Here is a 49,458-nt window from a genome sequence, read left to right on the forward strand (position 1 = left end):
AGCGGTCCATGGCGCTGCGCGAGTACGCCCTCGGCCTGGAGGCCCTCTCGCGCCTGGCCGAGGGCGACGCGGGCTGGCGGGTCCACGAGCCGGTTTTCGGGGTTCTCGCCCTGGAATCCGAGCCGGTGGACCCACGGCTCTAGTTTTTGAGTAATCATGGCCGTACGTGGAGTGACTGCGGGTAAATCCCCATTTCGGGGAGGAGGCCCGCATGGCTACTCAGTCCGGCCACCAGGAGAACCTCGGCCACGTCGTCTTCATCACAGCGGCGGCGGCCATCGGCGGGTTCCTGTTCGGCTACGACAGCGCCGTGATCAACGGCGCTGTCGTCGGGATCCAGAAGTACTTCCACGTCGGACCGGTGGAGATCGGGATCGTGGTGGCCATCGCGCTGCTCGGCTCCGCCATCGGCGCCTGGATCGCGGGCCGGCTGGCCGACTGGTGGGGACGTACCAGGACCATGCAGGTGGCGGCCCTCCTCTTCTCCGCCAGCTCGATCGGGCAGATGCTGCCGTTCGCCCTGTGGGACCTGGCCTTCTGGCGGATCCTGGCGGGCATCGCGATCGGGATGGCCTCGGTGCTCGGCCCGACCTACATCGCCGAGGTGTCGCCGCCCGCCTACCGGGGCCGGCTCGGCTCCTTCCAGCAGCTGGCGATCGTGCTGGGCATCGCGGTCTCGCAGCTGGTCAACTACGTCTTCGCCCGGCTGGCCGGGGGTGACGTCAACAACCCGCTGTGGGGACTGCAGGCGTGGCAGTGGATGCTGGGCGCGTGCGTCGTGCCGGCCCTGCTGTACCTGCTGTTCGCCTCGACCATCCCCGAGTCGCCCCGGTATCTGATCGCGGCCGGGCGGATCAGGCAGGCCCGTACGGTGCTGGCCGAGGTCGAGGGCGAGGACGTGGACCTGGACGCCCGGGTGGCGGAGATCCAGCATGTCCTCAGGAGCGAGCAGCGGCCCACGATGAAGGAGCTGCGCGGACCCGCGCTCGGGCTGCTGCCGATCGTCTGGATCGGCATCGCCCTGTCGGTCTTCCAGCAGTTCGTCGGCATCAACGTGATCTTCTACTACTCCTCGGTGCTCTGGCAGTCGGTGGGCATCACCCAGGCCAACTCGCTGCTGATCAGCTTCTCCAGCTCGGTGATCAACATCATCGGCACGTTCATCGCGATCTCGCTGGTCGACAAGATCGGGCGCAAGCCGCTGCTGCTCATCGGCTCGGCGGGCATGGCCATCTCGCTGGGCACGGCCGCGTGGGCGTTCTCCTACGCCCGCGGGCTCAGCCTGCCCTCCCCGCAGGGCCCCATCGCGCTGGTCGCGGCCAACGTGTTCGTGCTGTTCTTCGCGCTGTCGTGGGGTGTCGTGGTGTGGGTGCTCCTGGGGGAGATGTTCCCCAACCGCATCCGGGCCGCCGCCCTGGGAGTGGCCGCGGCGGCGCAGTGGATCGCGAACTGGGCGATCACGGTGACCTTCCCGGCCCTGTCGAAGTGGAACCTGCCTCTGACGTACGCCATGTACTCCTTCTTCGCCGTGCTGTCGTTCCTGTTCGTCGCCAAGTTCGTCAGGGAGACCAAAGGGCGAAAGCTCGAGGAGATGGGTTAGCCTCCGGTGCGTGATTGACGACGTGCTCGGTCCCTCCATCGAGGTGTTGTTCTGCGGGATCAATCCCGGGCTGATGTCGGAGGCCACCGGTCATCACTTCGCCCGTCCCGGCAACCGGTTCTGGCCCGCGCTGCATCTGTCCGGGTTCACGCCCCGGCTGCTCGCTCCCGCCGAGCAGCACCTCCTGCCGTCGTACGGGCTGGGCATCACGAACGTCGTCGCCCGGCCCAGCGCCAAGGCGTCGGAGCTGACCCGTGAGGAGCTGATCGAGGGCGGGGCCCGGCTGGCCGGGCTGGTGGCGTCGGTGCGGCCCCGGGCGCTGGCCGTTCTGGGGATCTCGGCGTACCGGACGGCTTTCGCCCGGCCGAAGGCGCGGATCGGTCTCCAGCCCGAGCCGGTGGGCGGCGTGCCGGTGTGGGCGCTGCCGAATCCGAGCGGCCTCAACGCCCACTGGAACCTGGCCGGCATCGCCGCCGAATTGCGGCTGCTGCGCGAGCACATCGGGTGGCCTTCGCGCACCTCTTGACGATCTCAGAGCTCGCTCCCTACTATCGGGTAACTCTTTAATGATCAACGCAATCCCCGTTTACGGTTCAACCACTTCCGGTATGCGGGAGTGGGCTTCGCCGTAGCCTCGTAGGGAAATATCGCATGACAGATGACTATGACGTCGTCATAGTCGGCGCAAGCATTTCCGGATGCGCCGGCGCGATACTGTTCGCGAATCTGGGAGCTCGCGTCGCGCTCTTGGAAAAGCATTCCGGCATGGACGCGTACAAGGTGTTGTGCACCCATACGCTGCAACCGAGTTGCCTGCCGGTCATCAAGACGCTGGGCCTGCTGCCGCTGCTCGAAGAGGCCGGGGCGCACCGGCACGTCACCCACCTGTGGACTCCCTGGGGCTGGATCGAGCCGCGCCCCGCGCCCGGCGCTGAGCCGCTTCCGCACGGACTCAACATCCGGCGCCAGACCCTGGACCCCTTGCTCAGGCGGCTCGCCGCCGAGACCCCGGGAGTCGACCTCCGGCTCGGCCAGAACGTCAACGGGCTCCTGGAGGAGGACGGTCGCGTCACCGGAGTCCGTGTCACCGCGGGCGGCGTGGAGACCCGGCTGACGGCGCGGCTGGTCGTGGGCGCGGACGGGCGCAACTCGACCGTGGGCGCCCTCAGCGGGCTGCCCGTCAGGCTGAGCGCCAACAACCGGCTGGGCTTCTTCGCCCAGTACCGTGGCCTGCCGGAAGACGCGCCGAGCCGGGTGTGGTTCCTCGACCCGGACACCGCCTTCGCCTTCCCCAACGACGACGGCGTCACCGTGATCGCCTGCTCGCCCAGCAAGGAACGGCACAGCTCCGCCTTCCGCGCCGACCTCGAAGGCAGCTTCGAACGGTTCGTCCGCGCCCTGCCCGACGCGCCCCGCATCGACGAGGCCGAACGCGTCTCCAAGATCGTCGGGACGCTCGACCTGCCCAACGTCTACCGCAAGCCGTACGGACCGGGCCTCGCCCTGGTCGGCGACGCGGCTCTGGCCACCGACCCGCTGTGGGGAGTCGGGTGCGGCTGGGCGTTCCAGTCCGCGCAGTGGCTGGTGGAGGCGGTCGGGGGCGCCGTGGCGAGCCAGGGCGACGTGCTGCCGGGCCTGGCGGAGTACGGCAAAACGCACCGCGCGGCGCTGGACAGCCATCACAAGCTGATGGAGGACTATTCGGCCGTGCGGCCGTTCAATGTCTTCGAGCGGCTGCTGCTTTCCGCGGCGGCCCGCGACGCCGGCGCGGCCAGGCATTATTACGACTTCGCCTCCCGGCTCATCGATGTCAAGCAGTTCGCGTCACCGGGCTCGCTGCTGCGCGCGGCGCGGGTCAACGCATTTCACCGCCTCCGCAATTCGATTTGAGGATGCCAGTGACTTCTCGTATCGCCGTAGTAGGAATGGCATGTCGTTTTCCCGACGCGGCCACCGCCGGTGAGCTGTGGGACAACGCGCTGGCGGGCCGCAGGTCGTTCCGGCGGCTGCCCCCGGAACGCATCCGGCTGTCCGACTACTGGTCCGCGGACCGTACGGCGCCCGACCACTTCTACACGACCGAGGCGGCGCTGTTACGCGACTGGGAGTTCGACCGCCTGCGCTTCAAGGTGGCCGGTACGACCTTCCGCAACACCGACATGGTGCACTGGCTCGCCCTGGAGGTGGCCGCCGAGGCGCTCGCCGACGCCGGGTTCCCCGACGGCAAGGGCGCGCCGCACGAGACCACCGGCGTGGTCATCGGCAACTCGCTCACCGGCGAGGGCCAGCGCGCGGCCGGGATCAGGCTGCGCTGGCCGTACGTACGCCGCATCGTCGCCAACGCCCTGGAGGGCAAGCTGGACACCGAGCAGCTCACCGAGCTGCTCGGCCGGATGGAGCACGACTACAAGGCGCCGTTCCCGGTGCCCGACGGCGACTACCTGGCCGGCGGCCTGTCCAACACGATCGCCGGACGCATCTGCAACCACTTCGACCTCAACGGCGGCGGCTACGCCGTCGACGGAGCCTGCGCCTCGTCGCTGCTGGCCCTCACCACCTCCTGCAACGCGCTGGTCTCCGGCGACCTCGACGTGGCGGTGGCCGGCGGGGTGGACATCAGCATCGACCCGAACGAGCTGATCGGCTTCTCCAGGGCCGGCGCGCTCGCCGTCGACGAGATGCGCGTGTACGACCAGCGCTCCGCCGGTTTCTGGCCCGGTGAGGGCTCCGGCATGGTCGTGCTGATGCGCGAGGAAGACGCCGTCGCCAGGGGGCACCGCATCCACGCCCTCATCGCCGGCTGGGGCGTCTCCTCCGACGGCGCGGGCGGGATCACCCGGCCGGAGTCCGACGGCCAGCGGCTCTGCCTCGACCGCGCCTACGAGCGGGCCGGGTTCGGCATCGAGGAGGTGCCGTACTTCGAAGGCCACGGCACCGGCACCGCCGTCGGCGACGCCGCGGAGCTGGAGACGATCTCCGAGGCGCGAAGGGCGGCCGCTCCGGCCGCGCGGCCCGCGGTCATCGGCTCGATCAAGGCCAACATCGGCCACACGAAGGCGGCCGCCGGGATGGCCGGCCTGATCAAGGCGGTCATGGCGGTCAACAGCGCGGTGCTGCCGCCGACCACCGGCTGCGAACGGCCCCACAAGATCCTCTCCGGCGACTCCCCGGCCCTGCGCACCCTCCGCAAGGCCGAGCCGTGGCCGCAGGACGCGCCGCTGCGCGCGGGCGTCAGCGCCATGGGCTTCGGCGGCATCAACACGCACGTGGTGATCGAGTCCCCGCGCCGGCGGCGGCCCCGCCTGGACGGGCGGACCCGGACGCTCATGAACTCCCCCCAGGACGTCGAGCTGTTCTGCCTGGACGCCGATTCGTCGGCCGACCTGCGGCAGGAGGCGGAGCGCCTGGCCGAGATAGCGGTCGGCCTGTCCCGGTCCGAGCTGCCCGACCTTGCCGCGTACCTGGCCAGGAAGATCGGCCGCAGGGCGCGCCGCGCCGCGGTGGTCGCCGGCACGCCCGCCGCGCTCGCCGAGCGGCTGCGGCAGGTCGCCGAGCTGGCCGGGCAGGGCACGGAACGGCACCTCGACAGCGCGGCCGGGATCTTCCTCGGCACGCTCGGCGAGCTGCCGCGCATCGTGCTGATGTTCCCCGGTCAGGGCTCCGGCACCCGCGCCGACGGGGGCGCGCTGCGCCGCCGCTTCGACTCGGTCGACGAACTGTACGACATGGCGGCCCTGCCCACCGGCGGCGACCAGGTCGAGACCGCCGTCGCCCAGCCGCGCATCGTGACCGCCTCGGTGGCCGGGCTGCGGGTGCTGTCCGAGCTGGGCGTCGAAGCCGGGACCGCGATCGGGCACAGCCTCGGCGAACTCGTCGCGCTGCACTGGGCCGGCTCGTTCGACGAGGCCGCGGCGCTGCGGATCGCCGCCGCCCGGGGCCGGGCCATGAGCGAGCTGTCGGAGAGCGGCGGCGCGATGGCCAGCATCACCGCGGACCACGACACCGTGGCCGCGCTGCTCGGCGACGATCCCGTGGTCGTCGCCGGCCTGAACTCCCCGCGCCAGACCGTGGTGTCGGGCCCCGCCGAGGCGGTGACCCGGGTCGTCGAGCGGGCCACCCGCCAGGGCCTGTCGGCGGTCAGACTCCCCGTCTCGCACGCCTTCCACTCGCGGCTGGTCGCCCCGGCCGCCGACGTCTTCGCCGGCCGGCTGGCCGAAGAGCGGCCCGAGCCCGTCGGCCGGCACGTCATCTCGACCGTGACCGGAGCGCCGGTCGTCGGCGAGCCCCTCGAACTGCTTCGCGAGCAGATCACCGCGCCGGTCCGCTTCATCGAGGCGCTCACGGTGGCGGCCAAGGACGCGGACCTGCTCATCGAGGTGGGACCCGGCCTCGTACTGACCCAGCTGGCCCGCGACATCGTCGACGTCCCGGCCGTCGCCACGCGTACGGACGACGACTCCCTGGCCGGGATCCTGCAGACGCTGGGCGCGGCGTTCGCCGTCGGCGCCGGGGTGAAGGTCGGCGAGCTGTTCGAGGACCGCTTCACCCGCGCCTTCGACCCGGCCGCGACCCCGACCTTCATCACCAACCTGTGCGAGGTCGTCCCGGAGATCGACTCCGCCCTGCTGGTCAGCGCCGCCGCGTCCGCCTCCGTGGCGTCTTTGGACTCGGATGAGCCCGCCGGAGGTGATCCGCTTCTCCTGCTGCGCCGGCTGGTCGCCGAGCACGCCGAGTTCCCGCTGGAGGCGGTGCAGGCCGACAGCAAGTTCCTGGACGACCTGCACCTCAGCTCGATCGTGGTGGGCGAGCTCGTCGGCGAGGCCATGCGCCGGCTCGGGCTCTCCGAGCCCGCGGCGCCCACCGGGTACGCCACCGCGACCCTGGGCCAGGTCGCCGAGACGCTGGAGCAGCTGGTCGCGACGGGCGCGGCCCCGGCCGAGGACGCCGAGACGGCGGCGGCCCGCATCGTGCCGCCCGGCATCGCGCCCTGGGTGCACAGCTTCGCCGTCGGGAGACGCGAGAGCACCCCGTCGGGCCGTACGGCGCCGCGCAGCCCGGGCACCTGGCAGGTCATCGGTGAGCATCCCGCCGCCGACGCCGTCCGGACCGCGCTCGAAGCGGCGGCGACCGGCACCGGCGTCCTGGTCGTCCTGCCCTCGGGCCCGCGTGCCGAACGGCTGGCGGTGCTGCGCGCCGCCGCCGAGGCGGTGCTCGCGGGAAAGGAGGTGACCCGCTGCGCGATCGTCCAGGAGGAGCCCGGCGGGGCCGGTTTCGCCAAGAGCCTGCACCTGGAGGCGCCCTGGGTCGCCACCACCGTTGTGACCCTCCCGCTCGACGCGGCCGAGGCGCCCGCGTGGATCAGCGCGGAGGTCACCGCGACCGACCGCTTCAAGGAGGTCTTCTACGACGCCGACGGCCTCGGTACGGAGCCCGTCCTGACGCCGGTGGAACTCGGCGGCACCGAGCTGCCGCTCGGCCCCGACGACGTGCTGCTCGTCACGGGCGGCGGCAAGGGCATCACGGCCGAATGCGCGCTGAGCCTGGCGAAGGAGACGGGCACCCGGCTGGCCCTGCTCGGCCGATCCGATCCGGAAGAGGACAGCGAACTCGCCGCCAACCTGGAGCGGATGGCGGCCACCGGAGTGACCGCCCGCTACGTACGCGCCGACGTCACCGACGGGGCGCAGGTGGCCGCAGCGGTCGCCGCCATCGAACGACACCTCGGCAAGGTCACCGGAGTCCTCCACGGAGCCGGTGGCAACGTGCCCAAGCTGCTCGGGGAGCTCACCGGCGACGACTACGCCGCCACGATCGACCCCAAGGTCGCGGGGCTCGAAGCGGTGCTCGCCGCCGTCGGCACCGGCGCTTTGAAGCTGCTCGTCACGTTCGGCAGTATCACCGGGCGGGCCGGGCTGCGGGGTGAGGCCCACTACGCCATAGCCAACGAGTGGCAGAGCGACCTCGTCGAACGGCTGGCGGGCGAGCTGCCGCACTGCCGGTGCCGGGCCGTGGAGTGGTCCCTGTGGTCGGGTGTCGGGATGGGGGAGCGGCTCGGCTCGGTGGAGAGCCTCGCCCGGGTGGGCGTCACCACCATCACGCCCGACCAGGGGGTGGCCATGCTGCGGGAGCTCATCGCCGACCCCGGCGCGCCCGTCGTCACCGTGGTCACCGGCCGGTTCGGCGAAATGCCGACGGTGACCTTCAGCGCACATTCGGCGGGGAGTGACGATCTGCCGCTGCTCCGCTTCCTGGAGCAGCCACGCGTCTACTACCCCGGCATCGAGCTCGTCGCCGACTCCGAGGTCGGCTGGGCCAGCGATCCCTACCTCGCCGAGCACGTCTTCGGCGGCGGGGAAGGAGCGGTCCTGCCGGGCACGGTGGGCATGGAGATCATGGCTCAGGCCGCGGCCGGCCTGCTCGGCACGGACACCGTGCCGGTCTTGGAGGACGTCGAATTCCTCCGGGCCATCGTCGTGACCGAGGACGCTCCGGTGACGGTACGGGTGGCGGCGCTGCGTACCGGGCCGGGCCGGGTCGTCACGGCGGTTCGTACAAGTACGACCAAATTCCAGATTGACCACTTCCGGGCGGTCTGCGACTATTCCGGCGCCCAGCCGGAACCACTCGGGCACACCGGCGGCGACTCCGGCGACTACTCCGGGGTGAAGCCCGAGACCCTCGGGCTCGCCCGGCTCGGCGACGTGGCGCTGCCGCCGCTGGCCTTCGACCCCGCGACGGACCTCTACGGGCCGATGCTCTTCCACGGCCCGCGCTTCAAGCTGGTCGAGAGCGTCCATCGCACCGGCGCCCAGCACGTCACGGGACGGCTCCTCGCGGGCACCGGCTCCTCCTGGTTCGGGCGGTATCTCCCCGACCGGCTGCTGCTCGGCGACCCGGCCGCCCGGGACGCCTACATGCAGCCGATGCAGACCTGCGGGCCGACCGTACTGGCCATCCCCGCGGGAGTGGAGCGCATCGTGCCGGGCCCGTCGACCGGCGCGCAGCCGACCGACGTCTACATCCGGCACCGCTTCGACGACAAGTGCTGGGACATCGAGGTCACCGACCGGGAGGGCGAGGTCATCGAGACCTGGCAGGGCTTCCGGACGCAGCTGGTCAGCAAGTACGAGGTGCCCCGCGAGTGGGTCCCCATGTTGCTGGGCTCGTACCTGGAGCACGTACTCATCGAGCAGAACCTGGCAGGCCGCGTCCTGTTCGACACCGACGGCGACGGACTGGAGCGGCGGCAGGCCAGCCGGCTGGCCATCCAGCGGCTGTTCGGAGCCGAGGCCGAGGTCGTCTGGCGCCCGGACGGCAAGCCGGAGGTACTGGGCGGACAGACCGTGTCGATCGCGCACTCGGCGGGCATCACCATGGCGACCACCACTCCGGGGTGCGATCTGGAGACGGTCACGCCCCGGAGCAGGCAGACCTGGTCGACGCTGCTCGGCGCGGACCGGCTCGCGCTGGCCGAGGCCGTCGCGGACGAGACCGGGGAGGACTTCGACACCGCGGCCACGCGGGTCTGGACGGCCGCCGAGTGCCTGGTGAAGGCGGGCCGGCCAGTCGACGCCGCGGTGACGTTCGACTCGGCGCGGGAAGGCGGCTGGGTCGGGCTCGTCGCCGGTGATGACCGGATCCTGACGATGTCCACCAGGCTGCGTGGTGTGTCAGCCCCCGTCGTACTCGCGATCCTGGCCGCGACCGACCCGAACGCCGGCAAGGCGGGTGAGCTGCGATGACCGGGGACGCGTACGAGTACCGGCACGTCGTGGGCATCGAGGACACCGACCTGCTCGGGAACGTCAACTACGTCAACTACATCCGCTGGCAGGGCCGCGCCCGGGAGATGTTCCTGCGGGACTTCGTCCCCGACGTGGTGGCCGGGTTCGCCGACGGGGTGCGCCTGCTGACCGTGAGCTGCCACTGCGACTACCTGCGGGAACTGGCGGTCTTCGACGAGGTGATCATCAGGATGCGTCAGGGAGAGCTGGGCCAGACCCAGTCGGTGATGACCTACGAGTACTGGCGTCAGCTCCCAGACGGAGGAGAGGAACTGGTCGCCACGGGGGAGCAGCGGATCGCCTGCGTACGTCCTGACGAGAACGGCCACCTGGTTCCGGCCCGGATCCCGGAGCAGATGCGGCGCCTGCTGGAACAGGTACGCAGCCCGCGCCGTTGATCTTCACTCTGATGATCTTCATTCCGAAGGAGTGCCGATGCACGCTGTTTCCGCCACCGCCCGCTGGACGGCCGCCGCCAGGGCGAAGGAGTCGCGACGCGAAGACGCTATCTTCACCGACCACCTGGCGGGGGAGCTCGCCGGAGAGGAGGGCACGACCCTCTTCGCTCGCTACGACAACCCGGGCGTCGGCGAGTTCATCGCCATCCGGACCCGCTATCTGGACGACGTGATCTCCGAGCGCTCCGGCCTCGGACAGGTCGTGCTGCTGGCGGCCGGCCTGGACACGCGCTCCGTACGGCTGCCGTGGCCTCCCGAGACCGTGCTGTACGAGATCGACCAGGCCGACCTGCTGGAGGAGAAGGACAAACGGCTCGCCGAACTCGGCGCCCAGCACCGCTGCGCTCGCCGGGCCGTCGGCGCCGACCTGACCGGCGCCTGGCCGCAGGCGCTTCGGGAGGCCGGCTGGGATCCGGCTGCGCCGACTCTGTGGGTGGTGGAGGGGCTGCTGTTCTACATGCCGGAGCCTGACGCTCGCCGGCAGGTGGAGCTTGTCGCGGAGATCACGGCTCCGGGGAGCGTGCTCGCCGGGGATCTGCTCAGCCACCAGTCGATGATCAGTGAGTTCTCGGCGGAAGGGTTGCGCAGGCTGACGGAGGACGGCTGCCCGTGGCTGTTCGGCACGGACGAGCCGGAGGAGTTCCTGTCGGGATGCGGCTGGCGGGTCACGGAGCTGAAGACCCCCGGGGAGGAGGGCGCCTCGTACGGCCGGTGGCCGTGGGATCCGCCGCTGCCACGGGACGTCATGGGCTTCCCCCGGAACTTCCTGTTCATCGCGGACCATTAACGTACATGCTCATCGCGGACCACTGACGTACGCGCTCATCGCGGACGCTGACGTAAATGCTCATCGCGGACCGCTGACCAGCATGGTCACGCGGTGATCGTGGAGTGATCGTTTGATCACGTTCGGTACCGGCCATTTGCACCCGCAGGTAGCCTTGGCCTGTGGCAGGTGCCTCTGACCAGCCACGTAACACCCCTTCCCCCTCAGATCACGGGCCGGTGCGGCTGCCATCACGTTGAGTTCGCAGCGTTCAAAGTGTCTCCTCAGCCGCCCCAACTGATAGGAGACTTGTGTTCAAGGCAATCAGCAGGCGATCAATGGCGCTGGCCACCCTCATGGCTCTAGGGCTCGCACTGATCACCACCACCACGGCCGCTGCGGGCGTGAACCACGCCGCCATCATCGGAGGGAGGGACGCGACTGAGCCCTACTCGTTCATGGCGTCCTTCCGGCTGAGCGAAGTGCCCAACCACCACTGCGGCGGCGCCCTCATCGCCGCCGACTGGGTCGTCACCGCCGCCCACTGCAAGGGACTCATGAAACCCGGCAAGACACGGGTACGTATCGGCTCCCTCGACCGGGACAAGGGCGGAGTCGTCGCCCGCGTGAAGCGGGTCGTCACCCATCCCGACTGGAGCGGACGCGACTCGGACGGGGAGCGTAAGGGCGACCTGGAGCTGATCCAGCTGGACCGGCGAGTGAACCTCGCACCCATCCGCATCGCCGACAGCGCCGGCCGAGTGGGCGACCCGAGCCGAGTCATCGGCTGGGGCATGACCTGCGAGAGCATGGCGAGATGCGAGAACGGTTCTGAGAAGCTGCAGGAACTCGACACCGTACGCGTATCCGACAACCGTTGCGTCGACCTCAACAGCGGCACCGAGCTGTGCACCAGCGACAGCGCCGGGCGCGCGGCCAGCGCCTGCCACGGCGACTCCGGCGGCCCGCAGATCCGCAAGATCGCCGGCCGGTGGGAGCTGATCGGAGCCACCTCACGCGACGGTGACGACGTGGACGAGCGGATGGGCGGCGGCGCCGGCTGCTCCACCAACCCCGACGGCGGGCCGGGGGTCGGCATCTGGACGGACGTGACCCACTACCGTTCGTGGATCACTCGCACCATCGAGGCGTGACCCACTAGGACGGTGATCCCCCTCTATGGGGGGCGGTCTCCCCCGAACGGGGGAGTCTGGACGGCTCGAGTGGCTGGCAGAGTCGTCGCCCATGAGGATGATGGGTTACGCGGCCATGGGCTGGACCGGGCTTTACGTGGTGTCGAAGGTGTTCTTCGCCTTGGAGGGGCGGCTGGGGGTCACGGGCGGCCCGCAGGTCGCCCCCGAGAGCTACCAGAGCTACGGGCCAGGCGAGGTGGCGTCGGCTCAGTGGGCCAACGCTGACAGCGGGTTGCTGATCATCATGTTCCTGCTGGCCGCCCAGGTACGTTTCGACAGGCGCTGGCCGCGCGTGGTCCTGCTTGTCCTGCTGTGGCTGTGCACCGCCATGGCGGCGGTGGGGGCGGTCGGCATGCTGGGCGGTGCGCTGCTCACCGATCGCGGCGGTGCGATCTACGGCGGCTACTGCGCGGTCTGGTCCGTGCTCCTCTTCCTGGCCACGTGCGACCTCCAGCGCCGCCCTCTCCGGGCCGCGGCATGAAGCGCGGGGGCGGCCCAGGGCCGGGAGCGCCGACGGCCGCATGTGTCGGTTGGCTGGCGTTGTAAGACAGATATAAAGATCAAGCCCTGTAGATGCCCCTCGATGTGTGTGTCCGAAACCATCCTGGTGGCGTGGTTGGGGCGGTGAAGGCGGCCGGTGTTGTCGCTTGCCAGGGCCCGATCTTGCTCTCACAGGGCACGCCCATCGTCCTGGGGCTCCAGATGTTACAGAAAATGTGTTCGAATTTTGAGTGATCCATCTCACTCTTGTCGGCTTGATCAGGTGAGGATATTGATCTTGTGTCATGTCGACTCATCCCTGATTGAGGGTGTTAGTGAGCGAGTTACCACGTACAAAGAGATTGGGCGGGAAACCGTCCCGACAGATCGCCCTGGCGACGGTGCTCACGGTGGCAGCATCGCTGCTGGTAGCGGGAACGGTCTCGGCCATGGCCGACCCGGTCCCGGACGGCACTGGTGGGATCGCTCCCGCCTCCACGAAGACCACCTTCCCTCGCCCTGAGGATCCGGACGCGGTCTTACGCGCGGCCGTGGAGGAGGCCGTGAGGCGCAACGAGGCGGTTCCCGTGGAGGCGGCGTTCACCGAGACGTCGCGTACATGGGCTTATCCGGACCGCCATCTGGCGACGGAGTCGTACTCCGGTCCTGCCCAGCTCAAGCAGGGAGACGGCTCGTGGGCGTGGATCGACACGTCCCTGATCGAGCAGAACGGGGTGCTACGGCCCAAGCGCGCCAAGGGTGGCGTGCGCCTGTCGACCGGCGGCACGCAACCGTTCGCGACCATGAAGCTGGGCAGGGACCGTTCGTTCGGGCTGTCCTGGCCGACGGCGTTGCCACGCCCTCAGATCAAGGGCAACGTAGCCACGTACGTAGGAGCCGCGGGCCCATCGGCGGACCTTGTAGTGACGGCCCTACCTACCGGATTCCGGCACGACATCGTGTTACGCGAACGGCCGACCGGAGCGGTCGAGTTCCGCATCCCGGTGCAGGCTCGCGGGCTCGATCTCAAGACGACCAAGTCGGGTGGCCTCTCGCTGACGGCCGCCAAGGGCAAGCAGGTGGCCTCGGCGCCGACGCCGCTGATGTGGGATGCGGCATCCGACAAGCCGAGCGCTGAGCACCCCGGCCGCCAGGCCAAGATTGACACGACGGTCGAGGGCAAGGACGCATCGACCGTACTGGTACTCAAGCCGGACACCGCATGGCTGGCCGACCCGGCCACCCAGTACCCGGTCACAGTCGATCCCACCACGACCCTGGGAGTGACCAAAGAGGTCGGGGTCCGGTCTCCCGACGAACAGCGCGCCCCCGGCGTCGTGAGCCGGTCGAACTGGAAGGAGTGCTCAGGTACGGGCTGTACTCCCGCCTATAAGGAGCGCATCGGCCGGACGTTGATGGCGTTCGACACGGCGCCGATCGCGGGGCGGCAGGTGGTCAAGGCCACGATGCAAATGCAGTTGCGTCTGGACGTCATCAACTGCAGTGAGTTCCAGGGAATCGCCGCGCAGCGCATCACCGAAGCCTGGGTCGCTGACGATGTCTGGTGGGACGACCAGCCGGCCAGCACCGGGGAGGGACGCGCCTCGATCGATCCCTGCTCACTGCCGCGTACGGCCGGAGCGGTGTGGAGCTGGGACCTGACCACGATGGCCGGGCTGTGGGCCTCAGGCACCCCCAACCACGGACTGACGCTCAAGCTGACGCAGGAGAGTCCTGTCACGAAGAACTTCGGTGAGGACTTCACGTTCTATTCGAAGTCCAACACTGGTGGTACGCCGCCGAAGCTGAGCGTCGACTGGGTGCTGCCGCCCGAGATCCCCACAGTGAGCGCCGAGTCGATCGACTCGATGAGCGGTAACGACGCCATCGCGCGCAGCACCAACGTCAAGGTGTCCTACAACTCGCGCGTCCCCGAGGCGACCAACCTTGACTACACGGTGACGGTCAACGACTCGACCATGGCCCCGCCGGCGCCGCAGCTGCCGACTGGGGAAGCGGCCTACTACAAGCTGGATGAGGCCTCGGGTGCTACCGCCACGGACTCCGCCGGTACTGCACCCGCCACCCTGACCGGTTCGTACATCCGCGTTCCCGGCCAGCTCGGGCAGGCCGTCAAGATGACTGGCGGCGCGTACGCCGCCACCACCAAGCCGGTGATCAACACCAACCAGAGCTTCACCGCCGCCGCCTGGGTGCGCCTGGACAGCAGTACCGCCGACCAGGCCATCTTCTCGCAGATGGGCGTCAACTGGCCCGGCTTCACCCTGGCCTACACCACCTCCGACGCGCCCGAATACGATCAGCGCTGGCTGCTGTCCATGGTCACCCAGGACATCCCCAACGCGATCCACGAGCGCGTCATCCAGTCCAAGAACCTGGCCAAGATCGGCCAGTGGACGCACGTGGCCGCCCAATACGACGCCACCGCCCACAAGGTCCGCCTGTTCGTGGACGGCGAGCTGGCAGCCGAGGGCGATCACACTGTGGACTGGAACGCCCGCGGCAAGTTCCAGATCGGCCGCGGCCTGATCCTCGAGGGCGACGGCAAGCTCGAGGGCGCGGTGGACGACGTCCACGTCTACCAGCGCGTGCTGAGCGCCGCCGACATCCGCACCATGGTCGGCGTCCCGACGACCACGACGCACAACAACATCCCGTCGGGCCAGGTGCTGGACAAGGTGTTCACCTTGGACAACCCGGCCAGCTTCAAGTTCGTGGTCAAGGCGTGCCGCAGCGGCGTCGTACCGCCGTCGTGCAACGAGAGCCCGGCCTACCGGATCACCTCGGACGCGCCGATGCTGCCGAGCGACACCGAGACCGGCATGGCCGACCCGACCCAGCCGATCTTGTCCGGCATGGTCAACCGGCCGTCTTGGAGGTTCCGTCACGGCCAAGTACTACCTGTACGACAACACCGGCGTACCGATCGGCTCAGCGCCACTCGGCACCCGTACGGTCAACGGCGGCGAACGGGCCTCGTACCAAGTCCCCGCGAACACCGTACAGCCGGGGCGTACCTACAAGTGGCAGATGATCGCTTGCGCAACGGGGCCTGACTCCTCCAGCCCCGGCCCTGACCCAACACCCAACCCAACGCCGACACCGACCCCAACGCCCACGCCCACGCCCACCCCAACGCCAACCCCAACTCCGAATCCGACGCCGAGCGGCCTGGTTGCCGCCTACGGCATGGACGCGGGTACCGGAACCGCCGTCGCCGACAAGACCGGCACCAACAACGGCACCTCCACCAGCACCTCCTGGGTGGCCGGCAAGTACGGCAAGGCCCTGTCCTTCAACGGCACCTCCAGCTGGGTCACCGTCAACCACTCACCCTCGCTGAAGATGACCAACGCCCTGACCCTGTCGGCCTGGGTCAAGCCCAGCGCCGTCGATGGCTATCGCACCGTCATGGGTAAGGACATCGCGACGCTCGACGATCTCGGCTACGGCCTGTACGCCTCCAACGGTTCCACGCCCATGGGTCTGCTGACCATCGGTGACGATCTCGAATCGGTCCCAGGAAGTGGATCGCTGCCGGTCAACACCTGGAGCCACCTCGCCGTCACCTACGACGGCACCACCGCACGGCTGTACGTCAACGGCAGCCAGATTGGCCAAAATCCCATCACAGGCAATCTGCTCGACGACGGCAGCGCCTTCCACATCGGCGGCAACACCGCCTACGGCGAATACTTCAAGGGCGTGATCGACGAAGTACGCGTCTACAACCGCGCGCAAACCGCCGCCGAACTCCAGACCGACATGAACACGCCGATCACCCCCACCACTCCTTCGGCAGCCGCACGGTCCGTCGCGCCCCCTGTTGCGGACAGCCCCGCCAGTGAGGTCTGCACCTCCAAGACCGCTCCGGTCAGTTTCACCACTCCCGGCACACCTCCTCCCGACCCGGTGGAAGACGTCCGGTATCTTACGCTGGGTAACGATAGCTTCGTCATGAAGACGGCGAAGGCCGGCGCAGACGCATGTGATGGGGGCGCGTGCCCATTCACTGACAGCGACTCGGTCCAGGTCGGCGGGTCTGGCGTCGACAACATGGTCAGCGTGGTGAAGGTTCGGCTGAACGAGTTACCTGAGGGTGTGATTCCTCTTGAATCCCTCTTGGATCTGGGAAGTCCCGCTTGTTCGGGAGGTCCGTGTCCTCAGGGTGCCAAAGTGACGATGACGCGGCTGGATTCCTCTGTTACGGAGCAAACCACCACCGCCAATCTGGTGGAGACAACGAATTCCGCCTCGAAATATTCGACCGATGGCGCACAGGCGCAAGCGGATATTGTCGGCGATGAGCAGTCGTGGATGCTGCTCCGGTCGGACAGCCCCACAACAATATCGTTCAACGCGTCTAGTGCCGTGACACGGCCCACCTTGAAGGTCGGCTACCTACCAGCAGGTCCGCCGAGCAAGGTCCGCGACCTTTCTGGTAAGCCAGGCGATGGTGGGGTTATCGCGAGCTGGGCTTTGCCGCAAAACAATGGGTCGCTTGCCATGCTCGACGGCTACGACGTCGAGGTAGTGTCTTCAGGAGGCACTACCGTTCAAACCCTGCAGCCCAAGCAGCCGTCGATCACGATAACCGGTCTCACCAACGGTGATACCTACACAATTAAGGTTGCGGCTCGCACCCGCTTCGGCAGAGGAGACTGGGAGGCAATCTCACTGGCGCCCAAAGCCCTCATCATTCCAACGACTGCCGATTGTCCGTCGGCCACGAGCATAGAGACGCTCAAACTTACAGTGACCGAGTATTATTTGCGCCAGAGCGGCGTCGTAGAGGGCAGCTATCCTGATGTCTGGTCCAGTAGCTACGGGGCTGTCAAAGACAAGAATGCTGATAAGAAGTCGACAGCCTCGGCGGCTCTGGACCCTCGCAATCCTGTTACCGCCAAGCTATCTCTCACCAATCCGATCCTCACTGCCGAAAAGGATGGGCTGGATAAGAGCCATACAAGGCGGACAGATTTCTCCGTGTCCCTCAGCGACGTACTCGCCTATAATGCCCCAGATGGAACGCTCGCGCTTCGAGCCACGCTCCATCGCAGCTGGACAGATATCACCACTAGCAGTGGTGGCGACGGCCTGTCCAGGTCTACCGGCAACGAGATCTCCAAGCCTACCAACTTAAGCGACTCGTTCGACTACTCCTACGGTGCCTGCGGGCAAGTGAGACTTGTGTCCGTCTCGCCTGATGTCGACATCAGCGGCATGGATATGATTATCGACGGTTCCGAGTCGAATGGAGGGTGCGAAGGCGGGAGTTCGGCTGCACGGACCCTTGCCACGCCACTAGGATTCTGCGGATCTCAGAAGAATGGCGATGTAGTCACGGACTTCCGACTGCTTTGCGACTTCGGCCAGGACGTTTGCGCTTTCCAGACCTACGGAAAGCAGAATGTTATGTCAGGGATGGACGTCGAAGTAGGAGGGGTCCTGCGTTGGTCTGGTAGGCATAACTACCTCTGGGGAGGGCCTACGAGCATGAAAGTAGAGGAGCTTCAAGCAGGGCGATTTCAAAGTCGAACGGTTGACGGTTCGATGTGACTCTGTGTTATCAGTGGGATAGCTCGGAGAGGGTTGCGGCCAATCGCCTGAACGGTCTCCTTGATCTTGGAAATGCCATGGATACTGAACAGGCCGAGGGCAAGGTTGCGGAGGGTGGCCAGCACCCGTGGGCCATGACCGAGGTAGGCCTGGTGATCGTCTTCGAGCCAGACGGTGTCGCGGGATCGATGCTCCAGATTCTCGATGCCCCAGTGCGTGCGAGTGTGCGCCGAAATCTCGGCTGCCGACAGGTGGGCGCGGCTGGTGATCATGATGACGACTTCCTTGCTGCGAGGGGATCCGGCCAGGTCGGCGACGTCGCGGCGGATGACGGCCAGGCGCGCGGCGTGCGGTAGGCCGAGGTCTTCATCGATGGTGGCGGCCCAGGTGGCCCACCGGTTGATGCGCCCGTGACCGCGTTCGGTGATGACATGGTGTGGGTCGCCGGCGATCAGGTCGCGGGCTGCGGTGACGGCGGCGGCGTACAGGCTGGACCGGTTGCCCTTGACGGCGAGCAAGTAGTCGGCGTTTGCCTCTTCCACCAGGTAGCGTGCGGTCTCGGCACAGGTGTGTGCCGCGTCCGCGGTGACCAGCGCCCCGGTGAGGTCCAGTTCCATGGTCTCCAGCAGGGTGCGCACCTGCGTGGTCTCGGTGGTGTCGGTGGGCACGGCGACCTGGCCGAGCACGATGGCGTCCTGCCCGTCGCGGCGGTGGGTCATCGCCGAGAACAGCACCAGCCGCCCGTCGGCGTTCCAGCTGCCATGGAGATCCTTGCCGTCCAGCGCGATCGTCCAGCCCTGCGCATGGCAGGCCGCGTGCCTGCGCAGCCAGGCGCCCACGGCGGCGTCCAGCGCGTCGGCATCCACTTCGATCAGCACGCGCCGCAGCGTGGCGGCGCTGGGCGCCAAGCACCGGCCCGAGACCGGATGGCGGCGGCAGCGCAGCAGGTCAAGCAGACGCTGAGGCAGATCCGCCGCAGTCGAGCCCATCTCCCGGTAGTTGGCCGCTCCCGCCAGTGTCACCAGGACGGCCACTCCCAGCACTGCCACCAGCGGATGCCGCACTCCGCGTGGATCGCGCGGGTCGGTGATGCCCGCGATCATCTCCAGCAGCGACGAAACCTTGGCTTGGGCATGGGAAACTGGCACCGATGACCTTCTTGTCGTGATCTGGGAGCGTAGAGAACTCCATGATCACAGACGGAAGGTCATCATTATTTCTGCGGTCACGCTATGTAGCGACGATGGATCCGGACATCACGTGACCATCACCTCACAGCGGCGACCTTGAAATCGCCCTGAGCTTCAAGGGTGGGCCACCCTCAATCTTACGCCAGCCTTCAAGGCCAATAAGAAAAATAAGGCACTACTCAAGAATATAAAGCTGAGCGTCGGCAGCACGGCGAAGTTCTCGCTCACCGCAGGAGACGTGTCCATTGATCCCGGTGGCGCGGCAGCCGGCTTCAGTAAAACAGCGGACTCGGCCACGTACTCAATCCAGGGAAGTGACGGCTCGCAGCGCGTCCAAACACCGCCGCCTGGGAAAGTTCGGTCATTCGCCGTTGACTGATGGCATTCTCGGCGTATGCTGGTTCGATAGTATTCGGCATGTCATGAACGCCACTGTTCAATACAAGCGTTCCGATGGGGCTGAATTCTCCGACCCGATGTTCATGCAGAGTTGCTGGTTCAGGGCAACGACGATCTACTAGTCGGTTTGCCGGTGAGGCCCTCATGGCCTCACCGGCAAACTCGGGCCAAAAAGAATGAAATGTCAATGTCAAAACGAATGCAGATCGATCTGTTATCTAGAGTTTTGCGCTTGGCTAAGGTCCTTATGATCACGCAGGGGGCCGTTATGCTCCTTGGTCTCGTGACCAAAATGGCTTTGATTCTGTCGAGCTCGTCTGCGAGTTTGGAGTTTTTACTGCTTCCGCCCCTCTCTGTTTTTTCGTTGGTAAGCGTTGCTCCTGCTTGCTTGGCTGGATTAATCTCACCGCACAGACGATTGGTCGGCATCGCGACTCTCGTGGCAGAGAGCTTGGCCGCTGTATATTCGGTAATTGTTATATATTCTAATCTCAATTTCTGCCTGCTAGTCAATTTTGTCGTCGCGGTGGCGGTTATCTTGATGCTTGTGTACGCCGTCATAAATATGAAAGAGTTCAGCGGGACCTGATCGATCCCTTGCTGCCCGAGTCAAATGCCAGCGGACGTCCGTAGAAGCGCCCGCGCCGGGAGATAATCAACGCCGTCTTGCAAAAGCCTTTCAGGCTAGCCATGATCGCACCCACGCCCACAGCCGTATCCATTCACGCCTGCGATTGATCAGGCGTTTTGGGGTGGCATCCAGGTATCCATTCACGCCTGCCGCTGAGCTGAGGGTGGTTTTGGGGTAGACGCGCCGGTTTCCGCTGAATATGGGGATCTTGGTGTTGGTCGTCGTACTTTGGGCTGGTGGCCCCCGATCCCGCGAGTTGGAGTCGTGAGGAACTGCTGGCTGCGCTGGCCGAGCGGGACAGGGTGATCGCCGCGTTGATGGCCGAGGTCGAGCAGTTGAAGCGGCGGGTGGGGATGGATTCGTCCAACTCCTCGATGCCGCCGGGTTCGGACGGTCCGGCGGCGCGGGCCAAGCGCGCCAAGAAGCCCAAGAAGCGCTCGCCCCGGCCGCGTGGTGGGCAGCCGGGGCATGAGGGTCGCGCTCTGGCCTGGCGCACCAGTCCTGACCAGGTCGCCACGGTTGGCCCGCCCAGCTGTTGCGGGTGTGGCCACTCGCTGGCCGGCCTGGAAGGGAAGGTCGATGCGCGGGTGCAGGTGTTCGACACGGCGCCGGTGAAACTCCAGGTCACCGAGTATCGCTTGCTCCAGGTCGCTTGCCCGGCCTGCCGCCGGGTGACCAAGGCGGCCACCCCGGCGGGGCTGGCCGGGCCCTGCTGCTACGGCCCCAACGTCCGTGCGGCGACCGCACTTTTGGCCTGCGCCGGGCATATGAGCGTTGAGCGGGCCGCCGACCTGATGGGCGTGCTGCTGGACGCGCCGGTCTCCACCGGGTTCACCGATGGGCTGGTCAAGCGCGTCGCCGACCACCTGACCGGTTTCGAGAGCGCACTCAAGAACGCGTTGCGGGCCGCGCCGGTGCTGCACCACGACGAAACCCCGGCCCGCGTCTCCGCCGACGATGAGGATCGGCTGCTGTACATCTACACCGCCTGAGCCGACCGGCTGCTGTGGTTCGGCGCCGCCGCGGGGCGCGGCCATGACGCCCTCGATGGGTTCGGGATTCTGCCCGGTTATCGGGGCACCCTGGTCCGCGACGACTATGCCGGCTACGCCAAGTACGACACCCACCTGGCCGCAGTGCAGCTGTGTTGCGCGCATCTGCTCAGGTCGTTGCGCGGTATCGGTGAGCTGGACGGCGACGGCAGCCGGGTGCAGCGCTGCTGGACCGAGCCGGTCATGAGCGCGCTGACCGACGCCAAGGCCGCGGTCGCCAAGGCCCGCACCGAGGGCGCCACCACCATGGAGGCGGAGGCTCTGGACGAGCTGCGCGCCCGCTACGACGAGGCGGTGGCCTGGGGCATCGCCACCAACACCCATCGCGACTGGCCCAGCGGCCGACATCCCGGCTACACCCTGGCCAGACGGCTGCAGATCCGGGCCACCCAGGTGTGGCGCATCACCGCCGACTTCGCCGTGCCCTTCACCAACAACCCCGCCGAGCAGCCACAGCGCATGGTCAAACTGCAGATGAAGATCGGCGGATGCTGGCGCAGCGTACGCACCGCCGCACGCTACTGCCTCATCCGCTCCTACCTCGGCACCGCCCGCAACCACGGCATCCACCCACTCGACGCCCTCCGTGACGCTCTGGCCGGAAACCCCTGGATGCCACCCCAAAACGCCTGATCAATCGCAGGCGTGAATGGATACTCAGCAGCGCCTGCTTCGGCTGGCAGCGCAAAGATTACTCGCAGAGCGCTAACCTCGAGGTCAGCCCCGGGAATATCGGAGACGTCGCCCTTTCTGGTGGCATGACCCTGGCCGCCGCGGCTGGCGAAGACTGTCAGAACTACAGCCCTATGGCGAAAGGAAAAATCGGGAACCATAAACTACAGGACGACTACCCGCTCATTGTCGGACGTTGCCCTCAAGGCAAATTGAACGACTGCAAGATCGTCGCTACCCGGACACGCTTACCAGCCGTGTGGCGTGGGATTTCAGGGCGTGGGACCGGCTTGACAACGGAAAGCTCAAAAAGAAGCGCTTCCAGTCGTTCCCCATCACGCACACCCTGTACGTGGAGGCGAGCAGATCCTTCGATTATGGCAACATCAATCCTGAGGTGACGAAGTGCAACGCGAGAGCGCGCCGCTCCTCGCTCGAAGTACAGCCTCTGTAGGCACCGTAGTTTGAGCTCTCGGGAAGCGAAACCTGCTTCCCGGGAGCTTGTGCATCTGTTAAAATTTCCGGCATGAACTCGGTGCCCAAAAAAGCTTACTTATTGACGGCGGGCATTGCCCTTTTGGTCATTGCGATCTGGGTGAACTCGGCGATCCCACGATCGCCTTGGGCGGAATATATTGAGAGGAATAGGTTGCGGTTGGTCGTTCTGAACGCCTTCGCCGTCACCTCTTTTGATTACCACGTTAACTTTTCCGCGATGCAGACCGCGAACATGCTGAACCGTGAAGCGGATATGTCGGACAAGGCGATCATGCCGATCATAATCGGGCCTCGAAGGCCAGTCGGACTAGAACGCGGTGATTGGCTGCGGACGGAGATCCGGTTGAACGCCTCAGGAAAGATCTCGATGCCCAGCGTGGATGAGCATAGATTGTCTTCACTGCTGGCGGCGGCTGACGGCATGGGCACTCAGACCACCGAGGCCGCGCATGCACTTATAAATGCTCTGAGCAAGTCAGCGCCAAGCGTCAATGTAGACGTCCTTGTGAAGTTCAGGTCGCCTATCACAGACCGTGGCCTGGCCGGCGTTGCCCCAGAAGAATTCCCTCCTCAGACAATATTGATAGCACCTGCGAACATGGGCGATCAACCTATTGTTTGGGACCGGCAGAGCTGCGTCCAGCGAGGGATGGGCAAAGAGTGCATGAATCCTCATGCGACGGTCAGTCAGTTCTCTGAATGGGTTGCAATGCTCGAACCGGAGGACGATGCACTCCTTGAACAGTATGATCTGAGCCTTGCGAAACTGCGGTCCGTTGCCGCTGGAGGCAAAATCTATGGCGCCATCGTCACGGCGCCGGCCAACCTGCTGCCACCGCTGTTCGCGAACACGGATGTGGCATGGGCGAAGTTCTTGGACATCGTTCCACGCTGAACAAAACAACTCGGTGGGCTCTCAAAAACTCGAAACAATTCAGCGCGGAGCCATATCCGGAGGGCGCCGGGCTGAGGGGCGCCAAGCGACTGGTCGAGGTCTGTCGCCGCCGGAGGCGGGTCCATCGCTCCGATCTTCATCGAGCACGCCACCCGGGCCGTCCGTTTATGGGGGTAACAGCGCCTCCGAGCGGAGCCTAGGTGGCGCGGGCCCGCAACCTGCTTCATTGAACTGGGAGACCAGGCCGAGGTCCTACGGTTCGTCATCCGCAATCGCGACACGAAGTTCACCGTAGCGTTCGACGAGGGTTCACCTCGCTCGGTGCCGCGTCATCGAGACGCGACTGTGCGCACGTTGCAATATGCAAAGAAAATGCTTGCCGATATGCAACAGTCGCTCACGGTAACCGCAGCTGAAGTTGAACAGCCGCAACCTGAGTAGGTCAATAGTTTGCCAGACCGAATTGTCGCGAACCGAGCCGGATCTCGCCTCTAGGCATCTGTCTCGCCGGCGTCCTGGGTGAAGAGAACGCAACTCTGCTCGTGTACGCAAGCGAAAGGATGGTGAGCCGAATCCCTGTGATTGTCTAGCCTAAATAATTCGCGCGCCCAGAAGACCATGGGGTGAAGCAACTGTAATACTCCAGCCGTAGATCGTGATCATGGTTGCCTCGATCGGGGCGGTAGCGGCTTGCCTGATCGCGGTCTGCGCGCTGACAGCGGGTGGACCAGGGGCGGCCGAGCAGGCACTATGCCTCGGTGAGCATCATCATCAAGTTCTTCGTGGCACCGAGTCACGAAGCTGCGGCTGCGGTTGTGGATGGCGGCCCCGACGGGGCTTTCGAGTCGCTGTCGTACGGCAACTTCGACGCTGAAGAAGCGCTGATCGAGTGGGAGGGCATCTTCACCGGTCGGAGCTTTGACGAGCTCATCGCTGCTGATGAGCCCGAAGTCGTCGCGGATCCTGGCGATGGCAAGGGCCCCATGCTCCTCGCCGCCTCCAAAGCCCTTCAGGACGCACTCGCCGCTGCCGGCCAGTCCCGGCTTGTCGAAGCCAGCCGGCTGTGGGTTCAGGAGCGGGCGGCGGATGGCGAAGTGTTTGACCAGGAGATCGCGACCCAGCTCCTGAGCGATCTGGCCCGGCTTGCTCACGGTCTCCGCGGGCGAGACCACCGCCTGTACTGCTGGACGGCGTAAAGACGGAGCCGGCCACCGTTGATCATCGTCAGTTGTGTCGACAAACGTAGATCAGCTGGTGGCCGCGGTCCACAGCGTAGACCCTGCCCGCTGGCAGGAGGCGTTCGAGGTCCTGATGGCCCGGATAGCGGGCCGGTTCGCGCGGGTCGAACCCCGCCGCCGGGTGAGGGACTTGGTGCGGGGACTGCTGTCGGACCTGCCACGCAAGAACTGCTGGAGTATCGCGGAGTGGGCCGGGGAGGCCAGTCCGGACGGTATGCAGCACCTGCTCGGCCGGGCCAGGTGGGATGCCGACCGCGTGCGTGATGACGTGCGTGAGATGTGAGCATCTGCATGACGAGGATGCGGTGCTGGTGGTCGACGAGACCGGGGACGTGAAGAAGGGCACACACACCGTCGGCGTCCAGCGCCAGTACACCGGCACCGCCGGGAGGATCGAGAACGCGCAGGTCGCGGTCCACCTGGTCTATGCGGGCCGGCGCGGGCACGCGGTGGTGGACCGAGAGCTGTACATCCCCCGCTCGTGGACGTGCGACCCGGACCGCTGCCGGGCCGCGGGCCTGGGCGAGGACACCGCCTTCGCGACCAAGCCGGAGTTGGCCGCCCGCATGATCGGCCGGTTCCTCGATGCTGGGCACTGCGTGGGCTGGGTCGCGGGGGACGAGGTCTACGGCGGCAACCCGAAGCTGCGGTCCGCCCTGGAAGAGCGCGGGGTCGGCTACGTGCTCGCCGTCGCCTGCTCAGCTGAAGTCACCACTGGTGCGGGGAAGATCCGCGCGGACGCCCTGGCCGCGAAGGTGCCGAAACGGGCCTGGCAGAAGATGTCGGCAGGGGCCGGCGCCAAGGGGCACCGATTCTACGACTGGGCCGTCATCGGCCTGGCCGAACCCCGGCCCGGCAGCCACAGGCTGCTGATCCGCCGCAACCGCACCACCGGTGAACTCGCCTACTACCGCTGCTGGTCGTCCGTCCCGGTGCCCCTGGCCACGCTGGTGCGGGTTGCCGGGTCAAGATGGCGGGTGGAGGAGACCTTCCAGTCTGGAAAGGGCCTGGCCGGACTGGACGAGCACCAGGTCCGCCGCTTCACCTCATGGTCTCGCTGGACCACCCTGGCCATGCTCGCGCACGCTTTCCTCGCCGTTGTCCGCGCTGATGAACACGCCCGCCATCTCGCCCCGGACGGATTGATCCCGCTCACCTGCAACGAGATTCAGCGACTGTTCACGACGCTCGTCGTCCGGTCCGTGCGCGATGCAGCCCACCGGCTCCGCTGGTCCGCCTGGCGCCGCCGTCACCAGGCCCGAGCCCAGGCCAGCCATTATCGTCGACAAGCCGCGAGTGAGACATGAAGATCACGATCTACGGCTGGAGTACTAAATAATCTCGTTATCAAATCGACTCAAGAAGCGTGCTTTAGCGCGAAACGAGACAACGGTACAGTAGGATTTAACATTTCCATCGACAGCCAGAGGGTGGGGCCGCCAGAGTATCTGGAGAGGTAATTAATTCCGTCGAGACCACGTGTAAGTCGTGCGACAATGTTGGCCCCGTAAAACCGCGAAACCCTAACGGTGGGGACGTCTTCAGGTTGAAGGCGGTATGGACCAAGAAGACGGCAATGGCCGAGTGTTTCGAACGGTTAGGGGGCGTACTGCGAACTAGTCGATTATCGGCACCGACTCGAGTGGGAAGTTACATTCTGCCATCATGTAACGGCAGAGGTCACCGACTGTCGAGGGTGGATCCAAACCCTTGCCGCAGCTTTGCATGATTTCCCGGGTCGAAAGCAGGGGCAACGGCTAGAGCATTCCCGCGCGATGTTGTCTAGGGGTTGCCTATCGGCCCCTCCTGGTCGCATATGTACAACCACCCGAAATAGATGGGAAAAATGCATGGCGTCTACGAGAAAGAGTGCTTCATTCTTTCTGATTGCTACACGAAATACGCTCCTGATTGCCGGGCTCCTCTTTACGGCGCGTGGCTTATATATGGCCGTCTTCGACAATCCTGCCTTATACTGGAATTCGGAAGGAGTGGCTACCCCCACTTCTTTTATTATAGCCGCCTTTGCTAGGCCGGCCATTCTGGTGCTCGGCGGCATCGGGCTGGTGCTTGGCAGCATCGCTGTGGCCCTTGGGTCTCTGCGGAACGTCGTAGATGGGAGCAACCTGGAGCAGGGGGAGGCTAGCATCACTCCAAGTCCATTGTCGTCGGCAACGGGTCCACATGCTCCTTGAACATGCCCGCTCGACTGCTGTCTCGTGCGCCATTCCGGGGTGGATGAACCGTCCTACGGAGAGTTTCAGGTAGGCCGGCGCTCCCATGGCATGGCTGTTTTGCTGGGCGCGGTTTTGACAAGGGTTGCCGCACGGTCTGGCGTCGGACTGCGTGCCATTGAGGTAAGGAAAATGATGCGCAGGTTAGCTATCGTTGTCTTGGTTATAACGCTCCTCGCGGGTTGCTCGGTGCAGGTTCGGGCGGACCAAGATCCGCCCAACACTGCGAAACCCCCTTCTCCGCTTGCTTCGGCCAGTCGCTTCCCCTACACAATGCGGCCTCTAATGGACCTGAGGAAAATAGCCAAGGGAAAGGTCGCGCTCTATCGCACTGATGAGAAGGGAGGACAGGCTTACTGGCGCACAAAGGTAAAACTCGGCACTTACTACACGGTCGCTGTAGATTGCGTGGGGCCAGAGGGGGAATTGGTGGTCGGGACAGTAAACGGCGCTGGCCCACACTTGGTGCGTCCATGCAAAGCCGGCCATGCCATGTATACAATTGATAATTATCCGCGAAAGCCACCAAAAGTTCGCGAAGTCACGATTCGAGCACCGCGTGGGGCCAAGCGGGCAATACTAATCACCGTGCTCCCCTGAGCGCGCATCCCTCCGATGCACATAGCCCCAGGCCAGCGGCCCAGGCTGCAACTCGGACTCAAACCGCCCCCACCGCCGCGCCGACGGCTCATCCGCCGAGACCGGCCCCTTGGACCGCAACGCTTCAGTACCGCCCTCCGGCGTTCTACAGATGTGAAGCGAGAAAGGCAGTAGAAGTAGTTCTTTTCGTACCTCAAGGCGACAGCATTAGGCCGACTGGCTGGGAATGGGGCGAATCCAGTCTCTCCTGCTCCGCCCAGCGAGGCTTTCTTCTGATCGGAAGTGCAGTCGGCTATGGCCGGTTTTCAGAAACGGGTATCACACTTGCTTCCCTGTGACACCTCGGCGCTCGGGGTTGAGGGCCTCAGTCTCGCCGTGTTGCGAGAAAGTGCAGCGGACGGGCGCATCTATGCTTTCATTGTGCAGAGTATTCCAGTGGCTATTCTCAGAAGTTCAAAAGGATCGGCCATCGCAGCGGCGAGAATTGTAGACATGAGATAGTCTCTAGGTTGAGATGGGCGTCCGTTGCGGAGAATCAACAGGCCAATATTGCAATCGGGTAACTGCCATCTTTGCGCTTGGGGATCCTGTTGGCGGCATGGGATGATCTGGGTCATGGGAGAAGCGCGGAGAGCGGCCGGGCAGGCTAGTATTTCCCCGGTTGCCATGCTACGGATGATTGGATCAGCTGCTGTTGTGGGGGGCTTGGCCCTTGCAGCGCTGGAGCTCTTCAGGCATCCCATGAACCCGGAGCTTCCATGGTTGGCTGTTTTTCTGGCCACCGTTTTGACGGGTGTTGGCCTGCGGATTGAAGCGGCAATCCGCGACCGCCACAGTACTGATGGCCGCGACAGCCGTCGGCCGTGACTTGTGTAGATGGCTTCGACCCAGCGGACGCGATGGCCATCGGAGACACCCATAGGCACTCTTACATAGCCGCCGGAGATTGTGCTGGGCTAAAAGGAAACTGGTAACTATCCGCTCGACTAACTTTGTGACCGTCCGTATATGCGCGGGTGGGTCCATGCGGGCCGCGTGGCGACGCATACACGGTGACCACGTTGTCATGGGTGGGGGATCCGGCCGCGGTGCTGTACGCCCGTCAGGTGCTGGCACGTCTCGAATCCTCTGACGATGGGGCGCCCCGGCCGCGTAGGGCTGCCCCGGCGCGGCTGGATCTGGCCCTCGCGTTGCTGGCCGCCGAGCAACCAGACGAAGCCGTTCACGTGACCATGGCGGCGATCGAGAGCGGGGAGATCGTGCCGTCGAACTATTGGCGGGCTGTCGAGATCGCCCTGAGCGTTGAGCGGTGCGGGTTGCCGGACGCCTCCGACCTGGCGAAGGCGTGTCGGGCCGCGATCGCCCCCATGCCGAACGCCTCGTAGCCAGGACCTAAGGGGTTCAGGTCGGCTTCTGTGGCTGATCGACAGCGTCGCGGAAGGCAGGCTGCGCGGCCGGTTCGCTTGCGACACGTGAGCCGATTAGCACGTGCGAGACTGGTACGTATGACGACCGGCGTGGATGGTGCGCGGACGCCGCGGAAGTACAAGGGTTCCGGCCGGCTGCCGACGATGCAAGACATCGCTGACCATGTGGGCGTGTCGCGTCAGCTGGTCTCGCTGGTGATGCGGGATGTTCCCGGGCCCAGCGCGGAGTCGAGGGAGCGGATTCTCGCTGCGGCGAGTGAGCTCGGGTATCGGCCGAATGCCTCGGCGCGGCTGCTGCGCCAGAATCGTACGCGGCTGATCGGAGCGTTGTTCGAGATCCGCCATCCGTTTCAGGTGCGCTTCGTGGAGCGGCTGTTCGTCCGGGCTGCGGAAGAGGGCTTCGGGTTGGCGCTGGGCCCGCGGACGGTTGAGCGGTCGACGGATGTCGTTGTCGCTGAGCTGATGGAGCAACGGGTGGAGGCGCTGGTCGCGTTCAATCCGGATCCGGCGTCGAGTGCCCTGGCGGAGGCTTGTGATCTCGTGCCTGTGGTGTGGCTCGGGGAATGGGTGCGTAAGCCCGACGTCGACAATGTTCACGTGGATGAGGTCGAGGGCCTTCGTCTCGCGATCGAGCATCTCGTGGAGCTCGGGCATCGTGACATCGTCTACGTCGGCGGGCTTGGAGGGAACGTAGGCCGGGATCGGGTCGATGCCTACCGCGGGGCGATGGCCGCGTTCGGGCTGGAGGATCGGGTCGAGGTGCTCTCCAGCGGCTTTTCCGAGGAGAACGGCGCGAGCGCGGCGCGCGAGATCCTGGGGCGGGACCGGCGTCCGACCGCTCTGGTGTGCTGTGGCGACCAGTGCGCGGTGGGTGTGCTGGCGGTGTTCGCGCAGGCGAATGTGCCGGTGCCCGGCGAGATCTCCGTGGTCGGGTTCGATGACAGCTACCTGGCGTCTCTGTCGTACCACCGGCTGACGTCGGTTCGGCAGGATGTCGAGGCCACCGTCGAGGCGACCTTGACGTCGGTGCTGGAGCGGCTCGAGTGCGGTGACAAGCCGCGCCGAGTGAGTGCGACGCGGACGGAGTTGGTGGTTCGCGAGTCGACAGGCCCCGCCCGTACCGGGTCGTGACCTGGAGAGGCGGCTCGTGACGTGCGGAAGGAATGCCACGGCCCGGGCGGCGCCCGCCCGGACCGGGTCGTGATGTGCGGGTGAAACGCCGCAACCCGGACAGGCCCCGCCTGGCCGGGTCGTGACGTGCGGGTGACACGGCCACGGCCCGGCCGCGGCGATGGGCTGGGGTCAGCGGACGCCGCGGATGGGGATGATGAGCGCGGCGCCGATGGCGGTGATGATGCCCGCGCCCCAGAGCAACGCCGGGTAGTTGTCGCCACCGCCGATCCCCAGCAGCATGAGCCCGAGCGCCGGGGCGAGGGACTGGGGCAGGGAGTTGGCGATGTTCATGACGCCGAGGTCCTTGCCCGGCTTGTCGGGGTCCGGCAGGACATCGATGACCAGAGCCGTGTCGACGGCCGCGTAGATGCCGAAAGCGAGTCCCATGATGACCTCGGCGAGGTAGAACACGCTCACGCTGTCGGCGAAGGCGAGGATGACCAGCCCGACGCCGAACACGAGTGAGGAGCCGGCCACGAAGATCTTCCGGCGACCGAGCTTGTCGGACAGCCAGCCGGCGACGGCGGTGCCGATGAACAGGGTGATCGTGTACAAGAGCACGCCGTTGGCGACCACCGCGACCGCGTCGGTCGCGCTGAGGCTCAGATGGCCCTGCATGTAGAGCAGCCGATAGGTCGTGAACATGAAGGCCCCGAGGACCATGCAGAACCGCGACCACCAGGCCAGGCCGAAGTCGGGGTACTTGATGGGGTTCGTCCAGAAGGTGCCGAGGATCCGGGCGAAGGAGAACGGCTGGACTGGTGTGTCCGGGAGGCGATCGGGGGTGACGAGGACGTAGACGATGATGCAGGCGACGCCGATGACGCCGGGCGCGACGAACAGAATGGGCAGGTTCTTCACGAGCAGGACGGCGCCGTAGCTGCCGGCGAGGATCGACACGTTCTGCGCGAGAGCGAGGACGCTGGACGCGCGGCCGCGCTGTGCTTCGGGGACGTTGTCGGCGAAGCTCGCGACCAGCGCCGCCGATGCCGCGTTCGACGCGAGCTGGCAGACCAGCCAGGCGATGGTCAGCGTGAGCACGTTCGTGCTCACGGAGACCCAGGCGAGGCCGGCCAGCAGCGCCACGACGCCGCCGAGGAGCCAGGGTCGGCGACGCCCCCACCTCGTCTTCGTCGCATCGCTCAGTGCTCCGAAGAGTGGGTTCCCGACCAGGGCTCCGAGCGCGCCGATGGGTAGCACGGTGCCGATGATGGATGCGGGATTGTCCGGATTCAGCTCCTGCGCCTTGAGCTGCATGCTGACGATCACTGGCGACAGGATCGCCACGAAGATTCCGAACTGCGCCAGCCCGAGGGCGGCGAGGTACCAGTTGCGGACTGGCTGGGTGGGGAGGGGGGGTGTGTGCGAGCGCGCCGGCAGTTCTGTCGACATCGACGCCTCCTTTAGTTCGTAGCCGAACGCCAGAAACTCGGTCAACACAATTTGGCTCGTGCTAACCTGCGCGTAACTTTAGCTCGTGCCAAGTGAGTTTTCTAGAACGTCGATGACATGGAGTGAACATGCTTCCTTCTCATCTCCCCGACCCCGAGCTCTACCTGCCAGGCACAGGGGAGCCGTCGCTGCGGTGGGGCATCGTAGGGCCGGGCTGGATCGCGGGTGAGTTCGCCAAGGCGCTGCGCGCCCACACCGCGCAGCGCGTCGTGGCGGTCTCGTCCCGCTCGGCCGATCGGGCGGCTGCGTTCGCCGCCGAGCACGGCATCGAGGTCGCGCTCGGCTCCACCGAGCAGCTGGTGACGCATCCAGAGGTGGATGTCGTCTACATCGCGACGCCGCAGAGCGAGCACCTTTCGATCGGGCTGGCGGCGATCGCCGCGGGCAAGCACGTACTGATCGAGAAGCCGATCACGGTGAGCGCGGCCGAGGCCCGGACGCTGGCCGATGCGGCACGTGCCGCGGGGGTGCTGGTGATGGAGGCGATGTGGAGTCGCTACCTGCCCCAGACGTCGGTCATCCGCAAGCTCCTCACCGATGGCGTACTCGGGGAGCTTCGTGTCGTACTCGCCGATCACGGGCAGGCGATCACGGCGGATCCGCAGCATCGCCTCTACCGGCCCGAGCTTGGCGGCGGCGCGCTGCTGGATCTGGGCATCTATCCGGTGCAGCTCTCCTCGATGGTGCTCGGCACCCCGACCCGGGTCGTCGCTGTCGGCGGCATGACGAAGACGGGTGTGGACGCCTACTCGACGCTCGTGCTCACCCATGAGGGCGACGCGCAGTCCACGCTGTACTCGTCGATCCTGGCGAAAACTCCGATGACCGCAGTGATCGCAGGGTCGGAAGCGACGATCAGCATCGATGGCAGCTTCTACACCCCCACGTCCTTCACGCTCGCAGAAAGTAACCCATTCGGCTCCGCGCTCACCTGGAGCGACCCGACGGACCTGAAGCTCTTCGCCGGGCTCTCGTGGGAGGCCACTGCGCTGGCCAGGTTCGTCGGCGAAGGTCGTACCGAGTCGCCCGTGCACACGCTGGACGAGACCGTCTCGATCCTCCACACCATCGACCAGGCGCGAGCCCAGCTCGCCGCCTCCTGACTCGAAGGAGAGCTGTCATGACCGATCTCGTCACCACGCTGGAAAGCCAGGAGCAGGAACTGGTCTTCGACGCGTTCGACCACGCGCACGCCTGGCAACTGGGCACCCGGATCACCGAGATTGCGCAGAAAGCCGGCCACAAAGTGGGTATCGACATCCGCCGGCCCGGCCTGATCCTCTTCCGCGCCGCCCTGCCGGGCATCACCCCCGACCAGGACACCTGGATCGCCCGCAAAGCCGCCGTCGTCCTGCGTATGGAGGCCAGCAGCGCGCTGGTGGACGCCCGCCTGTCCGCCATGGGGGTGAATCCGGTCGCGGCCGGATGGCTGGGCGCCGAGTACGCGGTGACCGGCGGATCGTTCCCCATCCGGGTTCGAGGAGCCGGGGTCGTCGCGGCGGCGACCGCCTCCGGACTGTCCTCGCAGGACGATCACGACCTCATCGTCGAAGGCATTCGCGCCTACCTGGCCGAGGGAAGTGGCCAGTGAGCGACCAGAAGGTGCCAACGCGACAGTTGCAGCCCGGCCAGCGCGCCCGCATCCGCGTCTGGGATCGCCGCACCGGAGCCGTGCGTACGGTGTCCGAGTCGCGCGATCGCCTCTACGAGGCGCCGAACTGGACGCCCGACGGCCGGCTGCTGGTCAACGGCGACGGGAAGCTCTGGCTCCTGCCCGCCGACGGTTCCGAGCCGCCCCGGGAAATCCCCGCGGAAGGGCTGCCGGACGTCAACAACGACCACGTTCTCGCTCCCGACGGGGAGACCGTGTTCGCGTCGGCGAACGACTGGCACATCTGGCAGGTCCCCCTCACCGGAGGTACGGCGCGGCGCGTCACCGCCGATGACGGTGGGATGCACTTCCTGCACGGCATCAGCCCTGACGGGCAGCGGCTCGGCTACGTTCGCTTGACCCCGGAAGGGGACAACTGGTGGGCGTCGGCGACCATCCACACCGTCGGCGTCGACGGGCGGGGAGATGTCGCCGTCACGACCGACCCGGGCCCGGCGGACGGATGCGAGTGGACGCCGGACGGCGAGTGGATCGTGTTCAACACCGAGCAGTTCTCCACCACGGCCGGGCACGCCCAACTCGCCCGCGTACGGCCGGACGGGACCGAGTTGGCGCAGCTGACCTTCGACGAGCGCGTGAACTGGTTCCCGCATGTCGCTCCGACCGGCGACGTCGCGGTCTATCTCAGCTACCCGCCGGGCACCACCGGGCACCCCGCCGATCTGCCGGTGGAGCTGCGGCTGGTGTCGGTCGGCGCCTGGCAGGAGCCGACCACGCTGGTCGCGCTCGACGGCGGGCAGGGCACGATCAACGTGCCCAGCTGGGCGCCGGACGGATCGGCGTTCGCGTACGTGGACTACCCCTTCGACCAGCCTGCGAGGAGACTCCCATGACCCTGGTGCGCCGCACCGCGATCAACCCGCTGCCGTGGATCCTCGGCGACAGCGGCTACCGGCTCGACCGGGCGGTCCTGAAGGAGGCGATGACCGCGCTATCGGCGGTGGGGTTCACGCATCTGACGATCGAGCTGCCCCCGGAGATGACCCCGAAGGAGTACGGCGCGCTGCTGGCGGAGCATTCGTTCGCGGCCGCGCCCGGGTACTTCTCCGCGCCGTTTCACGACCGGGATCGGCACGGGGAGGCCGTCGAGGCGATCAAGCGGCACGCGCGGGCGCACCTGGAGCTCGGCGTGGACAGCGCCTTCATCGCCACCGACCTGCTGCCTGACCGCATCGCGCACCCGGCCGTCGGCACCGGATACGACGCGGACCGGACGCTCGTGGTGGCCGACGGGCTCGCGGCCGCTGCCGAAGCGGCCGCCGCCGAGGGTGTGCGGTACGGGCTGCACCCCCACGTCGGCTCCGCGGTGGAGGTCGAGCGGGAGGTACGCGCCGTACTGGATGCCACCGCGGGCAGCGCGCTGTGGTTCGGCCCCGACACCGGCCACCTGCGCTGGGCCGGTACCCTGCCGGAGGAGGTCATCGCCAACTACGCCGACCGGGTGCTCAACGTCCATCTGAAGGACGTCGACGCCGCGGCCGCGGACGCCGCACGGGAACGTGACGAGGACTACATGGCGGCCACGGGCGGCTCGAAGGTCTGGATCGAGCCGGGACGCGGGGCGATCGACTTCGACGCCGTCCTCGCCGCCCTCCCAGAGGGGTTCGACGGCTGGTTCGTCATCGAGGTGGACGTGCCCAACCTGCCCACGCCGACGGAGAGCAGCGCCGCGTCGCTGGCGTTCCTGCGGCAGCACCCGTACTTCACCACGCCAGTCGGAGACGACATCTGACCGCCGCGGGTGGCGATCATCGTGACTGGGATGATCGCCACCCGCGCATGTCGTGCGTCCCCGAACATGGCGTCGTTGCCGTGGGCCAGGTCAGGCTGGACCACTGTCAGGACACGGCCCAGCCAGGCGACCGCTACTGGATCCGCTCGAAGGGTGCCGGTGCCTTGCCGGTCCAGCGGTGGAGCTGGGCGAGGCCGGTCTGCTTGGTCACCCCGTCTTCCACGACCGTGCCCTGCTGGGCGACGTAGTAGCGGCCGTCGTCCAGTGAGGCCAGGCCGTACTGGCCGCCGAATTCCCAGCCCCAGATGCCGGTCGCCTGGTCATGGAGACCCCGCTCGAGCAAGGAGAGCGTCTTGCCGCGCTCGGGCTGGGGCTGGCCTTCGATGGGCTTGATCACGGCGGGCTTGGAGCCGTCGATCATGAAGAAGGAGTAGTTCGGGAACTGCGGCTTGACGCCCTTGTACGCCGCCATGAACCAGTTGCCGGTGTGGCCGTCGTACTCCAGGTTCTGCACGCCGTAGGTGGTGTTGCCGGTGCGGACGAAGTACTTGCCGTCCGAGCGGGATGGTCCCGAGGTGTGCGGCTCGGTCTGGGTGAGCGGGCGTTCGTACTGGCGCCACTGCTTGATGTCGTACTGCAGGATGACCTGGTAGTCGTTGTCCTGGCGGTCGGCGTTGGCGTAGATGCCGTACGCGACCGTCAGCTTGTCGCCGCCGCCGCGCTTGCCGAACGCGGGGCCGAAGGCGACGCCGTCGATGCCGCTGCAGCCGTAGCGGTGGTCCGGGGTCTTGGCCGTGTCGCCGTCGAAGACGCCGTCGCCGTTCATGTCGGCGCTGTAGTCGTCCACCACGTCCTTGAGGTAGACGGCCGTGACCACGTCGGAGGTCTCGGCGTTCATGTCGAGGCTGGTGATGCGGTCCACGTCGAAGATGGCGATGTAGAAGGACTTGGCGGCCTTGTACTCCAGGGAGCCGTACACGCGGCCGTCACGGCTGTTGAAGTCCAGGTCGCCCAGGTGGCCGGTGAAGCCGGTGACGGAGCCGACCGGCTTGCCGGCGAGGTCGGTCTTGACCAGGAGGTTGGTGAAGGAGAAGTACATAAACCCCTTCTTCTGGTCGATCGCGATCCCCTGTACGTGCCCCGACGGCCAGGCCCCGCCGTTCACCTCCGCCGGAAGTCGCGACGGCCGGTCGGCCGCCTGGGCGGGGAGGGCGAGCAGGGCCGACGCCGTCAGCGTCGCGAGCAGTAGTTGAGCGACCCGCATGTTCTTCCGCGTACCTTTCCGTGGATCAGTGCTGATCCACACCATAAAGGGACACACAGGAACTTTACTGACTGTTGTTTGACTCTTTTGTGGCGTCTTGTTGAACGTCAGAGACTGGAGCCGATGTCATCGCCGCGCGGATGCCGCGCTGGAGCAGGGCGGGCAGGCACAGGACGGTGCCCAGCGCGCCGATCCACACCGCGGCGGCGAGCCCACCCAGAGCGGTCGCCGCGGCGGCCAGCAGACTGCCCAGCGCGATGGCACCCCATAGGAGGAATCGCTGCACCGAACCGACCCGGCCCAACAGGGATGCCGGGGTGAGGACCTGGCGCATCGTGATCGATGTGGGGCTGAAGGCGCCCTCGCCGACACAGTGCACGATGCTCCCCGCGACCAGCCCGATCGCGCCGGGTGTCCCGCCCAGGGAGCCGAGCGCGGGCATGGCGACGATGCCCAGGACGGACACCGACGCGGCCAGGACGAGGGTGCGGGGCGAGCCGAGACGGCGGATCAGCCGGGTCGACAGCAGGTTCCCGATCGGGTAGCCCGCCGCGGCGGCGCCGATCACCACGCCGATCCAGCCGGGGGACAGGCCCAGGACGTTGCGGCAGTACAGCACCAGGCTCGTCTCGACCATGGACAGTGCCAGGACATAGACCGTGCCGCACGCCAGGACGGGCCGGAGGACCGGGTGCCGGAGCGCGAACCGCAGCCCCTCGGCGATGTCGCGCCGCATCCAGCCGGGCTCACGTCCGGAGCCCAGCTCGGCGGTGCCCTTCTCGCGGTGGCGGATCAGCGCCAGCGAGGTGAGTGACGCCGCGAAGCTGACCATGTTGGCGGCGATCGCGCCGACCAGGCCGAGCACCGCGATGACCGGCCCGGCCGCCATCGGCCCCAGCGCCTTGGCCGCCGACTCCGACAGGGCCAGCCGCGTGTTGCCGCGATGCAGCGCGTCCGCCTCGTCGTACAGGCTGGGCAGGTAGGAGGTGTACGCGACCTGGAAGAACACCACCGCGCACCCGCTCATCAGGATCAGCGCGAACAGCAGCGGAAACGTCAGCCCGCCCAGGGCGGCCAGCACCCAGATCGCGCCGAACGCCAGCACCTGCACGCCGTCGCAGACCAGCATGACGGTACGGCGGGGCAGCCGATCGACGATGGCCCCGGCCGGCAGGCCGAGCGGGAGGAAGGGGACGAACAGCGCGAACGGCAGCAACGCCGCCTGGGCCGGGGAAGCGCCCAGGATGGTCACGGCCAGCAGTGGCAGCGCCAGCGTCATGAACTGGTCGCCGAACAGCGACAACGACTGCCCGGCCCAGAGCAGACCGAAGTCACGGTCTGCCGTCCGGCGCGTCGCGTGCCCCAGCGGCGGTTCGTCGAGCGACCGGTCAGTGGCCGCGGAGCTGGGCCGCTTCGTCATGCGGACCGCCAGAACTCACGGACCCGTGCCCTCATGGCGACCGCTGGAACCCGTGCCCTCATGCGGCCCAGACCGCCGATCACGAAATCGATGTCGTCACCGCAGAAGAGCGGATAAAGCTCCTCGTTGCGGGCGTCCGGTTCGGTGGCCCGGCCGTTCGGGTGTTGGAACATGCCGCGAATTGTGCCGATCGCCGCCCGTCGGGCGACGGCGACGATCGGACCTATATATGCCTTTAAATGGGGATGAGGGGGTCAGCGGCGGTGCGAGTGCCGGTGGATCATCTTGAAGACCATGGCTCCGATGAACACGAAGAACAGCACCTTGGCGATGCCGAACCCCCCGAACACGAACCCCACCATCAGCAACACGAACAGGATCGGCAGGAACGGCCCCGGCCCATGGCGCGGCCGCCCCCAGCCGTGGCGCATGTCGCGCCGCTCGTGACGCATCGACTGCATCTGGTGCCGGTGCGCCTTCATCGCCGCCCGCCAGGCGTCCTTGTCGAACGCCTGGGCAGGCATCCCCTGCGGCGCGCGGTAGTCGTACTGCCGCCGCTGACCGGGCAGGTCAGCGGTGATCTGCGCCAGGTCGCGCGCGGTGCGTGCGCCGAGCGTCCGGTCGAGGCGCTGGTCCAGCTCCTCGCGGTCGAGGCGGCCCTGCGCGAAGTGCTCGCGCAGGTCGGCCATCGTCTGTTCGCGCTCGGCGTCGCCGATGCGGAGATCGTTGGGGTCCATGGCTGGTTCCTCGCTCTCCCCGTACCGGCCTTCCAGGGTGGCGCCGGTCATGCGTTACTCCTCACCCGGGTCGCCGTCGGCCAGAATCTGGTAGAGCTTGCGCCGGGTCTCTACAAGAGTCTTACGCGCTTCGCGGATTTGTGCGTCGCTCCCGGTCTGCAAAACCTGCATCATCGCGAATGCCGACTGGCGCGCGATGTCCCACAGGTCCGCGGTGTTGTCGTCGATGTCGGGGCGCATCTCGTCCCACGGGGCGCGGATCTCGTCGGCGTGCGCCTCGATGTAGGCGAGTCCGGTCTCGGTGAGGCGGAAGGTCTTGCGGCCCTCGTTCTCCGCGGCGACGACCAGCCCCTCGTCGGTGAGCTGCTGGAGCGCCGGGTAGACGGCGCCGGGGCTGGGCTTCCAGCCGCCTTCGCTGCGCTCGGCGATCTCCTGGATGATCTGGTAGCCGTTGCGCGGCTCCTCGGACAGGAGCGCCAGGATCGCGGCGCGTACGTCGCCCCGCTTGGCCTTGCGGCCACCCCGGCCTCCCCAGCCGCCCCGGTGCCCGAACGGGCCCGGTCCGCCGGGACCCCATCCCCAGGGCCCCCGCCCGAACTCGGGCGGGAATCCGCGCCGGCCGCGTTGCCGCTCCTCGTGCGGGCCGCCGCCGCGGTGGTGATGGTGGTGGTGCCCGCCCTGTTCCCACGCCTCGGCCACGGCCTTGAGCGCTTCGCGGGCGGCACGCTTGAACTCGCGGGGCTCGGGCCACGGACGCCCTGCTGCTTGTGCGGAAGTCATGTCAAACTCTCCTTCTTGTGAACGCTTGTGAATGTTCTCGATGCTTCAAAGATATATCGCCAATATGTCGTTCGCAAGCGGGAGGGCAGAGTGAGACAGATCACGAAAAAGTTGCGGATTACGGGAACAGGAGACGGGAGGGTGTCGTTGTTCAGAGCAGACGAGGTCGTTCCGCGTCGGCAGGGCTGGGGGGTGCTGTCGCCGCGGAGACGACCTCGTCTGCGTTTCCGGACATTTCCCGGATGGGCCCGGATGGGCCCCGATGGCCGGCGATGGTCTGCGGTCGGCAAAGTCCGTAGCGCCGAGGTGACTGTGATGGCGCGCCAGGCGGGTCTCCGCGCGTAAAGAACGGCTTTGCCGTACAGTTTCGATCATGATGGGGCATTCGCATGCGATGACCGGGGCCATCGCTTGGCTAGGACTCGCGCCCGGGCTCGCCGCGCTCCCGATGCTGACCGACTCCTCCAGGTTCATCGAGACCGGGATCATGGCGAACGCCCTCACCCCGGCCGAGTTCATCGCCGGCGCCATCATCTGCGCCGGGGCGGCCATGCTGCCCGACCTCGACCATCCGAGCGCGACGATCGCGCAGACGTTCGGGCCGGTCACCTGGCTGCTGAGCAAGGGCGTCAACTGGCTGAGCGGCGGACATCGGGGGGCGACGCATTCGCTGGTGTTCGCGGTGGTGCTCGGGTTCGCGGCGCACTGGCTGGCCAACACCTATCCGATCGGCCGCGACATCATGGTCGTGCTGCTCATCGGGCTGGCGCTGCGCGCGATCGGCATCGGCATCCCGGGCAACAAGCTCGGCTCAGCGATGATCAACGTCGGCCTGACCGCCGGGCTCTACGCCGTCTTCCTGTCACAGGGGGTCGGCTACGCCTGGCTGGGCCTGGCCGTGGCGATCGGCTGCCTCGTGCACGTCGTCGGCGACTGCATGACCGAGCGGGGCTGTCCGGTGCTGTGGCCGGTGTCGGTCCGGTTCGTGCTGCCGTGGAAGATCGGGATCAAGACCGGGAAGACGTTCGAGCAGAAGATCCTGGCTCCCGTGCTGTCCATCGCCATCATCGGCCTGCTGTTCTGGCGGCTGGCGCCGGTTTAACTTGATGTCGAGATACTTTTAGAGATATCTTGACATCAAGACATCCGCCGCGCGGCCCTGCGGGTTAGGTTCACCTAACGTTCTTACTGCTCCCGGGGTGCGGCAGGATTCAACTGAGCAAATGTCTATGGAGGAGGCGAATCATCGTGTCCGCGAACAGCTTCGGCAGCCGTGACACGCTACGCGTAGGCGACGCGTCTTACGAGATTTTCCGGCTGGACGCCGTCGAAGGCGCAGCCCGCCTCCCGTTCAGCCTGAAGATCCTGCTGGAGAACCTCCTCCGCACCGAGGACGGCGCGAACATCACCGCCGACCACATCCGCGCGCTGGGCGGCTGGGATCCCAAGGCGGCGCCGAGCGTGGAGATCCAGTTCACCCCGGCCCGCGTCATCATGCAGGACTTCACCGGCGTGCCGTGCGTGGTCGACCTGGCCACCATGCGTGAGGCCGTACGCGACCTGGGCGGCGACCCGGCCCGCATCAACCCGCTGGCCCCCGCCGAGATGGTCATCGACCACTCGGTCATCGTCGACTACTTCGGTCACCCCGACGCCTTCCAGCGCAACGTCGAGCGCGAATACGAGCGCAACCACGAGCGCTACCAGTTCCTGCGCTGGGGCCAGACGGCGTTCGACGAGTTCAAGGTCGTCCCGCCCGGCACCGGCATCGTCCACCAGGTCAACATCGAGCACCTCGCCCGCGTGGTCATGATCCGCGACGGCAAGGCCTACCCCGACACCTGCGTGGGCACCGACTCGCACACCACGATGGAGAACGGCATCGGCGTCCTCGGCTGGGGCGTCGGCGGCATCGAGGCCGAGGCCGCGATGCTCGGCCAGCCGATCTCCATGCTGATCCCGCGCGTGGTCGGCTTCAAGCTCAACGGCAAGCTGCCCGCCGGCGCCACGGCCACCGACCTGGTGCTGACGGTGACCGAGATCCTGCGCAAGCACGGCGTGGTCGGCAAGTTCGTCGAGTTCTACGGCGACGGCGTCTCGTCCGTGCCGCTGGCCGACCGGGCCACGATCGGCAACATGAGCCCCGAGTTCGGCTCCACCTGCGCGATCTTCCCGATCGACGGCCAGACGGTCGACTACCTGCGCCTGACCGGCCGCTCCGAGGAGCAGATCGCGCTCGTCGAGGCGTACGCCAAGGCCCAGGGCCTCTGGCTCGACCCGTCGGCGCCCGAGCCGGTCTTCTCCGAGTACATCGAGCTCGACCTCGGCACCGTCGTCCCGTCCATCGCCGGCCCGAAGCGCCCGCAGGACCGCATCGCCCTGTCGGCCGCCAAGGACACCTGGCGCCGCGACGTGCGCAACTACGTCACCGACTTCGACGGCGACGGCGTCGACGAGGCCGTGGAAGAGAGCTTCCCCGCCTCCGACGCGCCCGCCTCCAACTCCCGCGCCAACGGCTCCCGCCCGCACAAGACGGTCGCGGTGACGCTGGAGGACGGCACCTCGTTCGAGATCGACCACGGCATCGTCTCCATCGCCGCGATCACCTCGTGCACCAACACCTCCAACCCGTACGTCATGCTCGGCGCGGCCCTGCTCGCCCGCAACGCCGTCGAGAAGGGCCTGACCCGCAAGCCGTGGGTCAAGACCTCCCTGGCTCCCGGCTCGCAGGTCGTCACCGGCTACTTCGAGCGTTCGGGGCTCCAGCCGTACCTCGACAAGATCGGCTTCAACCTCGTCGGCTACGGCTGCACCACCTGCATCGGCAACTCCGGGCCGCTGCTCCCGGAGATCTCCGACGCGATCCAGGCCAACGACCTCGCCGTCACCGCCGTGCTGTCCGGCAACCGCAACTTCGAGGGCCGGATCAACCCCGACGTCAAGATGAACTACCTGGCCTCGCCGCCGCTCGTGGTGGCGTACGCGCTGGCCGGGACCATGGACCTCGACCTCGACACCGAGCCGCTGGGCATCGGCGCCGACGGCACGGCGGTCTTCCTGCGCGACATCTGGCCCTCGCCCGAGGAGATCACGGCCGTGGTCAACTCCTCGATCGGGCGCGACATGTTCGAGCGCGACTACGCCGACGTGTTCAAGGGCGACGAGCACTGGACGTCGCTGCCGATCCCGACGGGCAACACCTTCGAGTGGGACCCTTCCTCCACGTACGTGCGCAAGGCTCCCTACTTCGAGGGCATGCCCTCGACTCCTGACCCCGTTACCGACATTTCCGGCGCTCGCGTGCTGGTGAAGGTCGGCGACTCGGTCACCACCGACCACATCTCGCCGGCCGGCTCCATCAAGGCCGGCACGCCCGCCGCCCAATACCTGCAGGCGCACGAGGTCGCGGTCAAGGACTTCAACTCCTACGGCTCGCGGCGCGGCAACCACGAGGTCATGATCAGGGGTACGTTCGCCAACATCCGCCTGCGCAACCAGATCGCGCCCGGCACCGAGGGCGGCTACACCCGCGACTTCACCCAGGACGAGGGGCCGGTGTCGTTCATCTACGACGCCTCGGTCAACTACGCCTCGGCCGGGACGCCGCTGGTGGTGCTCGCGGGCAAGGAGTACGGCTCGGGCTCGTCGCGCGACTGGGCGGCCAAGGGCACGGCGCTCCTGGGCGTCCGCGCCGTGATCGCGGAGTCGTACGAGCGCATCCACCGCTCGAACCTGATCGGGATGGGCGTGCTGCCGCTGCAGTACCCGGAGGGCGTCTCGGCCGCCTCGCTGGGGCTGACCGGCGAGGAGACGTTCGACATCACCGGGGTGGAGGAGCTCAACAAGGGCGGCATCCCGGCGACCGTGCACGTCAAGGCGGGCGAGGTGGAGTTCGACGCGGTGGTCCGCATCGACACGCCCGGCGAGGCCGACTACTACCGGCACGGGGGCATCATGCAGTACGTCCTGCGCTCCCTCCTCGCCAAGTCCTGATCCGACGCCAGTCGTGAGCCCTCGCGAGGGTTCGAGTCCTTAGCTTCAGTGAGGGTTCGAGCCCTTCGCGAGGGTGCTGAGACCTCCCGCGCCTCCGCCTCGGCCACCAGCTGAGCGGGGGCCGCCGGGATCCCGCGCCGCACTTCCCGCGGCCGGGCGGGCGCGACCTCACGCGCCCACATCGGGGGTGAACCACCCGACCACGAAGAGCCGCCCGGCACCACACCGCCGGGCGGCTCGACGGTCTTACGGCCAAGTGGTTTTCGGCTCCTCGGTTTCACGGTCATGTGCTTTTACGAACAGTGCTTTACAGCGGGCGCGGTGAGCACCACCCGCTGTCCGTGGCCGGCCGCCGTCCAGGGGCGGCTCCTCCGTACCTGTTTTACGGGCACTTTCTTTTACGGCAGGCACGGTGAGCCCCACCCGCCGCCCGTGGCCGGGCCCCGTCCAGGGGCACGCTCCTGCGGTTCACGGGGCTGGGCGCCGTGACGTGCGTGTTCTTGGCCGCCTGCTTCGGCTCGCGTCACCCGGTGGATCAGCGGGATATGCGGCGATATGCGCGGACGGCCAACGGGATGAAGACGACGATGAGCGCCCCGGACCACAGTAGAGTCGCCATGATCGGGTGCTGGAGCGGCCAGGCGGTGGAGTGCGACGTCGGGTTGCCGAAGAGCAGGCGGGCGGCGGCGACCACGGCGCTCATCGGGTTCCAGTCGGCGACCGGCTTGATCCAGGCGGGCAGCCCCTCGGTCGGGACGAACGTGTTGGCCAGGAACGTCATCGGGAACAGCCACCCGAACGTCGCCGCGTCCGCCTGGGCGCCACTCTTGACGAACAGCCCGATATACGTGCCCACCCAGATCATCGCGAAGCCGAACAGGGCCAGCAGGCCGAACGCCGCCGCCGTCTGCCCGACGGTGCCGTGTGCCCGCCACCCCGCCAGCAGCACCGCCGCCACCACCATCGAGGCCAGCGACAGCAGGTGCATGGACAGGTCGGCGATGCTGCGGCCGATGAGCACGGCGCCGCGGGCGATCGGCTGGGCGCGGAACCGGTCGATGATGCCGCGTTCCATGTCCTCGCCGACCGCCGTGGCCGCGGCGGCCGCGGTCATCGCCATGACCTGCATGAAGATGCCGGGCATCAGGTAACTGCGGTAGTCGCCCCCACCGGGGAGCGTGATCGCGCTGCCGAAGACATAGCCAAACAGGATGGTCATGACAACGGGAAACACCAGGTATCCCGCTATTTCCCCTGGCTGCGCCATCAGCCTGAAGTAGGTGCGGCGCGCGATGGTCAGGGAGTCGGAGATCGTCCAGCGGAGGCGCTCGCCGAGCGTCGTCGGTGGAGCGGGTACGTGGACAAGAGCCATGCGGCATCACCTCGTGGGAATCGGCCGGAACATGCCGGAAGGCGGGTCGAGTAGCGATCAGGGCGGCCTGCTCGGGCGGCCTGCTCGGGCGGCCTGGTCGGGTCGCGGTCAGCGGCTGTGGTCGGGTGGTCAGGTGGTGGTCAGGTGGAGGAAGACCTCGTCCAGGGTGGGGCGGCGGAGGGACAGGTCCTCGACCGGGATCATGGCCGTGTCCAGCGCGCCGGCGATGCGGATGAGCGACTGCGTGCCCTGTTCGACCGCCACTGTCACCCGCCGCTCGTCCACGACCTCCACCTGCCGTTCATCGGCCGTACGCCGTACCAGGTCGAGGGCTTGGGGGACGTCGGCCGCCGCCCGGAGGACGACCTGCACCCGGTCGCCGCCGATCCGCTGCTTCAGCTCCGCGGGTGAGCCGGAGGCGGCGACCCGCCCCTGGTCGAGCAGGACGATCTGGTCGGCGAGACGGTCTGCCTCGTCCAGGTATTGGGTGGTGAGCAGCAGCGTGGCCCCTTCGGCGACCAGGTCGCGCAGCAGCTCCCACAGCCCGAGGCGGCTGCGCGGGTCGAGACCGGTCGTGGGCTCGTCCATGAACAGCACGGGCGGCGCGACGATCAGGCTGGCGGCCACGTCGAGGCGGCGGCGCATGCCCCCCGAGTACGTCTTGACCCGCCGGTTCGCGGCGTCGGTCAGGTCGAACCGCTCGAGCAGCTCGTCGGCCCGCCGCCGGGCCGCCGCCTTGGGCAGGTGGTACAGGCTGCCGAACATCTCCAGGTTGCGCCGCCCGGTGAGTAACTCGTCGACCGCCGCGTGCTGCCCGGCGAGCCCGAACATGAAGCGCAGCCGCGCCGCGTCCCGCACCACGTCCAGCCCGGCCACCTCCGCGTGACCGGAGTCGGGCCGGAGGAGCGTGGTGAGGATGCGTACGGCGGTGGTCTTGCCCGCACCGTTGGGGCCGAGCAGCCCGCAGACCGTGCCCGCCGGCACGGACAGATCGATGCCCGCCAGCGCGTCCTTGGACCGGTACCGCTTCCGGAGCCCTTCCGCGTGGATCACGACGAACCTCCTTAACACCGTTAAATCTAACGGTGTTAAGGATGCATTGAACGTTGTTAAACTGTCAACCGTGGCACTCGAAAAAGGCACCATCGTGGCGACGGGGCTCCGCTTGCTCGACGAGGTGGGGCTCGACGGCCTCACCTTGCGGCGGCTGGCGGCGGAGCTCGGCGTGCAGGCGCCGGCGCTCTACTGGCACTTCAAGAACAAGCAGCAGTTGCTCGACGCGATGGCGGTGGCCATGGAGGCGCCGCACGTGACGCGGCCGGTGTTCACGGACTCGTCGCAGTGGCTGGAGTGGGTGGCCGACTACGCCCGCGGCAGCCGGTCGATACTCAACTCCCACCGCGACGGGGCCCGGCTGGCGGCCGGGACGCGGTCGTCGCCCGAGATGTTCGCCATGGTCGAGCGGGCGGTGGAGGCGCTGGAGCTGGTGGGCTTCACGGTGATGGACGCGGCGCGGGGACTGTTCGCGGTGAGCAACTACGTGGCCGGGTTCGTGCTGGAGGAGCAGGCCGACCGGACGCGGCCGGACGGGGACGAGTCGGGGCCCGACATGGCGGAGTTTCAGGCACGCTACCCCCGGATCATGGCGGCCCTGCTGGAGGAGGGCGACCCGCAGGGCGACAGCTCGTTCGAGGCGGGGCTGGCCCTCATCCTGGACGGCATGCGGCTGCGACTGTCCAACGGGAGCGTCGCCGATTGAGGCGGGTTGGCGACGGCCGATCGGCGAGTCTGGCACGATGAGGGTGCCACCCGGCGAAATTCCGCTTCGCCGGATGGCACTAATCGTCAGACGATGTCCGCGATCCAGTCGGTCACTTCACGCACGATCTCGTCGGGAGCGATCCCGACCCTCCTGGTGAATCGCTGGGGAGACACGCTTCGCACGTGCTCAACCATGGCCCAGCTGGGTTTGTCGAGCCCCGTGCCTTCGCGGCTGACCGGGATGTGGTTGTCCCATCCGCGCTCGGTCGTTGTCAGGGGGACAATGATCTTTACTGCGGCCGCGGCATTGAAGTTGTCGTTGCTCACGACGAGCACGGGGCGACGGTAGCCCTGCTCTCGTCCGGTTGGCTCGCCCAGCTCAGCGAGCCAGATCTCGCCTTGGATCACCCTCATCTCTCTCCTCGGGAAATGTGATGAGCCCCTCCCACTCGGGTGCGATGCGGAGGGAGCTTGATGGTGGGCCTTGGACCAGCTCGGACTCGGCGAGATAGTCGGCCCAGGCTCGGGGGTCCTCCTTCCTCGTGCGTTCCATCTGGTCCGCGACATGTTGCCAGCGGTGCTTCTTCTCCAACTCCCGAATGGCCTGGTCGATGATCGCGGTCATGGGTTCACCCGCCCTTCTTGCCAGTGCGGCGATTCTGTCCCGGGTCTTGACGCTGACGCGTATCGTCGTCGCTTTTTGTTTCACGGTCATACTCCGGAGGCTACGTCTGCGTCGGGAAGAAACCTACACCCTCGTCGTAACGCATGCCGCTCGAATGGCAACACAGAGTAATGATGATTGACTCTCCTCCGTGACTCAGATGGCATTAGTGCTGATTGTTGGCGGTTTGGCGGTCTTCGTTGGAGCGGTTGTCCAGGGCAGCGTGGGGTTCGGGCTGGGGTTGGTGGCCGCGCCGGTGCTCACCATGCTCGACCACTCCCTGATGCCCACCGCCATTCAGGTGGTCAACGTCACGTTGCCGCTGTTCACGCTGGCCGCGGAGTGGCGGAAGGTGGACTGGCGCGGGGTGGTTTTCGCGGTGCTGGGGCGGCTGCCCGGTGCGGCCATCGGTGGAGTCGTCCTGGTCTACATATCCGTCTACACGCGAGGCGTCTTCGTGGGGGTCATGGTGCTCATCGCGGTGGGTCTCACGGCGTGGGCGGTCAGCGTGCCGCGCAACGATGCGACCATCGCGGGGGCCGGGTTCTTCTCGGGCATCACCGGCACCGCGACCGGCATCGGCGGGCCGCCGATCGCGCTGGTCTACCAGCACGCCAAGGGGCCGCAGATCCGGGCGACGCTGGCGATGGTCTTCTTCCTGGGCGCCGCGCAGTCGCTGGCCATCCTGGGCTTCGTGGGGGAGTTCTCCGGCCGGGCGGCGGCGACGGGGGCGGTGTTGATCGTGCCGATGGTGCTCGGGTTCCTGGCGTCGGGGCCGCTGCGGCGCTACCTGGACGGTGGGAAGGTGCGGACCGCGGTGCTGGTGGTCGCCGCCCTCTCGGCCGCCGCCCTCATCGCCCAGAGCCTGGCCACCTGACCCAGGTCGCCAAGCCCTCTGAACGTGCTCCTGTGGTTGAGGAGGCGGGCGATACAACCTTCCGTCACACAGGTCGCGTTGGCAACGGGGGAGAGGAGATCACATTGGATCGTCACGACGGCTTTCGTGAGTTCGTGCTCGCCCGCCAGCAAGCCCTGATGCGGACCGCGTACCTGCTCACGGGAGACCCGCACCTGGCCGAGGATCTGCTGCAGAGCGTCCTGATCAATGTCGTGGGCCACTGGTCCAAGCTGGTCAAGGACGGCAACCCGGAGGCGTACACCCGCAAGGCCCTGGTCAACCAGTACATCTCCTGGAAGCGCAGATTACGTCCCGAGATGCCGAGCGGCGACCCGCCCGAGCGGGGCGCGTTCTCCGACGGGGCTGTGCTCGACCGGATCGTGTTGCGTCAGGCGCTGGCCAAGCTGGGGCGCAGGCAGCGCGCCGTGATCGTGCTGCGTTTCTGGGAGGACCTGACCGAGGCACAGACGGCCGAGGTGCTGGGCTGCGCGGTCGGCACCGTCAAGAGCCAGACCCATCACGCGCTGGCCCGTCTGCGCGAGGTCGCGCCGGAGCTGGTGCATCTGCTGGATGATCCCGAGATCGTGGAGGTGGCACGATGACGAGACTGCGTGAGGCGTTGGGGGACATCGCCGAGGAGGCGCCGCTGGTGAGCCTCGCCGACGTGGCCATCGCGGGCCACCGGCGCAGGCGGCGGACCGTGCTGACGGCATCCGCCGTGGCGGCGCTGTGCGTGACGGCGGCGGTGGCAGTGGTGGTGGCGGTGCCGTGGCCGCGTGGTGCCCAGACGGCCACGCGGCAGGGCCAAGAGGCCGTGCCCGACCTGCCCCCGGGCAAGGTGGGGGCGATCAGCCGCGCGTACAAGACTTCCTGCAAGTTCGTCGAGCGTGAGGCTGACTGCTCCGCGGTCGAGTGGCGGGTGGTCACCCGTGCCGGCAAGACCTACCGCGTGCCGCAGGCACTCGTCGAGACCGCCAAGGGCGAGCGGGTGCCCGTCGCGATCAGCCGGGACGGCCGCTTGCTCGCCTACTACAGCCGTGACGCCCAGGCGCATGTGGTGCGCGACCTGGTGGGCGGCTCCGAGACGACGTCGCGGGGCACGGTCAAGGAGGAGCAGATCGGCATAGGTTCCATGCTCGTGCTCTCCGACGACGGCCGGTACATCGCCTTCGACCCGCGCGAGGGCAGCAAATATCCCGGCATGCTGATCGACGTGCGCACTGGCAGGAAGACGCCCATCAACGGCAAGTACGAGCCGGTCAGCATCAAGGGCGGCGTCGCCGAGCTGGTCCGGTACCGCAAGACCGACCTGTGGCTCATGCCCGTCACGGGGGGCGGCAAGCCGGTCCGCTTCAACGGCGTGTTCATCATGTTCAGCGAAGTAGCGCCCGACGGTCGTACGGTGGTCGCCGTCGAGTTCCCGAAGGTCGGCAAGGGCGAGTTCCCGGGGCACGAAAAGCGCATGCTGACCCTGCTCGACGCCAAGACCGGCAAGACCCTGCGCAAGGTGCCCGTCCGCGGCCTCCCGGACGACCGCGGCGGCGTCGCCAGCACCACGATCTGGCAGAGCGCATCCGAGGTCACGCTGCTGTACGGGGGCAAGGAAGGCGAGCGCTCGTACGCGGTCGACGTCAACACCGGGCGGGCTCGGCTCCTGGACCGGCAGTCAGGCAAGGTCATGAACCTGATCTATCCCGGGGCGGCCGCGAGCGGCTGACAGCCGCCCAAGAGACGCCCCCCAAGAGACACCCAAGAGACGCCGCACCGGCCGGCGCCGCCCGACACGAACTGGGTGATGCCCTTGGCCTTCAGCTTCTCGGCGTCGGCCAGCAGGTCGGCGTAG

At 67.2% G+C, this 49,458-nt stretch carries 36 protein-coding genes and 2 pseudogenes (1 of these 38 cut by a window edge); 27 read left to right on the plus strand and 11 right to left on the minus strand.

What is annotated here, in order from left to right:
* The 11 genes from AB0B61_RS29435 to AB0B61_RS29485 all read left to right on the plus strand — a co-directional run.
* Positions 1 to 143, plus strand: the final stretch of a protein-coding gene (locus AB0B61_RS29435; protein WP_358438372.1) for a polynucleotide kinase-phosphatase. 2,353 nt of this gene lie to the left of the window's left edge; 143 of the gene's 2,496 nt are visible here — the last part of the coding sequence; the start codon falls outside the window, past its left edge; the stop codon is at positions 141 to 143.
* 68 nt (positions 144 to 211) lie between these two features.
* On the plus strand, positions 212 to 1,600 hold the full coding sequence (locus AB0B61_RS29440) for a sugar porter family MFS transporter (protein ID WP_358438375.1): 1,389 nt from the start codon (positions 212 to 214) through the stop codon (positions 1,598 to 1,600).
* Between the two features lie 10 nt (positions 1,601 to 1,610).
* Positions 1,611 to 2,126, plus strand: coding sequence for a G/U mismatch-specific DNA glycosylase (gene mug / locus AB0B61_RS29445; RefSeq protein ID WP_358438378.1), 516 nt, complete (start codon positions 1,611 to 1,613; stop codon positions 2,124 to 2,126).
* A 125-nt stretch (positions 2,127 to 2,251) separates the two neighbouring features.
* Positions 2,252 to 3,490, plus strand: a complete 1,239-nt coding sequence (locus AB0B61_RS29450) for an NAD(P)/FAD-dependent oxidoreductase (protein WP_358438380.1) — start codon at positions 2,252 to 2,254, stop codon at positions 3,488 to 3,490.
* A gap of 8 nt (positions 3,491 to 3,498) precedes the next feature.
* Positions 3,499 to 9,342 carry a type I polyketide synthase gene (locus AB0B61_RS29455; RefSeq protein WP_358438383.1) on the plus strand — a complete coding sequence of 1,948 codons (5,844 nt, stop codon included), beginning with the start codon at positions 3,499 to 3,501 and terminating at the stop codon, positions 9,340 to 9,342.
* The gene (locus AB0B61_RS29460) at positions 9,339 to 9,782 is read left to right on the plus strand and encodes an acyl-CoA thioesterase (RefSeq protein WP_358438386.1); all 444 of its coding nucleotides are present in this window, start codon (positions 9,339 to 9,341) and stop codon (positions 9,780 to 9,782) included. The genes AB0B61_RS29455 and AB0B61_RS29460 overlap by 4 nt, the downstream gene beginning before the upstream one ends.
* A 37-nt stretch (positions 9,783 to 9,819) precedes the next feature.
* Positions 9,820 to 10,629 carry an SAM-dependent methyltransferase gene (locus AB0B61_RS29465; protein WP_358438388.1) on the plus strand — a complete coding sequence of 270 codons (810 nt, stop codon included), beginning with the start codon at positions 9,820 to 9,822 and terminating at the stop codon, positions 10,627 to 10,629.
* A gap of 290 nt (positions 10,630 to 10,919) precedes the next feature.
* Complete coding sequence (locus AB0B61_RS29470) at positions 10,920 to 11,762, plus strand: serine protease (protein ID WP_358438391.1); 843 nt, start codon at positions 10,920 to 10,922, stop codon at positions 11,760 to 11,762.
* 91 nt (positions 11,763 to 11,853) lie between these two features.
* Positions 11,854 to 12,282 (plus strand): hypothetical protein, encoded by a 429-nt coding sequence (locus AB0B61_RS29475; RefSeq protein ID WP_358438394.1) that lies wholly within the window; start codon positions 11,854 to 11,856, stop codon positions 12,280 to 12,282.
* Between the two features lie 409 nt (positions 12,283 to 12,691).
* Entirely contained in the window at positions 12,692 to 15,358 is a 2,667-nt protein-coding gene (locus AB0B61_RS29480; RefSeq protein ID WP_358438397.1) for a LamG-like jellyroll fold domain-containing protein, read from the plus strand.
* Positions 15,359 to 15,491: 133 nt separating this feature from the next.
* Positions 15,492 to 17,861 carry a LamG-like jellyroll fold domain-containing protein gene (locus AB0B61_RS29485; RefSeq protein WP_358438400.1) on the plus strand — a complete coding sequence of 790 codons (2,370 nt, stop codon included), beginning with the start codon at positions 15,492 to 15,494 and terminating at the stop codon, positions 17,859 to 17,861.
* Here the strand turns inward: AB0B61_RS29485 and AB0B61_RS29490 are convergent.
* Positions 17,831 to 19,009 carry an ISAs1 family transposase gene (locus AB0B61_RS29490; RefSeq protein WP_358438403.1) on the minus strand — a complete coding sequence of 393 codons (1,179 nt, stop codon included), beginning with the start codon at positions 19,007 to 19,009 and terminating at the stop codon, positions 17,831 to 17,833. The two genes, AB0B61_RS29485 and AB0B61_RS29490, sit on opposite strands and share 31 nt — an antisense overlap.
* Positions 19,010 to 20,317: 1,308 nt before the next feature.
* On the opposite strand from AB0B61_RS29490, the pseudogene AB0B61_RS29495 reads away from it, so the two are divergent.
* From AB0B61_RS29495 to AB0B61_RS29520, 6 genes and pseudogenes are all read left to right on the plus strand, one after another.
* Positions 20,318 to 21,766 (plus strand): annotated as a pseudogene (locus tag AB0B61_RS29495) (IS66 family transposase).
* 565 nt (positions 21,767 to 22,331) lie between these two features.
* On the plus strand, positions 22,332 to 23,198 hold the full coding sequence (locus AB0B61_RS29500; protein WP_358438406.1) for a hypothetical protein: 867 nt from the start codon (positions 22,332 to 22,334) through the stop codon (positions 23,196 to 23,198).
* 758 nt (positions 23,199 to 23,956) lie between these two features.
* Positions 23,957 to 24,394, plus strand: a complete 438-nt coding sequence (locus tag AB0B61_RS29505) for a hypothetical protein (RefSeq protein WP_358438409.1) — start codon at positions 23,957 to 23,959, stop codon at positions 24,392 to 24,394.
* Between the two features lie 115 nt (positions 24,395 to 24,509).
* Positions 24,510 to 25,743, plus strand: a pseudogene (locus AB0B61_RS29510) (IS701 family transposase).
* A gap of 2,579 nt (positions 25,744 to 28,322) precedes the next feature.
* On the plus strand, positions 28,323 to 28,655 hold the full coding sequence (locus tag AB0B61_RS29515) for a hypothetical protein (protein WP_358438412.1): 333 nt from the start codon (positions 28,323 to 28,325) through the stop codon (positions 28,653 to 28,655).
* A gap of 120 nt (positions 28,656 to 28,775) precedes the next feature.
* Positions 28,776 to 29,828 (plus strand): LacI family DNA-binding transcriptional regulator, encoded by a 1,053-nt coding sequence (locus tag AB0B61_RS29520; protein WP_358438414.1) that lies wholly within the window; start codon positions 28,776 to 28,778, stop codon positions 29,826 to 29,828.
* Positions 29,829 to 29,999: 171 nt separating this feature from the next.
* Here AB0B61_RS29520 and AB0B61_RS29525 read toward each other — a convergent pair whose 3' ends face one another.
* A complete protein-coding gene (locus tag AB0B61_RS29525) occupies positions 30,000 to 31,262 on the minus strand; it encodes an MFS transporter (protein WP_358438417.1) in 1,263 nt (420 codons plus the stop codon).
* A 128-nt stretch (positions 31,263 to 31,390) separates the two neighbouring features.
* Between AB0B61_RS29525 and AB0B61_RS29530 the strand changes: the two genes are divergently transcribed.
* Genes AB0B61_RS29530 through AB0B61_RS29545 form a run of 4 tightly spaced genes read left to right on the plus strand, consistent with a single transcriptional unit; the run spans position 31,391 to position 34,726 of the window.
* Positions 31,391 to 32,425: a Gfo/Idh/MocA family oxidoreductase gene (locus AB0B61_RS29530; RefSeq protein ID WP_358438420.1), complete on the plus strand. Its 1,035-nt coding sequence runs from the start codon at positions 31,391 to 31,393 to the stop codon at positions 32,423 to 32,425.
* Positions 32,426 to 32,442: 17 nt separating this feature from the next.
* On the plus strand, positions 32,443 to 32,913 hold the full coding sequence (locus tag AB0B61_RS29535; protein WP_358438422.1) for a heme-degrading domain-containing protein: 471 nt from the start codon (positions 32,443 to 32,445) through the stop codon (positions 32,911 to 32,913).
* The gene (locus tag AB0B61_RS29540) at positions 32,910 to 33,827 is read left to right on the plus strand and encodes a hypothetical protein (protein WP_358438424.1); all 918 of its coding nucleotides are present in this window, start codon (positions 32,910 to 32,912) and stop codon (positions 33,825 to 33,827) included. Before AB0B61_RS29535 ends, AB0B61_RS29540 begins: the two co-directional genes overlap by 4 nt.
* On the plus strand, positions 33,824 to 34,726 hold the full coding sequence (locus AB0B61_RS29545) for a sugar phosphate isomerase/epimerase (RefSeq protein ID WP_358438427.1): 903 nt from the start codon (positions 33,824 to 33,826) through the stop codon (positions 34,724 to 34,726). Before AB0B61_RS29540 ends, AB0B61_RS29545 begins: the two co-directional genes overlap by 4 nt.
* A 133-nt stretch (positions 34,727 to 34,859) precedes the next feature.
* Here the strand turns inward: AB0B61_RS29545 and AB0B61_RS29550 are convergent, their stop codons facing one another.
* The 5 genes from AB0B61_RS29550 to AB0B61_RS29570 form a co-directional block, all read right to left on the minus strand.
* The gene (locus AB0B61_RS29550; protein ID WP_358438430.1) at positions 34,860 to 35,990 is read right to left on the minus strand and encodes a hypothetical protein; all 1,131 of its coding nucleotides are present in this window, start codon (positions 35,988 to 35,990) and stop codon (positions 34,860 to 34,862) included.
* Positions 35,991 to 36,054: 64 nt separating this feature from the next.
* On the minus strand, positions 36,055 to 37,410 hold the full coding sequence (locus AB0B61_RS29555; RefSeq protein WP_358438432.1) for an MFS transporter: 1,356 nt from the start codon (positions 37,408 to 37,410) through the stop codon (positions 36,055 to 36,057).
* Positions 37,407 to 37,583 carry a hypothetical protein gene (locus AB0B61_RS29560; protein WP_358438435.1) on the minus strand — a complete coding sequence of 59 codons (177 nt, stop codon included), beginning with the start codon at positions 37,581 to 37,583 and terminating at the stop codon, positions 37,407 to 37,409. The genes AB0B61_RS29555 and AB0B61_RS29560 overlap by 4 nt, the downstream gene beginning before the upstream one ends.
* Positions 37,584 to 37,664: 81 nt before the next feature.
* Positions 37,665 to 38,198, minus strand: coding sequence for a DUF1707 domain-containing protein (locus tag AB0B61_RS29565; protein ID WP_358438438.1), 534 nt, complete (start codon positions 38,196 to 38,198; stop codon positions 37,665 to 37,667).
* 3 nt (positions 38,199 to 38,201) lie between these two features.
* Positions 38,202 to 38,927 carry a PadR family transcriptional regulator gene (locus AB0B61_RS29570; RefSeq protein ID WP_358438441.1) on the minus strand — a complete coding sequence of 242 codons (726 nt, stop codon included), beginning with the start codon at positions 38,925 to 38,927 and terminating at the stop codon, positions 38,202 to 38,204.
* Positions 38,928 to 39,300: 373 nt separating this feature from the next.
* Here AB0B61_RS29570 and AB0B61_RS29575 point away from each other — a divergent pair, with 373 nt between their 5' ends.
* Positions 39,301 to 40,029 (plus strand): metal-dependent hydrolase, encoded by a 729-nt coding sequence (locus tag AB0B61_RS29575; RefSeq protein ID WP_358438444.1) that lies wholly within the window; start codon positions 39,301 to 39,303, stop codon positions 40,027 to 40,029.
* Between the two features lie 146 nt (positions 40,030 to 40,175).
* Positions 40,176 to 42,920, plus strand: a complete 2,745-nt coding sequence (gene acnA, locus AB0B61_RS29580; protein ID WP_358438446.1) for an aconitate hydratase AcnA — start codon at positions 40,176 to 40,178, stop codon at positions 42,918 to 42,920.
* 535 nt (positions 42,921 to 43,455) lie between these two features.
* On the opposite strand, the gene AB0B61_RS29585 is transcribed toward acnA, so the two are convergent.
* Both AB0B61_RS29585 and AB0B61_RS29590 read right to left on the minus strand, forming a co-directional pair.
* Positions 43,456 to 44,292, minus strand: a complete 837-nt coding sequence (locus AB0B61_RS29585; protein WP_358438449.1) for an ABC transporter permease — start codon at positions 44,290 to 44,292, stop codon at positions 43,456 to 43,458.
* Between the two features lie 129 nt (positions 44,293 to 44,421).
* Entirely contained in the window at positions 44,422 to 45,345 is a 924-nt protein-coding gene (locus AB0B61_RS29590) for an ATP-binding cassette domain-containing protein (protein ID WP_358438452.1), read from the minus strand.
* A gap of 70 nt (positions 45,346 to 45,415) precedes the next feature.
* Here AB0B61_RS29590 and AB0B61_RS29595 point away from each other — a divergent pair, with 70 nt between their 5' ends.
* Positions 45,416 to 46,051: a TetR/AcrR family transcriptional regulator C-terminal domain-containing protein gene (locus AB0B61_RS29595; RefSeq protein WP_358438455.1), complete on the plus strand. Its 636-nt coding sequence runs from the start codon at positions 45,416 to 45,418 to the stop codon at positions 46,049 to 46,051.
* An 86-nt stretch (positions 46,052 to 46,137) separates the two neighbouring features.
* Here AB0B61_RS29595 and AB0B61_RS29600 read toward each other — a convergent pair whose 3' ends face one another.
* Both AB0B61_RS29600 and AB0B61_RS29605 read right to left on the minus strand, forming a co-directional pair.
* Positions 46,138 to 46,467: a type II toxin-antitoxin system PemK/MazF family toxin gene (locus AB0B61_RS29600; protein WP_358438458.1), complete on the minus strand. Its 330-nt coding sequence runs from the start codon at positions 46,465 to 46,467 to the stop codon at positions 46,138 to 46,140.
* Entirely contained in the window at positions 46,433 to 46,768 is a 336-nt protein-coding gene (locus tag AB0B61_RS29605) for a hypothetical protein (protein WP_358438461.1), read from the minus strand. The genes AB0B61_RS29600 and AB0B61_RS29605 overlap by 35 nt, the downstream gene beginning before the upstream one ends.
* 136 nt (positions 46,769 to 46,904) lie before the next feature.
* Between AB0B61_RS29605 and AB0B61_RS29610 the strand changes: the two genes are divergently transcribed.
* The 3 genes from AB0B61_RS29610 (at position 46,905) to AB0B61_RS29620 (ending at position 49,332) form a co-directional block, all read left to right on the plus strand.
* Positions 46,905 to 47,594 carry a sulfite exporter TauE/SafE family protein gene (locus tag AB0B61_RS29610; protein ID WP_358438464.1) on the plus strand — a complete coding sequence of 230 codons (690 nt, stop codon included), beginning with the start codon at positions 46,905 to 46,907 and terminating at the stop codon, positions 47,592 to 47,594.
* A 104-nt stretch (positions 47,595 to 47,698) separates the two neighbouring features.
* Complete coding sequence (locus AB0B61_RS29615; protein WP_358438466.1) at positions 47,699 to 48,217, plus strand: SigE family RNA polymerase sigma factor; 519 nt, start codon at positions 47,699 to 47,701, stop codon at positions 48,215 to 48,217.
* The gene (locus tag AB0B61_RS29620) at positions 48,214 to 49,332 is read left to right on the plus strand and encodes a hypothetical protein (RefSeq protein ID WP_358438468.1); all 1,119 of its coding nucleotides are present in this window, start codon (positions 48,214 to 48,216) and stop codon (positions 49,330 to 49,332) included. The genes AB0B61_RS29615 and AB0B61_RS29620 overlap by 4 nt, the downstream gene beginning before the upstream one ends.
* Positions 49,333 to 49,458 lie beyond the last annotated feature (126 nt).

The organism is Nonomuraea sp. NPDC049158, from assembly GCF_040648335.1.
Lineage (GTDB): Bacteria > Actinomycetota > Actinomycetes > Streptosporangiales > Streptosporangiaceae > Nonomuraea.

Coding starts and splice junctions, on each gene's coding strand:
- AB0B61_RS29440 (WP_358438375.1), top strand. CDS start 212: ATGGCTACTCAGTCCGGCCACCAGGAGAACCTCGGCCACGTCGTCTTC.
- AB0B61_RS29450 (WP_358438380.1), top strand. CDS start 2,252: ATGACAGATGACTATGACGTCGTCATAGTCGGCGCAAGCATTTCCGGA.
- AB0B61_RS29460 (WP_358438386.1), top strand. CDS start 9,339: ATGACCGGGGACGCGTACGAGTACCGGCACGTCGTGGGCATCGAGGAC.
- AB0B61_RS29465 (WP_358438388.1), top strand. CDS start 9,820: ATGCACGCTGTTTCCGCCACCGCCCGCTGGACGGCCGCCGCCAGGGCG.
- AB0B61_RS29475 (WP_358438394.1), top strand. CDS start 11,854: ATGAGGATGATGGGTTACGCGGCCATGGGCTGGACCGGGCTTTACGTG.
- AB0B61_RS29485 (WP_358438400.1), top strand. CDS start 15,492: ATGGACGCGGGTACCGGAACCGCCGTCGCCGACAAGACCGGCACCAAC.
- AB0B61_RS29500 (WP_358438406.1), top strand. CDS start 22,332: ATGAACTCGGTGCCCAAAAAAGCTTACTTATTGACGGCGGGCATTGCC.
- AB0B61_RS29520 (WP_358438414.1), top strand. CDS start 28,776: ATGACGACCGGCGTGGATGGTGCGCGGACGCCGCGGAAGTACAAGGGT.
- AB0B61_RS29525 (WP_358438417.1), bottom strand. CDS start 31,262: ATGTCGACAGAACTGCCGGCGCGCTCGCACACACCCCCCCTCCCCACC.
- AB0B61_RS29530 (WP_358438420.1), top strand. CDS start 31,391: ATGCTTCCTTCTCATCTCCCCGACCCCGAGCTCTACCTGCCAGGCACA.
- AB0B61_RS29535 (WP_358438422.1), top strand. CDS start 32,443: ATGACCGATCTCGTCACCACGCTGGAAAGCCAGGAGCAGGAACTGGTC.
- AB0B61_RS29545 (WP_358438427.1), top strand. CDS start 33,824: ATGACCCTGGTGCGCCGCACCGCGATCAACCCGCTGCCGTGGATCCTC.
- AB0B61_RS29550 (WP_358438430.1), bottom strand. CDS start 35,990: ATGCGGGTCGCTCAACTACTGCTCGCGACGCTGACGGCGTCGGCCCTG.
- AB0B61_RS29555 (WP_358438432.1), bottom strand. CDS start 37,410: ATGACGAAGCGGCCCAGCTCCGCGGCCACTGACCGGTCGCTCGACGAA.
- AB0B61_RS29560 (WP_358438435.1), bottom strand. CDS start 37,583: ATGTTCCAACACCCGAACGGCCGGGCCACCGAACCGGACGCCCGCAAC.
- AB0B61_RS29565 (WP_358438438.1), bottom strand. CDS start 38,198: ATGACCGGCGCCACCCTGGAAGGCCGGTACGGGGAGAGCGAGGAACCA.
- AB0B61_RS29570 (WP_358438441.1), bottom strand. CDS start 38,927: ATGACTTCCGCACAAGCAGCAGGGCGTCCGTGGCCCGAGCCCCGCGAG.
- AB0B61_RS29575 (WP_358438444.1), top strand. CDS start 39,301: ATGATGGGGCATTCGCATGCGATGACCGGGGCCATCGCTTGGCTAGGA.
- AB0B61_RS29585 (WP_358438449.1), bottom strand. CDS start 44,292: ATGGCTCTTGTCCACGTACCCGCTCCACCGACGACGCTCGGCGAGCGC.
- AB0B61_RS29600 (WP_358438458.1), bottom strand. CDS start 46,467: ATGAGGGTGATCCAAGGCGAGATCTGGCTCGCTGAGCTGGGCGAGCCA.
- AB0B61_RS29605 (WP_358438461.1), bottom strand. CDS start 46,768: ATGACCGTGAAACAAAAAGCGACGACGATACGCGTCAGCGTCAAGACC.
- AB0B61_RS29620 (WP_358438468.1), top strand. CDS start 48,214: ATGACGAGACTGCGTGAGGCGTTGGGGGACATCGCCGAGGAGGCGCCG.